This window comes from Dehalobacterium formicoaceticum, assembly GCF_002224645.1.
In the GTDB taxonomy this organism is placed as follows: Bacteria; Bacillota; Dehalobacteriia; order Dehalobacteriales; family Dehalobacteriaceae; genus Dehalobacterium; species Dehalobacterium formicoaceticum.
The window spans coordinates 516893-574223 of the sequence record NZ_CP022121.1 but is presented as its reverse complement, the minus strand read 5'-3'; the positions used below and the strand labels follow the sequence as shown (position 1 = coordinate 574223).

Annotated in this window: 61 protein-coding genes, 1 tRNA gene, 1 other RNA gene and 3 pseudogenes (2 of these 66 cut by a window edge); 26 read left to right on the top strand and 40 right to left on the bottom strand. The window is 44.1% G+C overall.

Annotation, left to right across the window (positions count from 1 at the left end; translation table 11 throughout):
• The 11 genes from istB (CEQ75_RS02860) to istB (CEQ75_RS02805) form a co-directional block, all read left to right on the top strand.
• A protein-coding gene (istB, locus tag CEQ75_RS02860) for an IS21-like element helper ATPase IstB (RefSeq protein WP_089608935.1) crosses the window boundary here: on the top strand, window positions 1-196 show its 3' portion. Its footprint begins 584 nt before the window's first position; only the last 196 of its 780 coding nucleotides appear in the window; its start codon lies beyond the left edge, outside the window; the stop codon is at window positions 194-196.
• A 168-nt stretch (window positions 197-364) separates the two neighbouring features.
• A complete protein-coding gene (locus CEQ75_RS02855) occupies window positions 365-2422 on the top strand; it encodes a restriction endonuclease (protein WP_089608996.1) in 2058 nt (685 codons plus the stop codon).
• 32 nt (window positions 2423-2454) lie between these two features.
• Window positions 2455-3303, top strand: coding sequence for a GIY-YIG nuclease family protein (locus CEQ75_RS02850; RefSeq protein ID WP_089608995.1), 849 nt, complete (start codon window positions 2455-2457; stop codon window positions 3301-3303).
• Window positions 3304-3387: 84 nt separating this feature from the next.
• Complete coding sequence (locus CEQ75_RS02845; RefSeq protein ID WP_089608994.1) at window positions 3388-4806, top strand: SIR2 family protein; 1419 nt, start codon at window positions 3388-3390, stop codon at window positions 4804-4806.
• A gap of 11 nt (window positions 4807-4817) precedes the next feature.
• Window positions 4818-5429 carry a TIR domain-containing protein gene (locus tag CEQ75_RS02840; protein WP_089608993.1) on the top strand — a complete coding sequence of 204 codons (612 nt, stop codon included), beginning with the start codon at window positions 4818-4820 and terminating at the stop codon, window positions 5427-5429.
• Between the two features lie 47 nt (window positions 5430-5476).
• Window positions 5477-5980, top strand: coding sequence for a TIR domain-containing protein (locus tag CEQ75_RS02835; RefSeq protein ID WP_089608992.1), 504 nt, complete (start codon window positions 5477-5479; stop codon window positions 5978-5980).
• A 229-nt stretch (window positions 5981-6209) separates the two neighbouring features.
• The gene (locus CEQ75_RS02830) at window positions 6210-7070 is read left to right on the top strand and encodes a hypothetical protein (RefSeq protein WP_089608991.1); all 861 of its coding nucleotides are present in this window, start codon (window positions 6210-6212) and stop codon (window positions 7068-7070) included.
• Window positions 7063-8559, top strand: a complete 1497-nt coding sequence (locus tag CEQ75_RS02825) for a hypothetical protein (RefSeq protein ID WP_089608990.1) — start codon at window positions 7063-7065, stop codon at window positions 8557-8559. Before CEQ75_RS02830 ends, CEQ75_RS02825 begins: the two co-directional genes overlap by 8 nt.
• Before the next feature lie 723 nt (window positions 8560-9282).
• A complete protein-coding gene (locus tag CEQ75_RS02815; protein WP_089608988.1) occupies window positions 9283-10071 on the top strand; it encodes a putative ABC transporter permease in 789 nt (262 codons plus the stop codon).
• Between the two features lie 130 nt (window positions 10072-10201).
• Complete coding sequence (gene istA, locus CEQ75_RS02810; protein ID WP_242965302.1) at window positions 10202-11755, top strand: IS21 family transposase; 1554 nt, start codon at window positions 10202-10204, stop codon at window positions 11753-11755.
• The gene (istB, locus tag CEQ75_RS02805; RefSeq protein WP_198306583.1) at window positions 11748-12500 is read left to right on the top strand and encodes an IS21-like element helper ATPase IstB; all 753 of its coding nucleotides are present in this window, start codon (window positions 11748-11750) and stop codon (window positions 12498-12500) included. The genes istA (CEQ75_RS02810) and istB (CEQ75_RS02805) overlap by 8 nt, the downstream gene beginning before the upstream one ends.
• Before the next feature lie 376 nt (window positions 12501-12876).
• Here istB (CEQ75_RS02805) and CEQ75_RS02800 read toward each other — a convergent pair whose 3' ends face one another.
• Both CEQ75_RS02800 and CEQ75_RS02795 read right to left on the bottom strand, forming a co-directional pair.
• Window positions 12877-13326 (bottom strand): Hsp20/alpha crystallin family protein, encoded by a 450-nt coding sequence (locus CEQ75_RS02800; protein WP_014315037.1) that lies wholly within the window; start codon window positions 13324-13326, stop codon window positions 12877-12879.
• A 330-nt stretch (window positions 13327-13656) separates the two neighbouring features.
• Window positions 13657-14220 carry a hypothetical protein gene (locus CEQ75_RS02795; protein WP_089608987.1) on the bottom strand — a complete coding sequence of 188 codons (564 nt, stop codon included), beginning with the start codon at window positions 14218-14220 and terminating at the stop codon, window positions 13657-13659.
• Window positions 14221-14409: 189 nt separating this feature from the next.
• Between CEQ75_RS02795 and istA (CEQ75_RS02790) the strand changes: the two genes are divergently transcribed.
• Together istA (CEQ75_RS02790) and istB (CEQ75_RS02785) are read left to right on the top strand one after the other, a co-directional pair.
• Window positions 14410-15999 (top strand): IS21 family transposase, encoded by a 1590-nt coding sequence (gene istA / locus CEQ75_RS02790; protein WP_089608934.1) that lies wholly within the window; start codon window positions 14410-14412, stop codon window positions 15997-15999.
• Complete coding sequence (istB, locus tag CEQ75_RS02785) at window positions 15996-16775, top strand: IS21-like element helper ATPase IstB (RefSeq protein WP_089608935.1); 780 nt, start codon at window positions 15996-15998, stop codon at window positions 16773-16775. Before istA (CEQ75_RS02790) ends, istB (CEQ75_RS02785) begins: the two co-directional genes overlap by 4 nt.
• A 150-nt stretch (window positions 16776-16925) precedes the next feature.
• On the opposite strand, the gene CEQ75_RS02780 is transcribed toward istB (CEQ75_RS02785), so the two are convergent.
• From CEQ75_RS02780 to CEQ75_RS02630, 33 genes and pseudogenes are all read right to left on the bottom strand, one after another.
• Complete coding sequence (locus CEQ75_RS02780; RefSeq protein WP_089608986.1) at window positions 16926-17738, bottom strand: relaxase/mobilization nuclease domain-containing protein; 813 nt, start codon at window positions 17736-17738, stop codon at window positions 16926-16928.
• 78 nt (window positions 17739-17816) lie between these two features.
• Window positions 17817-18101: a CD1845 family protein gene (locus CEQ75_RS02775; RefSeq protein ID WP_089608985.1), complete on the bottom strand. Its 285-nt coding sequence runs from the start codon at window positions 18099-18101 to the stop codon at window positions 17817-17819.
• Window positions 18102-18188: 87 nt separating this feature from the next.
• Window positions 18189-18527, bottom strand: coding sequence for a plasmid mobilization protein (locus tag CEQ75_RS02770; protein ID WP_338031991.1), 339 nt, complete (start codon window positions 18525-18527; stop codon window positions 18189-18191).
• Between the two features lie 50 nt (window positions 18528-18577).
• A complete protein-coding gene (locus CEQ75_RS02765; RefSeq protein ID WP_089608984.1) occupies window positions 18578-18802 on the bottom strand; it encodes a transposon-transfer assisting family protein in 225 nt (74 codons plus the stop codon).
• 2 nt (window positions 18803-18804) lie between these two features.
• Complete coding sequence (locus CEQ75_RS19465) at window positions 18805-19383, bottom strand: YodL domain-containing protein (protein WP_420838522.1); 579 nt, start codon at window positions 19381-19383, stop codon at window positions 18805-18807.
• A gap of 68 nt (window positions 19384-19451) precedes the next feature.
• Window positions 19452-20376, bottom strand: a pseudogene (locus tag CEQ75_RS19460) (ArdC-like ssDNA-binding domain-containing protein); the annotation flags it as partial.
• An 84-nt stretch (window positions 20377-20460) separates the two neighbouring features.
• A pseudogene (gene radC, locus CEQ75_RS19455) lies at window positions 20461-20859 on the bottom strand (RadC family protein); the annotation flags it as partial.
• Between the two features lie 175 nt (window positions 20860-21034).
• On the bottom strand, window positions 21035-21214 hold the full coding sequence (locus CEQ75_RS02755; RefSeq protein ID WP_089608982.1) for a hypothetical protein: 180 nt from the start codon (window positions 21212-21214) through the stop codon (window positions 21035-21037).
• A complete protein-coding gene (locus CEQ75_RS02750; protein WP_089608981.1) occupies window positions 21211-23352 on the bottom strand; it encodes a DNA topoisomerase 3 in 2142 nt (713 codons plus the stop codon). Before CEQ75_RS02750 ends, CEQ75_RS02755 begins: the two co-directional genes overlap by 4 nt.
• Window positions 23349-23543 (bottom strand): hypothetical protein, encoded by a 195-nt coding sequence (locus CEQ75_RS02745; protein ID WP_089608980.1) that lies wholly within the window; start codon window positions 23541-23543, stop codon window positions 23349-23351. The genes CEQ75_RS02750 and CEQ75_RS02745 overlap by 4 nt, the downstream gene beginning before the upstream one ends.
• Window positions 23540-24121, bottom strand: a complete 582-nt coding sequence (locus CEQ75_RS02740) for a CD1107 family mobile element protein (RefSeq protein WP_242965355.1) — start codon at window positions 24119-24121, stop codon at window positions 23540-23542. Before CEQ75_RS02740 ends, CEQ75_RS02745 begins: the two co-directional genes overlap by 4 nt.
• 136 nt (window positions 24122-24257) lie before the next feature.
• Window positions 24258-24509, bottom strand: coding sequence for a DUF4315 family protein (locus CEQ75_RS02735; RefSeq protein WP_089608978.1), 252 nt, complete (start codon window positions 24507-24509; stop codon window positions 24258-24260).
• A gap of 2 nt (window positions 24510-24511) precedes the next feature.
• A complete protein-coding gene (locus CEQ75_RS02730; protein WP_089608977.1) occupies window positions 24512-26662 on the bottom strand; it encodes a CD1108 family mobile element protein in 2151 nt (716 codons plus the stop codon).
• Between the two features lies 1 nt (window position 26663).
• Complete coding sequence (locus CEQ75_RS02725) at window positions 26664-29060, bottom strand: VirB4-like conjugal transfer ATPase, CD1110 family (RefSeq protein WP_089608976.1); 2397 nt, start codon at window positions 29058-29060, stop codon at window positions 26664-26666.
• On the bottom strand, window positions 29002-29412 hold the full coding sequence (locus CEQ75_RS02720) for a PrgI family protein (protein ID WP_089608975.1): 411 nt from the start codon (window positions 29410-29412) through the stop codon (window positions 29002-29004). Before CEQ75_RS02720 ends, CEQ75_RS02725 begins: the two co-directional genes overlap by 59 nt.
• Before the next feature lie 18 nt (window positions 29413-29430).
• A complete protein-coding gene (locus CEQ75_RS02715; protein ID WP_089608974.1) occupies window positions 29431-30300 on the bottom strand; it encodes a VirB6/TrbL-like conjugal transfer protein, CD1112 family in 870 nt (289 codons plus the stop codon).
• Between the two features lie 14 nt (window positions 30301-30314).
• Window positions 30315-30530, bottom strand: a complete 216-nt coding sequence (locus tag CEQ75_RS02710; protein ID WP_084234496.1) for a Maff2 family mobile element protein — start codon at window positions 30528-30530, stop codon at window positions 30315-30317.
• A 44-nt stretch (window positions 30531-30574) separates the two neighbouring features.
• Window positions 30575-32350 carry a VirD4-like conjugal transfer protein, CD1115 family gene (locus CEQ75_RS02705; protein ID WP_089608973.1) on the bottom strand — a complete coding sequence of 592 codons (1776 nt, stop codon included), beginning with the start codon at window positions 32348-32350 and terminating at the stop codon, window positions 30575-30577.
• Entirely contained in the window at window positions 32347-32538 is a 192-nt protein-coding gene (locus tag CEQ75_RS02700; protein ID WP_089608972.1) for a DUF3801 domain-containing protein, read from the bottom strand. The genes CEQ75_RS02705 and CEQ75_RS02700 overlap by 4 nt, the downstream gene beginning before the upstream one ends.
• 168 nt (window positions 32539-32706) lie before the next feature.
• Window positions 32707-33486 carry an IS21-like element helper ATPase IstB gene (gene istB, locus CEQ75_RS02695; protein ID WP_089608935.1) on the bottom strand — a complete coding sequence of 260 codons (780 nt, stop codon included), beginning with the start codon at window positions 33484-33486 and terminating at the stop codon, window positions 32707-32709.
• Complete coding sequence (gene istA / locus CEQ75_RS02690; protein ID WP_089608934.1) at window positions 33483-35072, bottom strand: IS21 family transposase; 1590 nt, start codon at window positions 35070-35072, stop codon at window positions 33483-33485. Before istA (CEQ75_RS02690) ends, istB (CEQ75_RS02695) begins: the two co-directional genes overlap by 4 nt.
• Before the next feature lie 102 nt (window positions 35073-35174).
• Window positions 35175-35504, bottom strand: a pseudogene (locus CEQ75_RS02685) (PcfB family protein); the annotation flags it as partial.
• Between the two features lie 132 nt (window positions 35505-35636).
• The gene (locus tag CEQ75_RS02680) at window positions 35637-36569 is read right to left on the bottom strand and encodes a toll/interleukin-1 receptor domain-containing protein (RefSeq protein WP_089608970.1); all 933 of its coding nucleotides are present in this window, start codon (window positions 36567-36569) and stop codon (window positions 35637-35639) included.
• 60 nt (window positions 36570-36629) lie between these two features.
• Window positions 36630-36860: a helix-turn-helix domain-containing protein gene (locus tag CEQ75_RS02675; protein WP_084234500.1), complete on the bottom strand. Its 231-nt coding sequence runs from the start codon at window positions 36858-36860 to the stop codon at window positions 36630-36632.
• Window positions 36861-37019: 159 nt separating this feature from the next.
• Window positions 37020-37424, bottom strand: a complete 405-nt coding sequence (locus tag CEQ75_RS02670; protein WP_089608969.1) for a DUF3846 domain-containing protein — start codon at window positions 37422-37424, stop codon at window positions 37020-37022.
• An 88-nt stretch (window positions 37425-37512) separates the two neighbouring features.
• A complete protein-coding gene (locus CEQ75_RS02665) occupies window positions 37513-37866 on the bottom strand; it encodes a DUF7768 domain-containing protein (protein ID WP_084234502.1) in 354 nt (117 codons plus the stop codon).
• Between the two features lie 122 nt (window positions 37867-37988).
• Window positions 37989-38924 carry a DUF6017 domain-containing protein gene (locus CEQ75_RS02660; protein ID WP_089608968.1) on the bottom strand — a complete coding sequence of 312 codons (936 nt, stop codon included), beginning with the start codon at window positions 38922-38924 and terminating at the stop codon, window positions 37989-37991.
• A gap of 66 nt (window positions 38925-38990) precedes the next feature.
• The gene (locus tag CEQ75_RS02655) at window positions 38991-39929 is read right to left on the bottom strand and encodes a ParB/RepB/Spo0J family partition protein (protein WP_089608967.1); all 939 of its coding nucleotides are present in this window, start codon (window positions 39927-39929) and stop codon (window positions 38991-38993) included.
• Window positions 39886-40707, bottom strand: a complete 822-nt coding sequence (locus CEQ75_RS02650) for a ParA family protein (protein ID WP_089608966.1) — start codon at window positions 40705-40707, stop codon at window positions 39886-39888. The genes CEQ75_RS02655 and CEQ75_RS02650 overlap by 44 nt, the downstream gene beginning before the upstream one ends.
• Entirely contained in the window at window positions 40692-41033 is a 342-nt protein-coding gene (locus tag CEQ75_RS02645) for a hypothetical protein (RefSeq protein WP_089608965.1), read from the bottom strand. The genes CEQ75_RS02650 and CEQ75_RS02645 overlap by 16 nt, the downstream gene beginning before the upstream one ends.
• Window positions 41034-41117: 84 nt before the next feature.
• Complete coding sequence (locus CEQ75_RS02640; protein ID WP_089608964.1) at window positions 41118-41666, bottom strand: helix-turn-helix domain-containing protein; 549 nt, start codon at window positions 41664-41666, stop codon at window positions 41118-41120.
• An 894-nt stretch (window positions 41667-42560) separates the two neighbouring features.
• Complete coding sequence (locus CEQ75_RS02635) at window positions 42561-43772, bottom strand: ATP-binding protein (protein ID WP_089608963.1); 1212 nt, start codon at window positions 43770-43772, stop codon at window positions 42561-42563.
• 180 nt (window positions 43773-43952) lie between these two features.
• A complete protein-coding gene (locus CEQ75_RS02630; protein WP_257914337.1) occupies window positions 43953-44183 on the bottom strand; it encodes a helix-turn-helix domain-containing protein in 231 nt (76 codons plus the stop codon).
• A gap of 351 nt (window positions 44184-44534) precedes the next feature.
• Here CEQ75_RS02630 and CEQ75_RS02625 point away from each other — a divergent pair, with 351 nt between their 5' ends.
• Genes CEQ75_RS02625 through CEQ75_RS02615 form a run of 3 tightly spaced genes read left to right on the top strand, consistent with a single transcriptional unit; the run spans window position 44535 to window position 46173 of the window.
• Entirely contained in the window at window positions 44535-45488 is a 954-nt protein-coding gene (locus CEQ75_RS02625; RefSeq protein ID WP_089608962.1) for an EamA family transporter, read from the top strand.
• A gap of 27 nt (window positions 45489-45515) precedes the next feature.
• Window positions 45516-45899, top strand: coding sequence for a (deoxy)nucleoside triphosphate pyrophosphohydrolase (locus CEQ75_RS02620; RefSeq protein WP_089608961.1), 384 nt, complete (start codon window positions 45516-45518; stop codon window positions 45897-45899).
• 46 nt (window positions 45900-45945) lie between these two features.
• The gene (locus CEQ75_RS02615) at window positions 45946-46173 is read left to right on the top strand and encodes a hypothetical protein (protein WP_089608960.1); all 228 of its coding nucleotides are present in this window, start codon (window positions 45946-45948) and stop codon (window positions 46171-46173) included.
• A 7-nt stretch (window positions 46174-46180) separates the two neighbouring features.
• Here the strand turns inward: CEQ75_RS02615 and CEQ75_RS02610 are convergent, their stop codons facing one another.
• The 3 genes from CEQ75_RS02610 to CEQ75_RS18570 form a co-directional block, all read right to left on the bottom strand.
• On the bottom strand, window positions 46181-46504 hold the full coding sequence (locus tag CEQ75_RS02610; protein ID WP_089608959.1) for a DMT family transporter: 324 nt from the start codon (window positions 46502-46504) through the stop codon (window positions 46181-46183).
• 101 nt (window positions 46505-46605) lie between these two features.
• Window positions 46606-47439, bottom strand: a complete 834-nt coding sequence (locus tag CEQ75_RS02605; protein WP_089608958.1) for a deoxyribonuclease IV — start codon at window positions 47437-47439, stop codon at window positions 46606-46608.
• A gap of 99 nt (window positions 47440-47538) precedes the next feature.
• Complete coding sequence (locus CEQ75_RS18570; RefSeq protein WP_198306615.1) at window positions 47539-47709, bottom strand: rubredoxin-like domain-containing protein; 171 nt, start codon at window positions 47707-47709, stop codon at window positions 47539-47541.
• Between the two features lie 154 nt (window positions 47710-47863).
• Here CEQ75_RS18570 and CEQ75_RS02600 point away from each other — a divergent pair, with 154 nt between their 5' ends.
• The gene (locus CEQ75_RS02600) at window positions 47864-48331 is read left to right on the top strand and encodes a ferritin-like domain-containing protein (protein ID WP_157677293.1); all 468 of its coding nucleotides are present in this window, start codon (window positions 47864-47866) and stop codon (window positions 48329-48331) included.
• Window positions 48332-48384: 53 nt separating this feature from the next.
• Here the strand turns inward: CEQ75_RS02600 and CEQ75_RS02595 are convergent, their stop codons facing one another.
• Window positions 48385-48975, bottom strand: a complete 591-nt coding sequence (locus CEQ75_RS02595; protein ID WP_089608956.1) for a flavodoxin family protein — start codon at window positions 48973-48975, stop codon at window positions 48385-48387.
• A gap of 713 nt (window positions 48976-49688) precedes the next feature.
• On the opposite strand from CEQ75_RS02595, the gene CEQ75_RS02590 reads away from it, so the two are divergent.
• Together CEQ75_RS02590 and CEQ75_RS02585 are read left to right on the top strand one after the other, a co-directional pair.
• A complete protein-coding gene (locus CEQ75_RS02590) occupies window positions 49689-50921 on the top strand; it encodes an IS110 family RNA-guided transposase (RefSeq protein ID WP_089608955.1) in 1233 nt (410 codons plus the stop codon).
• Window positions 50922-51688: 767 nt separating this feature from the next.
• Window positions 51689-52006 (top strand): hypothetical protein, encoded by a 318-nt coding sequence (locus CEQ75_RS02585; RefSeq protein WP_157677291.1) that lies wholly within the window; start codon window positions 51689-51691, stop codon window positions 52004-52006.
• A 528-nt stretch (window positions 52007-52534) separates the two neighbouring features.
• Here CEQ75_RS02585 and CEQ75_RS02575 read toward each other — a convergent pair.
• Window positions 52535-53068, bottom strand: a complete 534-nt coding sequence (locus CEQ75_RS02575; protein WP_089608952.1) for an HD domain-containing protein — start codon at window positions 53066-53068, stop codon at window positions 52535-52537.
• A gap of 206 nt (window positions 53069-53274) precedes the next feature.
• Between CEQ75_RS02575 and CEQ75_RS02570 the strand changes: the two genes are divergently transcribed.
• The 7 genes from CEQ75_RS02570 to dnaX all read left to right on the top strand — a co-directional run.
• On the top strand, window positions 53275-53685 hold the full coding sequence (locus CEQ75_RS02570) for a metal-dependent transcriptional regulator (protein ID WP_089608951.1): 411 nt from the start codon (window positions 53275-53277) through the stop codon (window positions 53683-53685).
• A gap of 68 nt (window positions 53686-53753) precedes the next feature.
• Window positions 53754-53936 (top strand): FeoB-associated Cys-rich membrane protein, encoded by a 183-nt coding sequence (locus CEQ75_RS02565; protein WP_089608950.1) that lies wholly within the window; start codon window positions 53754-53756, stop codon window positions 53934-53936.
• Complete coding sequence (locus CEQ75_RS02560; protein WP_089608949.1) at window positions 53933-54166, top strand: FeoA family protein; 234 nt, start codon at window positions 53933-53935, stop codon at window positions 54164-54166. The genes CEQ75_RS02565 and CEQ75_RS02560 overlap by 4 nt, the downstream gene beginning before the upstream one ends.
• Window positions 54167-54168: 2 nt before the next feature.
• Window positions 54169-56265: a ferrous iron transport protein B gene (gene feoB, locus CEQ75_RS02555; protein ID WP_089608948.1), complete on the top strand. Its 2097-nt coding sequence runs from the start codon at window positions 54169-54171 to the stop codon at window positions 56263-56265.
• A gap of 132 nt (window positions 56266-56397) precedes the next feature.
• Window positions 56398-56487 (top strand) — tRNA-Ser (locus tag CEQ75_RS02550).
• Between the two features lie 58 nt (window positions 56488-56545).
• An RNA gene (gene ffs, locus CEQ75_RS02545) (signal recognition particle sRNA large type) lies at window positions 56546-56810 on the top strand.
• Between the two features lie 157 nt (window positions 56811-56967).
• Window positions 56968-57331, top strand: the beginning of a protein-coding gene (gene dnaX / locus CEQ75_RS02540) for a DNA polymerase III subunit gamma/tau (protein WP_157677289.1). 1196 nt of this gene lie beyond the right edge of the window; the window shows 364 of its 1560 coding nt (coding positions 1-364); the start codon lies at window positions 56968-56970; the stop codon falls past the right edge of the window.

The window sequence follows — 57331 nt, the reverse complement described above, 5'->3', positions numbered from 1 at the left end:
GAGGGCTGGTCGCAAATCGACAATCATCACAACCAACTTATCCTTCGAACGATGGGGTGAAATTTTTCAGGATCCCGTGATGACGGCGGCCATGATTGACCGGTTGACGCATCAGTCATACATCGTCAACATGAATGGAAACTCGTACCGCATGAAAGAAACGAAGGAGTGGTTACAACAACAGCAACTGGCATGAAGAAAAAAACAATAACCCTGTATAAAGGTTTATCATGTTTTTGATAAACATTTATACAGGGTGTAACAAGCGATAGCGCGTTAGCATTCATCGTGAAACAATGCTCTTTGAAAACTAAATATGCTTATGAAACGACTAAATTTTTTTTTCTTAGTGGCCGAAAATTAAATGACTATATGGCCTAATTTTAAGTTGACAAATACAGGGGAACTTGCTGAGTACAAAGATGGGCATACGATTTTACGTATTGATGGACGTGATTCATCTGTGGAATTCACGAATGGTAAAAAATTGTATGCAGGTGATGTGATTGGTTCGGTCAGTGAGGAACAGTTGCGCCGAATTCAAATAAGAGAAACTATACTCTCCCATATTGAAAGAGAACGTCAATTGTTTACCAAGGGCATCAAGGTACTGTCTTTGTTCTTTATTGACGAGGTAGCAAAATATAGACAATACGATGCTCCGGGAAATGCCACGGGTGGCACCTATGCTCAGATATTTGAAGAGGAGTATAAGGCTATAGTTGGAAATATACAGCTTTCTCTTGATGATGAAGAGGGATACCTTACGTACCTTGAAAGTATATCTGAAGATCAGACACATGCTGGGTATTTCTCAATAGACAAGAAAAGCGGTCGAATAATCGACAGTAAGCTTGGCGATAAGAAAGAACGTACATCCGATGATGCTGATGCCTACGACTTGATCATGAAGGACAAAGAACGGCTTCTGGATCGTCGCGAACCAGTCCGGTTCATCTTCAGCCACTCAGCGCTGCGTGAAGGATGGGATAACCCCAATGTATTCCAGATATGTACATTGAAACAAAGTGGCAGCGATGTTCGCAAGCGACAGGAAGTTGGACGAGGTTTGCGTCTCTCTGTAAACCAAGTTGGTGAGCGAATGGATGAGAATGTCCTTTCTTACGAAGAGATTCACAATGTCAACGTTCTGACTGTTATTGCCAATGAAAGCTACGACAGTTTTGCAAAAGGATTGCAAAGCGAAATTGCAGAAGCAGTTGCCGATCGTCCGCGTAAGGTTCAAGCCAAGCTGTTTGAAGAGAAATTTGGCGAAGATACCGCACTGGTTATTTATGAGAGTCTGATAGAGAACGGCTATATTAAACGCGGTGAACTGACAGAAAAGTATTATGAAGCAAAGCAAAATGGTTCTCTTGAAGTGCCTGAGGAAATATCTGGACATATCCAGGAAGTAATCTCTGTGCTTGATTCTGTCTACGATCCTAATATTAATAAACCAGAGAACGCTCGTAAAAATACAGTCAATTTGACGCTCGATAAAGATAAATTGAATAGCCGCGCATTCCAGGAACTTTGGTCAAGAATCAACAGCCGAAGCTACTATACCGTAAGCTTTGATGAGGATGAGCTGATAAAAAGAGCCATCACTGAGCTGAATTCCAAATTGCGTGTATCGAAGATATATTTCAAGGTGGAGAAAGGCGAACAAACCCAAAAGATCGAATCCAAAGCTCAGCTGCAAGCCGGAGAGGCTTTTGTTCGAGCTGATATGGTACGAGAGGAGGCTTCCTCTTACCTGGAGATGAAGGCCAGCAGTTCGGTACGGTATGATCTGGTTGGAAAGATTGTTTCCGAAACTGGGATGACACGCAAAACGGTGGCTTCAATTTTAGTTGGTATTGAAAAATCGATATTTGACCAGTTTGGGAATAATCCTGAAGAGTTTATCCTGCGAGCAGCAAATATTATCAACGAGCAGAAAGCTACAGCGATTATTGAGCATATTACCTACGATAAGCTGACATCTAAATTTAGCACGAATATATTTACTGAGCCGGATCTCAAGAAAGGTGCTTTGGGTGTCAATGCTATAGAAGCAAAACGGCATTTGTATGACTATGTAATCTACGACTCGACCAATGAGAGAGACTTCGCTAATCAGCTAGAGACGCATTCACAAGAAGTTGAAGTCTATGTCAAACTGCCAAAAGGATTCTATATAAACACACCTGTTGGAAAATACAATCCCGACTGGGCAATTGCTTTCTATGAGGGTAAAGTCAAACATATTTATTTTGTTGCTGAAACCAAAGGTGACATGTCCTCTATGGAACTCAGAGAAATTGAAAAAGCGAAAGCTCACTGTGCCCGAGAGCATTTCCGTGCCATCAGTGGCGAAAATATAAAATATGATGTGGTGAGTAGTTACGACAAGCTATGGGAACTTGTTCAAGGATGATCCGGAAGTGAATTTAATGAGGAGATTTAATTATGCCGAGGACAATAACATATTACTATCCTGATGAAAATAATCCTTCTGCCATAAAGGTTTTTCAAGATCGAAGTAGTCAGATCAGAGGATTCTATTTCAAGCGAGATTATCTAAAAGATGTGGCAAAAGAAGACTATGCTACAAATTATGCTGTCTATTTCCTTTTTAGTGATGAAGCGGATACCAATGGCTTCAAGACAATATACATAGGTCAATCAAAACTTGGCGCAGGTAGAATTGGAAACCATGATAAAAACAAGGATTTTTGGACGTACTGCATCATGTTCGTGAGCGACAATAATATTTTTGATGCTAATGTCATTGACTACATGGAGTTCCATTTTATCAACCTATTAAAAAAATCTAGTGTATATACTCTGGATAACACCGAACCGCGGAATAAAGAGCCTAATTTAAGTTCATTCGATAAGACAACTTATCAGACATACATTCAGCAGATTGAGTTTCTTCTTAAGGCTGAAGGTATCAATTTCATTGAGCGAGAAAAGAAACCTGACGTCAAATACTACTTGCCAAAGAGTAAGAATTACAATGCAAAGGTTTATTTCCAAGATGGAAGTTTTGTAGTGGAGGCAGGAGCTGTTGTTCATAAGCCAAAAGAAGCACTGAAAAATTGGAGCGATGAAGGAAGGCTCTATCAGCGGTTGACCAATGATATCAATTCTCTGATTGATGATAAGAAACTCGAAGATCTGGGTGAAACTTGTAGAACTTTAGTTAAACTACCTTTTTCAAGCATTTCGTCAGCAGCTGCCTTTATTTCGGGTGCAGCACAAAACGGGTGGATTTTCTTCAAAGATATTCAGGAATTAAGACGCGGAGAGTAAATTGGCAAGCAATGCAAGTGTTTATACACTTGCGAATTATGTTTGGGGTCCCCATCCCCAACCCAAACAGTAAGGAGGATCAATATGGCAAGTGCTCAAGAATTTGTTAGAGAATATGCAAGAGCTGTATCCCAAGGATATGCTGCAGTTTTTGCGGGTGCTGGATTATCGCGTGGTTCTGGTTATACAAATTGGAAGGAACTTGTAAGACCCTTGGCCAATGATATTGGCTTAGATGTTGAAAAAGAAAATGATTTGGTAGCTATCACACAGTATTATCGCAATGAACGTGGCACACGATCATCAATTAATCAAAAAATACTAAATGAATTTACAAAAGACACTACTCGAAATGAAAATATAGAAATACTTACAAGACTGCCAATCCAAACATATTGGACGACAAACTATGATGAGTTGTTAGAAACAACATTAAAGGAAAATAATAGAAAGACGGATGTTAAGACAACTCAAGATTCATTAGCGAGTAATATATACGACAGAGATGCTGTTGTGTATAAAATGCACGGAGATGTAAGAAATCCTGCTCAAGCGGTCATTACAAAAGAAGATTATGAGATCTATGGAAATGAACGACCATTGTTTAGAACAGCTCTTCAAGGTGATTTAATATCAAAAACATTTCTATTCATTGGTTTCAGTTTTGAAGATCCAAATTTGGAATATATTCTTAGCCAAATACGAGTTTTATTAGGTGAATCTGAACGAGATCACTATTGCTTCTTCGAGAAAATCAAACAAAAAGAGGGAGAAAGTGAGCAAGATTTTATTTATAACGTAGCTAAACAAGATTTACGCATTAAAGATTTGAAAAGATATGGCATTCAGGCAATTCTGTTGGATAGCTATGATGAAATAACCAATATTTTAAAATCAGTCGAAAAAGGTTACTTGTTTAAAAATATATTTATTTCCGGAAGTTTGGCCGAATATGAGTCCCCATGGAACGAGGAAAGTGTTGTTCTCTTCACACATAATCTTGCCAAAGAATTAGTTAAAAATAATTATCAAATAATTTCGGGCTTTGGACTTGGTATTGGATCAACAATTATTAATGGTGCTTTAGAAGAAATTATGCAAAGCAAGTATAAACATGTTGATGAACACCTGTGCCTACGCCCCTTCCCTCAAGTTTTTTCTGGAACTATTTCACGTGACCAATTGTGGAAGAAATACCGTGAAGATATGATTTCTCAGGCCGGAATCGCCGTATTTATTTTTGGGAATAAGAAAGTAGCTGACAAAATAGTGATTGCTGACGGCATGCTTAAGGAGTTTGACATAGCAAAACAGTTAGGAAAAGTTATTATACCTGTAGGAAGTACCGGGGGGGCTGCTTCTCAAATATTTGACCAAGTTAATGAAAGTGCTTCTGATTATCCATATTTGGAGGGATACCTCAATGATTTGGCCACCGTAACTGATAAGGATAAGCTCGTTAAACTGATTAATGAGATTATAAAAAGACTTCAGATTATTTAAGGGGGGATATTATGTCACATAAAACATTCATTTCATATAAATACAGTGAGGCTAGAAATCTAAGGAATTCAATTATAGATGCTCTGGGTGATGATGCAATTTATTATCAAGGGGAAACAAGCTCATCTCCGGATCTGTCAGATACCTCAACTGAAAATATTAAAAAGAATTTAACTGATATGATGTACGACACCTCTGTCACTATAGTTATTATCTCCCCTAATATGAAAAACAGTAATTGGATTGATTGGGAAATAGAATATAGCCTTAAAAACATAACACGAAAAGGTAGAACATCTCACACAAACGGAGTGGTCGGGGTGATAATGAAATTTAACGGGGGGTATAGTTGGCTGAAAAGGACATCAACAAATGGTGATGGTTGTACTTCCTCAAGCTATGATGAATCCAAGGTCTATTCTATAATAAATAATAACAGATTTAATCAAAATCCTAAAAAATATAGCTGTGATACTTGTAAAACGGTGAATGCTTTAACGGGATCTTACATCGCTTATGTTGAGGAAGAAACTTTTTTATCAGATCCCCAGAAATACATTGATAATGCATATGACAAAAGTGAAAATGATGCGGCGGGATATGACCTAACAAAAACAAGATAAATTTAATTCATTTACCAAATATTGGTAATAAAAATTAGGAGGCAAAGATGGCTAAACGACAAGTGTTTTTCAGTTTTGAGTATAATAAAGATTCGTGGCGTGCGTCGCAAGTCAGAAATATGGGCAAGGTAGACAGCAACTCAACTTTTTCGGATAACGACTGGGAAGAAGTAAAAGAAAAAAGCGATGCAAAAATTAAGGAATGGATTAATGATCAATTGGCAAAACGTTCATGCCTTGTAGTTTTAGTTGGATCAACAACATCAAGTCGTAAATGGGTTAACTATGAGATTGAAAAAGCCTATGAGCTAAATAAGGGGATCGTCGGTATTCATGTTCATAAATTGAAGAATCAGAATGGTGATCAGGTTTCAAAAGGAAGCAACCCTTTTTATAATTTTCTAATCGGGAAAAATAAAGAACGATTATCAAAATACGTTACATGCTTTGATTCATCATATTCCTCTAGTCAGTATGTATATGATGATATCAAGAACAATATTGAGCAGTTGATAGAAGATGCTATATCAAACAAACCACCAAGAGAATAGGTAGTGGCTGGAGTAAGTGTCCAGGGTCGCACCCCAAAGAACATTTTGGTAAAATTTAGAGTTAGCATGTGGGTTGGTTTGATCCTCACTGGCGAGTTGTTGGTTTGATGTTATTTGATTTTACAGGGGTGAATAATCTTGATTGATGTAGTATTAATGAGGGTATCTGCTCATGAATCCAAGATAAAAACTCTACTTCAGAAATTACACTATTAGGGAAGGTATTAACATGTTTAATGCAAAGTTAAGAAAAAATGCAATCGACAATTATAATACTGCGGTTGAACGCTATGAAAAAGTCGCCAATATTTTAGGAGAAAACACGAATCTTCTTTATCAAGAACGTGAAAAAGCTTTAAAGCTTGTTAAATTTATTGAAGAACGAATTAATCAATTAGCAAACACTCCAAAGGAATTCAAAGTAACACTTCAAAAAATTGAAATTGAAGTAGAAAATTTCAAGATTAAACAACAAGAAATTAAAAAAGCAGAAGTTGAAGCAAAGGCAGCTGCTGGAGGTTCTGGAGCGGGTGCAACTTTAAGTGCTCTTGGAGTTGCTGTAGCGACGATGGGTCCAACAGCAGCAATGGGTATTGCAACTACTTTTGGTGTTGCATCAACAGGTACTGCTATCTCTACCTTATCAGGTGCCGCTGCGACTAATGCAGCATTGGCATGGCTTGGTGGTGGTGCATTAGCAGCTGGTGGTGGCGGAATGACTGCAGGCAGTGCATTCCTCGCGTTAGCAGGACCAGTTGGTTGGACAATTGCTGGTGTTATGTTAGCGGGTTCAGTTGGATCAGGCTTGTTTGCCAGTTATAAAAATAAAGAAACTGCGAACAAGCTAATTGGAGAGAGAGAAAATCTCGAGAAAATAATTAGAAAGTTTAACAACATGAACGCAGAAGTCAAGGCATTGATTGAAACTACCAATACTCAAATTTCTGGAATATCTAGGGCAGAGAAAGCTTTGATTGGAAGTGATTATAGTCAATTCTCCAAAGATGAAAAACTACAGGCTGGACTGCTTGTGAATTCAACTTTAACTTTGGCACAACTAATCAATAAGGAGTTAAAATTAAATGATTAGTGAACAGACCATTGATAATAATGTTGAACAAGGGATTGCTTCATATGTCGATTATTTAAACAATATCCGATTAACGGATCTTATGAATACATTAGAATCAATTCTTACAAATGAAACAGATAAATTATCAGACTTAGCTATCAAGTCAGCAAATGCATTGTCAAATCTAGATTGGGCTAAAATAGAAATCAATAATCTTATTGACAGTAATCGTGGCGGTGATACTGGCGTACATGGTTTTATTTCGGAATTTGCTGAAACCGGTATAAGAAATGCTAGAGTTGTTTATCAAGGGCTACAAAAGAGTGTAGTGCTATTAAATAATAATGGACCTGCGGATATTCTGCTTCAAGGCAAAGAAGTGCAAATGAAGTTTTATGCCAATATCTTGGAAGAGATTAAGCAAGCATCCAATTACGATAAAATGAGTATGCTTTTCCCAAGAGATCATGTGGAAGTTATAGAAAAAATTATGAGCGGAGCAAAAACTGTAGAATTCAATGGAAATGTCTTATCAGGCTCCCAAATAAATAATATTAGAAAAGCTATTGAAGATGAGAGCGCTCTGCGTGGTGTTTCTTATGATAAATGGTTGGAATCTTCAGTTCTTAAATATAAGGATGTTCAAAAAGGAGCAATTGACCAAACGTTATCAGGAGAAGTAAATGATGTAAATAGACAAACTACTCAACAAAAAACTAATATCAAAAATGAAGCAGATAGCGATAGACTAAGAGCTCAACAAGAAGCACAACCAAGTTTTGGAGAAGCATCTAAAGTTGCTGGAATTGGTGCTGCCGTTCAAGGTGGGCTTAATCTTGGGATCTTTGTCTATCAAAAACATAAAAATGGAAAAGAAATATGGGATTTTGATATTGAAGACTGGAAAGAATGTGGAGTAAATACAGCTAAAGGCGCTATTAAAGGTGGAATTTCAGGATATGCAATATATGGATTAACCAACGTTTGTCACCTTGCTGCACCAAGTGCTGGTGCAATTACTTCAGGAACTTTTGGGCTAAGCAATGCCATCGTCAAATATAGAAAAGGCGATGTTGATACAGATGGATTTATTGATTTAGTCACTTTAAACGCTATAGATGCAACAGGGGCCGCTATTGGCGCTGCAATAGGGCAAACAGTAATACCAATTCCAGTTGTTGGTGCTTTGATTGGCTCAATTGTTGCAACCACAGCACTCAGTCTTGGAAAAGGCGTTCTAAACAAACACGAAATAGGAGTTATAAACCTTTATCAAGAAAGAATTATCGCATTTGTTGATGAATTGGACAAAGAATACCAAATTAAACTAGATGAGCTTTTGAATAAATATCATAAACTTGGAGAATTGCAGCAATACGCGTTTGACTTCAATATCAATGTTCAATTAAGATTTGTTTCTTCTATTTGTTTAGCGAAGTCAGTAGGAGTTCCAGCAAAAAGCATTCTCAAAAATGAAGATGAAATTGATAAATTCTTTCTATGTTGATATTTTCCTGCAAACGAGAGCCAATATTGGATATGTTTCGATTTACGAGCGTGGATATGTTCCCAATAACATAAGGGGTTCAAAATGCAGTTTTCACAGGTATTCTGACCTCTCCAAGCATGTTGATATGAGCAAACGGGGATCTTAAAAACGTCTAATAGAAACCGGCGGCTAGTTCCTATTGATGTTATCAATTCTCATCTTTGTTTATGAGCTTGTCCTTCTGTTTTTTGAGAAAATAGATGATCAACGTTTGATTGTATCGTCAGCGATTCTTTCATCAGATTCTTTTGTTTTACATAGTCTTTTAAAATGACTTTTTTAGAATCCAGGCATGTGTTGAATTCGTCTTGGAGGTCTCTCATTGAAGGGATCTTGCTCGATGAAATCGAGTCAAAACCTTGCTTGGCTGATTGGTGAAGCAGTATGTTTTCGGTGTTCGACTCATAAAATTTTGTTGAATATCCGGATTGTGCGTAACGCGTTTTTTTAGAGCCACTTGTGCGGGTAGTGTCAAGGATTTTTCGCACATTTGAATCTCGCCTGGCAGCTGGTGATCCTTTGCTTTATTAAGTCCGAGAGCTTTTCGGATGCTTTTAAATCAGAGATTTTTTCATCTGTATGGCTAATATCGAACAGGAAAGCTTTAAAAGAGTTGTTGAGACAAAATGCGGATTAGGAAAAAGTTTCTCGAATAATATTGAATTATAGAAAGGGATCGTTATGGAGTATATAATAAAAGAATTTTTGCTTTTTTTAACATACAGCTTTATTGGCTGGGTATGTGAGGTAATATATTGTTCGTTTCCGGATAAAAAGTTTGTGAACAGAGGGTTTTTAATAGGCCCGTATTGTCCTATTTATGGCTTTGGAGCACTTGCAGTCATAAATATTTTGACACCTTTTTCAGATAATCCTATAATAGTTTATTTTCTTGCAGTGATTGTAACTAGTCTTTTGGAATATGTTACGGGATATTTATTAGAACGAATATACCATTTAAAATGGTGGGATTATTCAAATTATAAGTTGAATATTCATGGAAGAGTCGTATTACATAATTCGTTGATTTTTGGAGGATTATCATTAATCGCAATATATTTTCTAAATCCTATTTTACTTAATATGATTAACAAGTTGCCATTAAGCATGCGTTACACATCAAGTTTAATATTACTATCCATATTCTTGACTGATAATATAATATCTACTCTAAATGCTTTAAAATTGAATACCAACCTATCGAAGCTTCATATGATTGCGGATGAAATCAAAGAGACGATGTCAGAGGAATTTTTTATAAAATTAAAATCAATACAATCTGACGAAGAACTGTCTCAGATTAGGGTATTAACAAATAAAATCGATGAGCTTAACCAAAAATTTAATGATATATCAAAACAAAATAAAGAGTTTGTGAAAAGAGTATTTGCTGCTTTCCCCAATATAACGTCAAAATTACATAAAGAAACACTAATTAATTTAAAAGCAGTAAATAAATGTGAATGGTAAAATAAAGTGCAATGATTTTGGCAAACAATAGTGCAGTGATTTTGGCAAATAAAAATACAACTTTTCAATCCGTCAAGTAACATCACCTAGGAGAAGAATGGTACAATCTTCCTTGGGGGTGACAGAAAGGATGACAGATTGGAAAATGTATAGTGAAATTCAACAAAAGAAAAAAGAGGGTTTTAAAAAGACCCAGGCAGCTAGAAAACTAGGCATTAATTTCAGAACAGTAAACAAATATTGGGACATGCCACCGGATGAGTACGCGCTTACTCTAGAGGATACCCGTACAAGATGCAAAAAAGGCGATATTTATGAGGAAGAGCTTGTCAGTTGGCTAAAAGATAATCCTGATATGTCTTCAGCGCAGCTTTATGACTGGCTCAAAGAGCGGCATGGTGACGCGAAGCTTTCTGACAGAACATTAAGACTTTATGTAGCGCATTTAAGAATAGAGTACAACATTCCAAAGAGGGCAAATTTCAGACAATATGAAGCGCTAGAAGACCCGCCAATGGGCTATCAAGCGCAGGTAGATATGGGCCAGATATGGTTAAAAAAGGCTGACGGAAAACGAACACAAGTATACTGCTTTGCAATGGTGCTGTCTCACTCACGGTACAAGTTTGTATACTGGACTGACCGGCCCTTTACTACACAGATGTTTGTGAATGCTCATAACAAAGCATTTGCCTACTTTGGGGGCAAGCCAAAAGAGATTGTATATGATCAGGATAAAGTGCTGGCAGTATCTGAAAATAGTGGTGATATCATCTACACCGAAGGATTTCAGCATTATACAAGTATAATGAAATTTAAGGTTTATTTGTGTAAGGGTGCTGATCCAGAGACCAAAGGACGAGTCGAAGCCGTTGTGAAATATGCAAAATATAATTTTGCCAAGCATCGCATATTTGATAATATAGATGACTTTAACCAGCTTTGTCTTGCTTGGCTTGAAAGAACAGGCAATGCAAAGGTTCATGAAATTACAAAAAAGATACCAGCAGAAGTGTTCGCCCTTGAAAAACAACACCTGATGCCGGTACCTGCATATAAAAACATATCTTCCAGTAAAAGTTTACCTTATATCGTCAGAAAAGACAATACAGTTTTATATAAGTCCAACCGATATAGGGTTCCAAAGGGAACATATAAACCTGGTCTAAAAGTAAATTTACTAATCGACAAGGGCAGTATGGTAATTGCAGATGTGGAAACGGGTGAAATATACGCAAGACATAAGATATCTATTGACAAGGGTAAATTAATTTCAATAAACCATCAGGAGAGAGATTTAAATAATAAACAGGAACTGCTCTATCAAAAAGCTTTTAAATCTCTGCTCTATCTTGATGAGGCAAGAGTACTGCTTGATGCTATAAAGAAAGATAAACCACGGTATTTTAAAGACCAATTAGGCGTAATACTGAGGATATGTGAAGAGATACTTGATCCTTATGTCATAAGACAGGCACTACATTACTGTGTTGAGAAAAAACTTTGGTCAGCGGGTGACTTTAGGTCAAGTATGGAATATTTTAAGGAATTGCAACAGGAGCCACATAAAGCATCACCATTGAAGATATCCCAAATACCGTCAAAATATAAGGGCAACAATCCTAAGGTAAGGGATATCAATGAATACAAGAGAGCAATGAAGGGATGTGTGGCTGATGATTAACATGAAAGATATAAAAGCGGACGCGTACAGCCTAGGTTTAATCAATACGAGGGACAGCATCGATAAACTCATAAAAGTCGCAGAAGAAAAGAATCAGACTTATACCGAGCTTATTTCAGCTGTATTAACAGGAGAACTAAAATATAGAGTAAACAGAGCAAAGGAGAAACGAATCAAGGAGGCTGGTTTCCCCTACATAAAAAAACTGGAAGATTTTGACGTCAGTTTTCAGTATTCGATTACCGAGAAACAACTAAAGCAACTTGCTGAGCTTAAGTGGATTGAACAAATGTATAATCTAATATTTTTAGGCCCTCCGGGTGTTGGAAAGTCGCATCTTAGCATAGCATTGGCCTATAAGGCAGCACAGGAAGGTTATAAGGTAAGTTTCACCACTATGAGTAACCTGGTACAGATACTAAGGACCCAGGAGATATCCAGAAGAAGCAAAACTAAGATTAACAGGATATATAAGTCCAGTCTTGTTGTAATTGATGAAGTTGGGTACCTTCCGATAGAAAGAACGGATGCAAACCTTTTTTTTCAGTTAATATCAGATTTGCATGAGCAGGCATCTATAATCATAACATCAAACAAAGGTTTTGAGGAATGGACAGAGTTTTTAGGAGATGCGGCATTAGCTACCGCAATCTTGGACAGACTTACGTACCGTTGCGATATGATTTCACTAGAAGGAAAAAGTTATCGATTAGAACACAGAAGTTCATTCTTAGGCAAAAATTAAAACTAGTTATAGAACTAGCCTGGATTAGTACTTCGAGCCTATGCTGGCAGTCAAGGGCTGGCGTTAGCCAGGCGCAGCTTTACCCTTTACTGCCCCCGTATAATACCCTATTGTTAGTTGGTCTTGCAAAGCATGACCAACTGCCTACCGGCGAGGGCGGGTATGGGCAGAGCCCATAAAAAGTGAATGTATACGCAAACCTGAAGGGAAAGAATAAACGGGCGGATAAAAAAGTTGTATTTTTATTTGCCAAAAAACATGCAAAAGTACTTGCCAGTAACAATAAAATGAACACAAACAAGAAAAATAAAAAAAGCAATTGATAGTATAAAAAATAAAGCACATGGGTGAATAACCCGATGTGCTTTATTTTGCCTTATTCAACATCAATTGTAATGCTGTTGTTTGGCTTTTCTTCTTTAGGAACTACAACTTTAAGTAAACCATTTTCCAGTTTTGCTTTAATACCATCTGGCTTGGCATCTTCCAAATAAATTGAACGACTCATAGAACTATAACGTCTCTCTCTGTGGATGAAATTCTTTTTCTTTGATTCACTGTTTTCATCCCTAGTAATAGAAATCATAAGTTTTCCATCGTTAAGTTCAACATTGATGTCTTTTTTATCTATACCTGGCACTTCAGCCTCAATTAGGTATTCATTGCCATTATCTTCGACATCAACTTTGAAAGTGTCATGTGTGAGGGTTCTTCTAAAAGGCCAGTCATTGGAAAAAAAGTCATCAAGTACGTTGTAGAAGTCCTCAAAGCCAGTGTTTGTAGAGATTTCTTTGTTCTTTTTGTTAAAAGGTACTAATCCAGCCATAAATAACAACTCCTTTTCAATTTATTTTTTGTTAGCACTCTCGATTGTTGAGTGCTAATTATTATATAACACAGAATGTTCCACTTGTCAATATATTTTTGAGAATTTTTTATTTAAATTTGACTTTGATATTTTTCCATAAACGAGAGTCAATCTTGGATATGTTTCCATTTACGAGCGTGGATATGTTCCTAAGTTCGAGAGTAGGTAAAAATAGAACTAAAACGCCGTTTTGACAGCTATCAAGACCTCTCAAAACATGTTGATATGAGCAAACGGGGATCTTAAAAACGTATAATAGAAACCGGCGGCTAATTCCTATTGATGTTATCAATTCTCATCTTTGTTTATGAGCTTGTCCTTCTGTTTTTGAGAAAATAGATGATCAACGTTTGATTGTACCGTCAGCGATTCTTTCATCAGATTCTTTTGTTTTACATAGTCTTTTAAAATGAATTTTTTAGAATCCAGGCATGTGTTGAATTCATCTTGGAGGTCTCTCATTGAAGGGATCTTGCTTGATGAAATCGAGTCAAAACCTTGCTTGGCTGATTGGTGAAGCAGAATGTTTTCGGTGTTCGACTCATAATATTTTGTTGAATATCCGGATTGTCGATATGCCGCAAATACATCCTTTGTCTTCGCATAATTGATGATATGTTTCTTCAACTCAGTGATTTCGGCCATCCGCTTTTCAAGGTCCTTGATCTGCTGTGACAGCTCGTGATAACGATCCGTTACAGCTTTTGTTTTTTCAACCAGGGTTTCATAGTCAGTGATGTTATTCTCCGTCAGAAAATTGATGGTCTGAGCCATCTGCTTCAGATTGAACACTTTCGCCCAGCGCTCGTAGCCAGGACCTTTTCCGGCTTGAAGTTTGGCTTGGATGTCCACCAGAAGATTGATCTTACCTGGATTTTTTCGATTTGGAACTTTGGCTTTTGGTGTGTGGACAGTTTTTCCGAGTATCGCAGATCTTAGTGTCTATGGTAATCTAATAGTAGGCCACCGTAGTCATTGAAAAACCGGCCACAATAGATTAACCTACTTGAGAGGAAATTCAACAGGTAGGGGCTGGGAGAGATGATCACAATGAACATCAAGCAACAAATTTTAATGATGCATATTCATGAAGGGAAATCGCGCCGGGAAATTGCGAAAATAACAGGGATCAATCGGGACACCGTAGGAAAGTACATTGGACAATATGAGGAAGGGAGACAGCAATTATTGTCGAGCGGGTCGGCAGATATCCAGGCACTAGTCGACACCCTCACTTCTGCCCCCAAGTATACTGTGGGCATTCGACCCAAAAGAAAAATGACTGACGAGGTTGTGAACAGGATCCAGTTCTATCTTGACGAGAATGAAACTAAGCGAAATCAGGGGCGGCACAAGCAGCAAAAAAAAGCCATTGATATCTTTGAAGCACTGGAAGCCGAGGGTACTCAACTAAGTTACAGTACCGTTCTTCGAACCATTAGAAGCTTGGAACGGAAACCAAAGGAAGCGTTTATTAAGGCTCTGTATGAACTTGGAGACATTTGCGAATTTGATTGGGGTGAGGTTAAACTAAAAATTAATGGAAAATTTCAAGTTTTTCAGATGGCCGTATTCACAACGGCTTACGGGAACTATCGCTTTGCTTATCTGTTCACCAAACAAACAACAGAGTGTTTTCAGGAAGCACACGCCCTGTTTTTCCAGCATATCGGCCAAGTGTATCGTACCATGGTGTACGATAACATGAAAGTCGCGGTGAAAAGGTTTATTGGAACGGAGAAGGAGCCGACGCAAGGATTGCTTCAATTGTCGCTCTACTATGGTTTTCAGTATCGGTTTTGCAATATTCGCAAGGGCAACGAAAAAGGTCATGTGGAGCGAAGCGTCGAGGTCGTTCGCCGAAAAGCCTTCGCTTTTCGGGACGAATTTGAATCCCTGGAGGAGGCAAATCAATATTTGCAGGATGTGTGCACTAAGCGTAATCGTAAGTCCCATGATGAGTACAACGGCCAGACGGCGGAGGAACGATTGGAAGAAGAGCGCCCCGCATTGCTGCCCACCCTTCCACCATTTGATGCAGCTCGCGTGATTTATGGACGGGTGAACAAATATTCCACCATCATCGTTGATCAGAATCGTTACTCAGTACCGGATCATTTGGTAGGTGAATCGATCATGATTAAAGCATATGCGACCCGGGTGCGATGCTTCCATCAGGAATCCTTGGTAGCGGAGCATGTGCGATTAACCGGCAACCACGAGTGGCGGCTTGATCTGAATCATTATTTGGATACGCTAAGGAAAAAACCTGGTGCATTTGCCGGTAGTGCGGCATGGCAGCAGGCTCCTAAAAGGATAAAAGAAATATACGAAACATATTATACCAAACAAGACAAGGAATTTATACAGCTATTGCAATATATTCGAGACGATGTCCCATTTGCGGAAGTCGAGCAAGCTATTCGGGAGCTGGAGAAAATTCATCCGGCTCAAGTGACTACGGATAAAATTAAAGTGCTTTGTGCTAGGAATCGTGACGCGATGCCTGTTGTTCAACCAAATCTCTCGAAAACGGGAAAAGAGATTGTAGAGCGGTCAGCACAGCAGCTTCGCATGTACGATGACATGTTTGATACCCATACACCAAAAGCAAAGGAGGACGTTGCATGAGTAACGCGCCGCGCAAGGCGTTTAAGGAAGCGATATTGGAATATAGCAAAGAACTGAGACTCCCTATGATTCGTAAGCATTTGGATGAGCAAGTTCGGGAGTCAACGCAGCAGGATGCCAGTTATGAAGCATTTCTGGCGCAGTTACTGGAGAAGGAATGTGATGCTCGTCGGGAAGCCTCGCGGCATAATCGCATTCGTCTGGCTGAATTTACACATAAAAAGTACCTTGAAGATTTGGTCATCGCGGATTTGCCAGATGATGCCCAAAAGAAGTTAAAGCAGCTGAAAACATTAGAGTTTATTCAGGAGGGGCGCAACATTATTCTGGCGGGGAACCCGGGAACAGGCAAGACGCATGTGAGTATTGGGCTAGGCTTAAAGGCCTGCCTGGAGGGATATAAAGTATGGTTTACAACTGTTCCCCTCCTCATTAACCGGATTAAAGAATGCCGAGCAGAGCAAACTCTTCGAGCCTTCCAGAACCGCTTTGAAAAATATGATTTGGTTATTGCCGATGAAATGGGTTATATATCTTTTGATAAGGAAGGATCTGAATTATTGTTTACCCATTTGTCGCTGAGGGCTGGTCGCAAATCGACAATCATCACAACCAACTTATCCTTCGAACGATGGGGTGAAATTTTTCAGGATCCCGTGATGACGGCGGCCATGATTGACCGGTTGACGCATCAGTCATACATCGTCAACATGAATGGAAACTCGTACCGCATGAAAGAAACGAAGGAGTGGTTACAACAACAGCAACTGGCATGAAGAAAAAAACAATAACCCTGTATAAAGGTTTATCATGTTTTTGATAAACATTTATACAGGGTGTAACAAGCGATAGCGCGTTAGCATTCATCGTGAAACAATGCTCTTTGAAAACTAAATATGCTTATGAAACGACTAAATTTTTTTTTCTTAGTGGCCGAAAATTAAATGACTATATGGCCTAATTTTAAGTTGACAAATACATCTTAGCTCATCTTCAGAATATCCTTCGCCCAGGGATCGCAATCTGGTGAATTTTTGCTGACCATTTGCGTTGAAGGCTAGATGCTGCCCCTGCTTCACTTTATAACCATTCTCCGCCATTAACTTCAGGAAAGCATCAAAATCTACTGGTTTTTGTGCCATGACGGCATCGATAGTTTGACGCAACTTCTCCTGCCAGGATAGCGGTTTTTTGTCGCCCAGCCACTTGCCGTAATGAGACGGTCCCTGCTTTGGAGCTTCAATAATTGAGAGTCCGTTCTCAAGGCAAAGCTTGTCGCTGATTTTCCGGATCGCATCACTGGAGCCAAGGAAATTCCTGAATTTCTGTGTATGGTCGTTGGATGTGGAATTGAAAATGATGTGATTATGGATATGGGAATGATCGGTATGGGTGGCGACGACAAATTGATACTTACCCTTGGTGAAGCTCATGGCCAGATCAAAACCGATCTCCTGTGCTTTCTCCGGGGAGATTTCTCCTGGCTTAAAGGACTGCCGGATCTGATAGAGCACGATGTCACTTTTCTTCTCTTCACTGCGTCCTATGTAAGTCTCATATTCTTTTTTGCAAAGCAGCATCTCTCCAGCAGCGGTTTCCGGTTCACAGCCATAGGCTTTGACGAGCTGTCCGCTGTTGGTTTTTTCAGGATTGATGGCATAGGAAAGGCGTTCATGTACCGTGTGGGCCACGGTTTGACCTTTTATAACGTGCATGGGGATTAATCTCGTGGTTGCCACAGCGGACACCTCCTTCCAAAAGAAAAAGGCGCGGCAGATTGCTCCACCACGCCCGTCACAGGATTATACTTCGATTTCTCAAATTACTTTCAGCGAATCGTTGAATACGCCAAGCAGTTCAACCAGGAATGCTGCGATTAGCGGCAGTCCGAAGGGACTGATCAACCAGGCGAGGCCCATTAATCTCAGTCCTTCCGGAACATCCTGAAGCAGGACCATGGTTCCAAGCGCAATAGCAAAGCAGACAAATGCCACGATTCCCAGCACCATGGTAGACAGCTGACACAGCAAACGGCAGGCTGCAACAAGGATTGTTAAAGCCAGTGTGATTGGGAATAAAAACAGCTTGATGAGAAATCTCATGCTGCACACCTCCATTCATCCGAAAAATTTTCTTCTACCCTGATCGTAGCAAGGAATCCAAAGGTCGTCCATGTTGTCGAAAAAAATTTAGTCTATGGTGGAAAGGCGGGTCATGATCTGATCCGCCTTTTCCCATACACTCTTTAGGCTGCTCTGGATATCCTCAATATCGGCTTCATAGATGCGTCCGGTCTCGTGCGCCCGCTTGGCGTATTGATTCAGGTTGTTGCCGCTTCTTCGAAGGAGCGATACCAGTTCAGAAATGTCGGAGAGGTCCAGCCGGACCACATAGCCGTCAATAGCCATTTTTCTGATGTAGGCCCCCATGTTTTTTGTCCCCAGCTGGCGCATCTTTTCCTCGATCAGCGCCTTTTCACGCTCATTGACCATAATAATAATGGGGATCTGACGCTTCCTGTTTGCCAAATCATCACCTCCTCAAGTGCTCACCACCCTTCTGCTGTAGTTGCTCTGTTTTAGTCCTCTTCTTCCTTGTAGTCGGGAACCAGTATCAACTCTCCATATTCCTGATCACTCATGGCCGTCAGCTTCTTCAAAGCTCTTTGGATAAGCCCGGCAAGCTCTGCTTCTTCAGGAGCAAGCTCCAGGGCGATTTTTTCAAGTCCTGCCATCAGGCCGGACCGGGTGCCCGTATCATAAATACACATGAGGTTAAGCTCTTCAATACTAAAACTAACCATCTTCATCTCTCCATTTCTGCAGTTTTGTGAGGCAATGTTTTGCTGATCTCTGATTTCTCCGCAGACTTTTTCAGCTGCTGCTTTACGGATTCTTTCTGCGGTTTTTTCTCTTCATCAACTTCGCTAGCCTCTCTAGTTTTTTCAAATTCTTTGGTTTGAACGTTATTGATCAGTCCATCAAATTGATTGTCATTCTGCTCCACCGTATCCTCGATGCTCCGCAAGGGATTGATGGGTTTGATGAACTCTGCCACTTCCTTGAAGCCGATAGCATCCACATAATGAGCCGTGTAGTCACCGTGTTGCTTCAAGACGATGACATCGCTCATGGATAGGCTATGCCCGGTGAAGTCCTTGGGCCGATCCTCATTGAATTTTTCATAGATGACGTTCAGCGTCCCATTAGTGTCAGCTACTGCCTCAAAATGTCCGGTGTAGGTCAGATCATAATTCTTATAGTCCACAGTCAGACCAAGCTTTTGCAGGTGATGCAGGCTCTCGAATTGATGGTTGCGCAGATTCTCATCGTTTTTCAGTTGATAGATGGCGTAGGTGTCATCCGGGCCGGTGAGGAATTCCACCTCCTGTAGGCGAGGAGAAGGATTCTCATCAGTCTCCGTCTTTTCGTTTTGCTTTTCTATGTCTGCTGCAGAAATCCCGCGCTCCTGGGTGATTTCCTTAAAATGGCGGTCGATGTCATCAATGAGCTCTGCTGAGGTCTTGCTGATGGTCTCCAGGGAAGCCTTCAGCTCAGGAAGATCCTTGTCCTTGCTCCATGCAGCGATATAGCCAAAGCTGTTCTCGTCGGTGGCGATGCCATAATAGGCACATACTGCGAAGGAGACACTTTCTGCCTCCACTTCTTCTGTTCTTCGATCCTTGGACTTTTCCGGTGCTTTGCCAGCTTCTCCATGATCCTTTTCCTGGTCAGGCTGCAGATTATGAAGCTTGGCGTGGGCGATCTCATGGATGGCCGCAGAGACCGTCTGGATTTCGCTCATGTCATCCCGAATGGCGATCTTTTGTCTGCCATGGCTGAAATAGCCATCGGTGCTGCCAGGCATGGCTTCGAAGGAGATGGGAACCGGGGAGGATCGCTTCAGAGCCTCCATGAAAACGTCATATTGCTTGACGTCGCCGGTCAGGGTACTTGCCAGCTGGGGCAGGGGCTTCCCGTCCGTCTGGGAGACATCAAAGACTGAAACGACCCGAAACCGGGGGATATTGATTTCCACTTCCTCCTTCAAAGTCTTGCCAGTGACATCCCGCAAGGGTTTCTGCGTCACAGGATCTAGCTTTTCAACTTCCCTTTTCGTTTTGACAGGGGCTGGGGCAATGATACGGATGCCTTTTTCACCCTTCAGAACATTTCGCTGGAACTGATCCTGCCAGCGATTGTATCCGGCCACTAGTGTGGCATCCGGTTTTTGCATGGCGATCAGGATCGTATTGTTCAGGGAATAATGATGGAACCTCGACATGGTGCGCAGGTAGTCCTGGTATTTGTCGCCGCTGAAAAAATCACGGATGCCTTGTTCCAGCTTGTCCGTGATCTCCTTAAGTCCATCCTTGATGCTTTTTCCGGGGGCCGTCTGAGCTGAGGATTCCCTGACCGCTTCCTTTTGGCCGTAAGCTGCGGGCGATTCAAGCACGCCGTGGGCCTGGAAGGAATAGTGATCCTGCTGATTGATCCCATTGATGATCAGGTGATCCAGCACCTGGATGCCCAGAAGATTGCCCGTTTCCTTCAGCCTTTTCGTCACGGTGAGATCTTCGGGGCTTGGCGTCAGATCGCCGGATGGGTGGTTGTGACAAAGGATCACCGCATTGGCCTTATTGACGATAGCGTTACGGAAGACCTCCCTGGGATGGACGATGGAGCTATTGATGGTCCCAAGGGATACGACCTCGTGATCGATGACACGGTTCTTGGTATTGAGGAATGCCACGACAAAGGCCTCCTTGTCATGGACCTGATCCATCACCGAGCGAAAGAACCCCGCTGCCGCATCCGGTGAATTGATGACCGGGTTTTTCGTGTTGATGCCGCTGCTCATTCGATAAAGATCCAGAAAGGCCTGGTGCTTTTCCCGCTGTGCAGGTGTACTCAAAAGCTGTGTGGCGTTCTCCACCAAAGCGCCGATGCCCTTTCTCTGAGCGTATTCCAGCGCGTCATTCTCCTTGACGCCGATGATCCTGGCAAAGGCCTGGACATAACGAAGTTCATCAGTGTTATTCATCGCTATCCACCTCCAGCTCGTCCATCATCTCAACTAAGAGAAACAGATCTCCCAGTTTGTCGGCATCTTCCGGTGATAAAACATATTTCTCCGGATTCTCCCAGAGCTCCAGCAGATTATCCGTGCTCACCTCAATGCCGAGGAGAGCCTTGATCCGTTCCTTGACATTCATGATTTTTCCATCCTTTCCTTGGATTTTGTTGATGTTTTGTCCTTATCCTTGGTTTCATCAGGCATAAATTCCAGCCTGAAATTGACGTACTTGCCGCCGGTATCCTCCATGATGATTCGAGCATCGTAGGTCTTTTGCGTCTTGGGCGAATACAGGCTTTTCATCTGAATACAGCCATCCTGCAGAAGAGCAGCAGCTGCCTCGCGAGTCAGTGTTTTTTTCTTGTCCTTGAAGAAACGGTTGTCCTTCCATAAGGCGAAAGTACAGGCTTTGTTCTGGCAGAAAAAACGACGTTCCCCTTCCAGCACCTGATCCTGGCAGCGCGGGCAAGAACCGATGCTTTCCGGATTCAAGGCCAGCTCGCCGGGGGCTTCAGAGATCGCCCGATAGGTTCTAACCAGATCCTTCAGGTGCTGAGAGATCTCCGCCATGAAGATCTCAGGTGAGAGCTGACCCTTTTCAATGCGCTTCAGCTTTTCCTCCCATTCCGCCGTCATCTGAGGGGATTTGATCTGCTCCGGTAAGATCGTGGCCAAAGAAACTCCCTTATGGGTGGGCTGCAGGGTCTTGAGCTTTTTATCACCTCGGCGCTCTACCATCTCAGTCTTGATCAGCTTTTCCAGGATGCCTGCCCGTGTGGCCGGAGTCCCCAGACCTTTGCGCTCAGCATCCTCGGGCACGTCCTCCAGGCCAGCATTCTCCATGGCGGAGAGCAGCGTATCCTCGGTAAAAAGCTTAGGAGGAGTGGTTTTTCCCTCCTCCAGCCGGACAGAGACCGCATCAAAGCGCTGGTCTTTTTCCAGTCTGGGCAGCGGGGCTTCCGTCTTTTTTTCCGATTTTCGAGTGGTAAGCGTGCTGCGATAATGCTCATCCACAGACTTCCAGCCGGACTGCAGAATCGTCTTTCCCTTGGTAGTGAAGCGTTGATCACAGCAGTCCAAAACGACCGTCGTTTCTGAATACCGATGGGCTTCTCCTGCGGCGGTGATGAGGCGAATGGCCAGAAGCTTTAAGAGCTCCTGCTCGCCCTTGGGCAGACTATCCAGGATATTTTCCTTCAGAGCATGGGTCGGGATGATAGCGTGATGGTCGCTGACCTTGGAATCATCCAGCAATTGCTTTAGATCCGTCGAATATCCCTTCGTCAATTTCTCTGGCAAAAGGGAAAGCGCTGACTGAAGGACGCCTGCAGTGGACTGCGCCATATCAGCCGTCAGGTAGCGGCTGTCGGTTCGGGGATAGGTGATGAGTTTTTTCTCATAAAGGCTTTGGGCATAATCCAGTGTTTGCTGGGCGGTATACCCAAGAAACCGGTTGGATTCCCGCTGCAGAGTGGTCAGGTCATAAAGCTTAGGCGGCTTCTCTGTCTTCTCCTGGGTCCTTACTTCAGTGACTGTGGCCGACTTTCCCTGGCACTCTATCAGGAGTTTTTCAGCCTCGGCCTTGATCTTCAGCTTTTCACTGGCTGCTTCAAAACCGGGGAGCTTCAGCACAACGGTGTAGAATGGCTCGGACCTGAAATCTTGAATGACAGACCAGCGGTCCACGATCATGGACAGCGTAGGAGACATGACGCGGCCGACATTGAGGGTCTGACGATACAAAACGGAAAAGAGCCTCGTTGCGTTGATTCCGACCAGCCAATCCGCCTGCGCCCGGCAGAGGGCAGATTGATAGAGCGGATCATATTCCTGGCTGGGCCTTAGTTTCCTGAAGCCTTCGCTGATGGCCTGATCCTCCATGGAACTGATCCATAAGCGCTTCACCGGTTTCTGACAACCCGCCTGGCGATAGACCAGACGGAAGATCAGTTCCCCTTCACGTCCGGCATCCGTAGCGCAGATGATCTCCGTCACTCGGGCTTCACCCATCAGGCTTTTCAGGATTTTGAATTGCTTTTGCTTGTCCTTGGGCACCTGGTATTTCCATGGCTCCGGAAGGATCGGCAGATCCTCAAAGCGCCATTTGTCATAGCGCTCGTCATAGACATCCGCCGGAGAGAGCTCCACCAGATGTCCAACACACCAGGAAACCAGGACATCCGTTCCTTCCAAATAACCGTCCTTTCGCCTGTTTGCTCCCAGTACTGCGGCAATGGACTGCGCCACACTTGGTTTTTCTGCAATCACCAGTTTCATTTGTCCACCTTCCTTTTCTTGTGGGGTAGGATCAGCTCCCGGTAGCAGACACCAGTGCAGCAGTTGCCCTGAAGATAGCTGCAGCCATGGCAGGGATGGGTCTTGGGTAGGACAGGAGAGAGCTTCTCCTGCCGCTGCCTGGGCTTTTGCTTCATCAGCCGTTCAAAGGGACTGTCCGTAAAATGCGTCATTCGTCATCACGCTCCGATTCTGAATTTTCCTGATCCTCTTCAACCAGCAGTTTTTCATCATAGTCGTCGTCATCATCAAAGCTGTACTCATCCAGATGGGTACTTCCCTTGACGCTGGGCTTGGGCTTTCTCAGCTTGAAGTACCAAAGTCCTCCACCGCCCAGAATGACCAGGAGGACCATGAGGATCGGTACAGGATTCATGCTTTTTACAGGTGCGGGTTCCTCCACTTCCGTTTCTGGCTCCGGAGTAGGCTCGGGTTCCGGCTCAGGTACGGTTGGAACCGCACCTTCTCCCAGCTGTGGCTCCAGCGTACCGTCCTCCTCCATCAGGGCTCTGAGGTCAGCTTCATCCACCAGGTTCAGGAAGTATACGTTATTTTCCTTGCCTGCCCGGTCGATGATCAGATAGAAGGTGTTGCCCGCTTTGGTTTTGACCGTAATGAACTGCTTGTCTTCGGCCTGTTCTCCTTCCAGGTCATCCACAATGGTCAGATTTCCTTCAGGAGTCAGGGGCACAGCAGCTTCCGGTTCAGTTTCTTTGACGGGATCAGAGGGTGCAGGCTCGGTCGTCGGCACCACCACAGCTTCCTCTATCGGATCGGAGCTAGCCGTATTCACCTTGGATTCGTCGGTCTGTGCATAGGCTGGGACGGAAAGGATAGAAAGGCAAAGCAGCATAGCAAACAGCATGGCCGAAGCACGAGGCCATTTCTTATTCATTTTCATTGGCGTTATCCTCCTGTGTTTTGAAATAATCGGGCGCTCCGCCTGTTTCGCGAAACGCCCTGATGAATGCGGCCAGCTCTTCCGGAGTGGCCGAGACGCTGCGGACCATTTCCACGATCTCGGTCTTCTCCAGCTCGTCCTTCTGTGCCTTTAGCTCGATGAGTCTGGCCTCAAGGCTTTTGATTCGGTGGGTGATCTTATCGATCTCCTCCGTCAATTTTTGTATTTTGGGATTCATGGTTACCTCCTTGGCAAACGCCCGAAGGCGTAAAAATGGGATTGGAAATACGAGGTGTTCATGGAGGCATATTGGATGGGATTTCCGGCGTGGATCATCATGCCGTCGCCCACATAGATGGCCACATGGGACACCGGACCGATGCTGTCGTAAGTGCCGGTAAAGAACACAATGTCGCCGGGCCTGGCCTCCGAGGGTGGGATGATGGCACACTGGTCAAAGATGCCCTGGGCAGTAGTTCGGGAGAGCGGATAGACGCCCGAATTCTTGAACACCCAGCAGACAAAGCCGGAGCAGTCAAAGGACGTCGATGGCGTGGAGCCTCCCCACACATAGGGATAGCCAAGATACTTCTCCGCTTCCTTGATCAGGGCCGCGAAGGTTGGATCAGACAGTGCTTCCGGCGGGATGTCGTAGTCGGTATAAGCGCCGTTGGTGGCGCCGACGGCTCGCGGAGTGTAGGGATCAGTCCCCTCGATGAAGAAATAGGGATTGAGGTACTGGCCGTTCAATGTCAGTTCCAGATGCAGATGGCTGCCGGTACTGGCACCGGTGCTTCCTGCCTTGGCAATGGCCTGGCCCCGCAGGACGTTCTGGCCTTCTGTTACCAGAATGCTGGAGCAATGGGCATAGGTGCTGCGGTAGCCGTTCTTTTCTTCAATGACCACATAGTTTCCATAGCCGCTGGCATCGTAGCCGACCCGGACCACTTCGCCGTCATGGATGGACTGGATCGGTGTGCCCAAAGCTACGCCCAGATCGAGACCCCGGTGGATCTGCAGCCGATCCGTGATGGGATGGACCCGCCAGCCATAAAGGCTGGTGACGTGGCTCGGCCAATTGAAAGAAAAGGGATTGCCGAAATACTGCTTGTTGCCCTTGGTATCCATATACACGAGATACATTTCCCGCTGGTCGGCGTTCATGCGCGGATAGACGACGGAGTACAAGGACTGGCTGCTCAGGTTGATGTTCAGGATGTAGAAATTATAGGGGACCTCCACTTCATAGCTTTCGCGGATGGTCTGGACCTCACCGGTTTCGGGATCGGTCACGGTATAGGTCCGGTACCTGGTTTCGGTACGGTATCGCACTTCGACGGTCTCCGTGATGCGCAAGCTGTACATGGAGGAAAAGAGAGATCTCAGCTCAGCTTCGACTTCGGCGTAGGTAAAATCTTCGAACCTTGCCGTCAGGTAGGCGATCAGCTCATGAGGATCATGGCCAATGGGATCTACCGTGTAGCGGTATTCATCAAAGCCGGGATAATCCGGTTCGATGTTGAGCAGGTCATACTCAAGGTCTGCCTCCAGACGGGTGTACTCAAGATCAGCGGCGGTGATGTCCTCATCGGATGCGGTGTAGGAAGTGGTGAGAAAGGCATTGAGCCCGCCCACGGCCATCTGAGAGCAGCTGGCAAAGGTGTTTAAAATCAGCATGACAACAAAGAAGATGCCGATGATGCCCAGAAAAACCTTGCTGTGCCGGGCAATGAAAGCGGTAGCCTTCTCCAGCGCCTCCTTCGCTGTTTTCGCGGTTTTCACGGTGGTTTGGGCCGCCTTCTGAACGTTTTCCGCACCTTTTCCGGCTTTAGCTGCAGCATATTCCTTCTTGATGGCCTGCTTTTGCTGCCAGCGGGATAAGGGATTGGTCGAAAAGAGCGGCCGTTCACTGGCTGCCCGTTTTTGAAGCAGGCTGACGTTGGCCTGGTCCAGCGTCTTCTCCGCCTTCAGAGATTTTCGCTCTGCTTTCAGCGCATGGGACCGGTGCGCATTCTGTGCGGTCCGGACGGTGCCTTCCGCGGTTCCTTCCAGGCGGTGGGCAGCCTCCACGCCAACATTGTCATCTTCGGATCTCGCAATCTGCAGGTGGACCTCTGCAGCAGGCAGGGTCGCCGCTGCGGACTTTAAAGCCGAGGGTGTTTTCTTCACCTGAAGCTCTTCAAACTGCAGTTTCACTGGCTTTTTAATGGGACCAAAGGAAATATTCGTCTCGTGGGTTCCCAGCGATTCTACCTTAGCCCTTTTTACTGCTTTCTCCAGCTTATTCGCTGCCTTGTCCACCTTCTGAGTGGCTTTTTGATACTCCGGGGTGCTGCGTTCCTCTGTGAACCGAAGCCGGGTGACGGTGCGTTTGGCTTTCTTGGCGCTCATCTCATACCCCCTTGACCTCAGCTGGCTTCGTCGTCATGATGCGGTAGAGCTCGGTATCCTTCGGAAAACGGTCTGCAAAGGGCAGGATCACATTTCCATAGAACAACAGGCCTTCACCTTCACCGGAATGGGTGACATAGGACAGCTGATGAGGCGAGATGTTGAGCTGTTTGGCCAGGATCTGGCGGTCCCCGCCTGCCTGATTCAGCATGTAGACGAAGTCGCTGTTTTCAAAGATATTCTCGATTTCCCGGGAGGACAGCAGGTCCTTGACGTTCTGGGTGATGCCCGTCGGAATGCCGCCCCACTTTCTGAATCGCTTCCAAATCTCCACCGAGTAGGCGGCGGTTTGTTCCTCCTTGAGCAGCAAATGGAATTCATCGATGTAGTAGCGGGTGCTTCTGCCCTCGGCACGGTTGGCGGTTACGCGGCCCCAGACCTGATCCTGCACGATGAGCATGCCCAGCTTCTTCAGCTGCTTGCCCAGTTCCTTGATGTCAAAGCAAACCAGGCGGTTCTGGATATTCACGTTGGTCCGGTGGTTAAAGACATTGAGGGAGCCGCTGACGTAGATTTCCAGTGCCGTTGCAATGAGCCGGGCTTCCTTTTCCGGCTGCTCCAGAAGGATTCGGTGCAGGTCTCCCAAAATAGGGACATTCTCCGGCCTGGGCTCATTGAGGTAGGCCTGATACACCATGCGCACACAGCGGTCGATGACAGTTTTTTCAATGGGCTGGAGGCCATCTCTGCCGCCGACGATGAGCTCGCACAGGGAAAGGATAAAGTCGGATTTCAGGGACAGCGGGCTTTCGTCCTCAGAGTAGTTGAGGTTGATGTCCATGGGGTTGATGTAATGTCCGCTGGTGGGTGAGATCTTGATGACCTGCCCCTGAAGGCGCTCCACCAGGGGGTAATACTCGCCCTCAGGATCGCAGATGGTGATGTCGTCCTGGGTGATGAGAAAGGCATTGGCGATCTCGCGCTTGGCGGAGAAGGATTTTCCGCTGCCCGGAGTGCCCAGGATCAGGCCATTGGGATTCTTCAGGGCTTTTCGGTCCACCATGATCAGGTTGTTGGACAGCGCATTGAGCCCGTAATACAGGGGTTCGCCTTCTCGCTGGAACAGCTCCTGGGTGGTAAAGGGCACGAAGATGGCGGTGCTGGAGGTGGTCAGACCTCGCTGGATCTCGATCTGATTGTGACCAAGGGGCAGGGATGAGTTGAGGGCGGATTCCTGCTGGAAGTCCAGCCGGACCAGCTGACAGTTGTATTTCTGGGCGATGCCCTGAGCCTGAAAGATATTGTTGTCCAGCTGCTGTTTGCCGTCGGCGGTATTCATGATCAGAAAGGTCACAAGGAACATGCGCTCATTGTGGCTCTGCAGATCCTGTAGCAGCTTCTTGGCTTCGCCGCCGTAGGTAGCTAGATCCGACGGGATAATGTCCATGTCGTAGCCGGAACGGACGGCCTTCTTCTGCTCTTCGATCTTCATCCGGTCCAGATCGGTGATCTTGCGCTTGATGGTTTTGATGGCCGAGGTCTGGTCGATGGACTGGATGTGGAGCGTCACCACCAGGCTGTTGTCCATGGACAGAAAATCCGCCAGCATGCGATCGTTGAGCTCGGGGGCGAGGATCTGCAGGAAGGAAACAGAGCAATTCTTTTTGCCCATCCGAAAGTTCCTGCTCTCGGAAAAATCAAAGGATGCGGGTGCGATGTAGTCTTTGGTGGAAAGGCCCGATAGGGGCAGCCAGTCCCAGTCAAAGAGAAAGCGCTCCTGCCCGTCCAGGTGGTAAATACTGTGCAGGAGCTTCAGGCGGTCTTTGCCGCTCAAAGGATCTGCTGCGACGCCAAGGCGCTTGAAGCTGTTCAGGAGATCATTCTCGATGCGCTCCAGTCTGGGTTTGGCTGTGCGAAGATTCTCCGCCTCGATGCCAAAGGTGATGAACTTGGTCTTGGACAGGCCGTTGTTGCCCTTGGCCAGCTGGCCTCGGAGCATGTTGGCATACTCTTCGCGGATGTCATCGAAGTCGTCGTTCTGGTCCGGGATCAGGATGGACTGCTCGAATTCCTCGATGCTGGCGCTCAGATTCAGGAAGGAAAACTGAAAGCGGATGGAACTGTCAAAGTAGTTGAGAAAGTCGCACCAGCAGTCAAAGATGGCCGTCTTGTCATCGTTCTGAGCCAGCTGGTAGTTGATGTCCTGAAACTGAATGGTCTTGGTATATAAGGCATCCGTTGCCTGGCAGATGCCGTCGGGATGCATGCGTAGGTAAGGGATCGTCTGCTGGGCCGTTGCCGGAACTTTGCTGTCACGCTTGGCTCTGGCGATGGCGCTTTCAATGCGATTTCTTTCCTCGCGGCTGAGTTTTCGTTGGATGGTTTTCTTGGTGGACAATCGCTTTTACCTCCTTGTCCAGATTGGTTTGCCGCTCTACGGCGGCATAGAAGTTATCGGTCCGGTAGGGCCGCTTCTTCGGTCGGATGAATCGGCTCTGAATGAGCTGATAGAGGATCTTTTCCAGGGGCTGACCGTTTCGTTCATACATGGCCAGCAGGAAAAAAGGCAGCATGGACAGCACCATCAAAAGAGCTGCCGTGCTGACACTCATGTGGGGTTTAGCAAGAAAAAACAGCGGGACGCCCAGTATGGCACCGCTGCCAAATGAAATCAGTTGACGCTTGGTGAGATTGAGCATCACCTTGGTTTTGATCTTGGTCAGATCCTTCGGTACAGGGACATAGGCCACAGGCTTTCCTCCTTTCGCTTAATGGGCATTGAAGATGGATTTGGCAAGACTTCCGGTCTTGAACAGGGTGAAGCAGAGCAGAACCGTATAGCCCAGGGTGGTCCAGACGGCTTTGATGATGTCGGGTTCCGTGGCAATGTTCTGCACCAGGACGGCATAGATGCCGACACAGACCATGATGAGAAAGGCCTGAAAGGCCAGGGCCAAAAGGGAGCGAAGATAATTCTGTCCCATACCGCCCCATTCCCGGTTGACCATGGTGGCCATGGGGATGGGTCCCACCGACGTGACCAGATAGATCTCGATCATGCGGCCATAAATGACCAGGAAGATGCAGATACTCAGGGCCTGCATAGTAAAGCCAATGAAGAGGCTCTGAAACCAAAGTCCGAAAAGCGGCCCCAGTTCCATGGCGGTCAGCCGCGTCTGAAGGTCTGCCACTGTGGTGGCCAGATCCACCGAGGCGTCTGCTGATATGACGCCGGAAGCGCTGTTGACCACCGACTGTGCCATATCGAAGATGCCCATGACGATATCAAAGGTATGGGTGACCAGAAGAACGGCCACAAAGGTTTTGAAGATCCATTTGAAAAAGATCCAGGTATCGATATCGTGAAGATTATTCCGGTCGATGACCATCTGGATGAGCTCGTAGGTCATCACAAAGGCAAGGATCACACCCGCGATGGGGATGATGACACTTTCGGAGAGGCTGCGGATCATGGAAAAGACGCCGGCATTCCATGCCGCCGGCGTCAATCCCACTTGACCTGCGATTTCGCCAACCTGCTGGTTGACGTTATCAAACATCCCCGACAAATTTGTGATGATGCCTTCGACAAGCATCGTCTTCAGCCATTCGGTGATTTTGTCGAGTATGCTTTCCATCGCTTTCTACCCGATTAACCGAACAGACCGGAAAGCAGCGGCACCAGTACGATGCCGATGAGGGCGACACCGCCGCCCGCCATGAGCTGCTTCATGCCCTGGGATTTGGCACCGGGGTTGTCGTTGCCGTAGCCTTCGAGAAGGTTGATGACGCCCCAGATGGCAAGACCTGCACCGAGAGCGACGACGAGGGTTTGAAGTACATCTACTGCACTGTTAAAGAATTCCATTGATTGACCTCCATTATTTTAAATTTTGAGATGAAAAAAGCCGCTCATTCAGCGGCTTCGGGTTGGTTGGACAAATCCAAGTGGTAGACCTCATAGATTTCATCCGGCTTGGGCTTGAGACGGGTGGACAGGTACTTCTCGATGTTGAAGGCATTGCGCGGGTCCGCATCGGAGAGGTACTTGTAGTTGGGGTGTTTGGTGATGTCGTACTTGCTCGAGAGAAAAGGCCGCACCCCGCGCAGCTGCAGAATACACTTGCCGCCGTCCAGTACGGCCAGTTCGTCGATGCTCATCAGCTCCTTTCCGAGTTTCTGGTAGTTCAGACTGTGGGAAACCTCACGGCCTCGGCTTTCCCCGGTGTTGAAGGTGTCGATGGTCTCCTTCCCAAGGGTTTCTGAAAGCTCCTTTAGTGTGGTGCGCTCCTTGCCGCCCAGAAAGATCGTGCTGTCCATATTGCCGATGATGGTGTCGCAGTGATCTTTATAAAGAGCCTTCAGCTGGGACTGAGCCTGCAGCACCAGACAGGCCGAGATCTCCCGGCTTCGGATGGTGGCTACCAGCTTTTCCAGCTTGGGAATTTGACCGATATTCGCCGCCTCATCAATGAGGCAGCGCACATGCACAGGCAGACGTCCGCCATAGACGTCATCTGCCTTGTCGCACAGCAGATTGAAGAGCTGCGTATAGGCCATGGAAACCAGGAAGTTGAAGGTGTCATCGGTGTCGCTGATGATGATGAACAGCGCCGTTTTCCGGTCACCCAGGGCATCCAGTTCCATTTCGTCGTAGGCCGTCAGGTCTCTGAGCTCCTTGATGTCAAAGGGTGCCAGACGGGCTCCGCAGCTGATCAGGATGGATTTGGCGGTCTTACCGGCAGCCAGTTTGTATTTCTTGTACTGCCGGACTGCAAAATGCTCCGAGTCACGTTCCTCCAGTGCGGCGAACATGAGATCCACCGGGTTCTGGAAGTCCTCGTCGTCCTCCCGGACCTCTGAGGCATTGATAAGCTCAATGAGGGTTGTAAAGTTCTGCTCGCTTTCCGGAGCTTCATAGTGGATGTAGCCCATGAGGGCGGTATAGAGCAGGGTCTCCGCCTTCACCCAGAAATCATCTCCGGCCTTGCCTTCACCTTTGGTGTTGGCAATAAGTGCCGTCACCAGCTTGAGGATGTCTTTTTCACTCTTGATGTAGGCAAAGGGATTGTAGTGCATGGATTTACTGAAGTTGATGGTATTGAGGATCTTGATCTTGTAGCCTTCCCGCAGGAGAAGCTGTCCGCATTCCACCACGACGCTGCCCTTGGGATCGGTGACCACATAGCTGGAATGGCACTGCATGAGATTTGGCTTGAGCCAAAACCGCGTCTTACCAGATCCGGAACCACCTACCACCATGACGTTTTTGTTTCGAGCAAGCCTGGGGTCCTTAGGGCGGTTGTTCATGGTCAGGCGCTCTGTCTCCGTGAGGATGACGTTGTTGCGAAAGGTTGGATCGATAAAGGGTTTGATATCCTCAGGTCTGCCCCAGCGCGCTGAGCCGTATTCGATGTTTTTACGGTACTTTTTGGCGTTTCTGCCTTTCACATAGACAGCCAGCTTGATGCAGGCGGCGATTCCAATGCCCAGGATCAGATCCTGTAGGAGCAGACTTGGCCAAGGCGACTGAAAAGCAAAAGCAAAGCCGTCCATGAGATGCAGGACTTTTTGCGAGATATCCAGTCCAGGAGAAAATCGCCAGGCCTCTCCGAGGTTCGTGGCAAAGAGAGCGATCAGGACATAGGGGAGGTTTAAAAGGAGCATCCGCTTGATTTTTACGTTCATCGCGTCAGCTCCTTATCTTTGTTTTTCACCCGGTCCATGATTTTGGTCTGAACCAGAGCCTTAAATTTGGCAAGCTGTTCCAGGATGGAAGGCTGCTTGTCCTTTTTGAGGACCTTCGCCGTGTATTCTGTGAAGGCAGCGGTGAGGGCATCTGTATTTGTCAACTTAAAATTAGGCCATATAGTCATTTAATTTTCGGCCACTAAGAAAAAAAAATTTAGTCGTTTCATAAGCATATTTAGTTTTCAAAGAGCATTGTTTCACGATGAATGCTAACGCGCTATCGCTTGTTACACCCTGTATAAATGTTTATCAAAAACATGATAAACCTTTATACAGGGTTATTGTTTTTTTCTTCATGCCAGTTGCTGTTGTTGTAACCACTCCTTCGTTTCTTTCATGCGGTACGAGTTTCCATTCATGTTGACGATGTATGACTGATGCGTCAACCGGTCAATCATGGCCGCCGTCATCACGGGATCCTGAAAAATTTCACCCCATCGTTCGAAGGATAAGTTGGTTGTGATGATTGTCGATTTGCGACCAGCCCTCAGCGACAAATGGGTAAACAATAATTCAGATCCTTCCTTATCAAAAGATATATAACCCATTTCATCGGCAATAACCAAATCATATTTTTCAAAGCGGTTCTGGAAGGCTCGAAGAGTTTGCTCTGCTCGGCATTCTTTAATCCGGTTAATGAGGAGGGGAACAGTTGTAAACCATACTTTATATCCCTCCAGGCAGGCCTTTAAGCCTAGCCCAATACTCACATGCGTCTTGCCTGTTCCCGGGTTCCCCGCCAGAATAATGTTGCGCCCCTCCTGAATAAACTCTAATGTTTTCAGCTGCTTTAACTTCTTTTGGGCATCATCTGGCAAATCCGCGATGACCAAATCTTCAAGGTACTTTTTATGTGTAAATTCAGCCAGACGAATGCGATTATGCCGCGAGGCTTCCCGACGAGCATCACATTCCTTCTCCAGTAACTGCGCCAGAAATGCTTCATAACTGGCATCCTGCTGCGTTGACTCCCGAACTTGCTCATCCAAATGCTTACGAATCATAGGGAGTCTCAGTTCTTTGCTATATTCCAATATCGCTTCCTTAAACGCCTTGCGCGGCGCGTTACTCATGCAACGTCCTCCTTTGCTTTTGGTGTATGGGTATCAAACATGTCATCGTACATGCGAAGCTGCTGTGCTGACCGCTCTACAATCTCTTTTCCCGTTTTCGAGAGATTTGGTTGAACAACAGGCATCGCGTCACGATTCCTAGCACAAAGCACTTTAATTTTATCCGTAGTCACTTGAGCCGGATGAATTTTCTCCAGCTCCCGAATAGCTTGCTCGACTTCCGCAAATGGGACATCGTCTCGAATATATTGCAATAGCTGTATAAATTCCTTGTCTTGTTTGGTATAATATGTTTCGTATATTTCTTTTATCCTTTTAGGAGCCTGCTGCCATGCCGCACTACCGGCAAATGCACCAGGTTTTTTCCTTAGCGTATCCAAATAATGATTCAGATCAAGCCGCCACTCGTGGTTGCCGGTTAATCGCACATGCTCCGCTACCAAGGATTCCTGATGGAAGCATCGCACCCGGGTCGCATATGCTTTAATCATGATCGATTCACCTACCAAATGATCCGGTACTGAGTAACGATTCTGATCAACGATGATGGTGGAATATTTGTTCACCCGTCCATAAATCACGCGAGCTGCATCAAATGGTGGAAGGGTGGGCAGCAATGCGGGGCGCTCTTCTTCCAATCGTTCCTCCGCCGTCTGGCCGTTGTACTCATCATGGGACTTACGATTACGCTTAGTGCACACATCCTGCAAATATTGATTTGCCTCCTCCAGGGATTCAAATTCGTCCCGAAAAGCGAAGGCTTTTCGGCGAACGACCTCGACGCTTCGCTCCACATGACCTTTTTCGTTGCCCTTGCGAATATTGCAAAACCGATACTGAAAACCATAGTAGAGCGACAATTGAAGCAATCCTTGCGTCGGCTCCTTCTCCGTTCCAATAAACCTTTTCACCGCGACTTTCATGTTATCGTACACCATGGTACGATACACTTGGCCGATATGCTGGAAAAACAGGGCGTGTGCTTCCTGAAAACACTCTGTTGTTTGTTTGGTGAACAGATAAGCAAAGCGATAGTTCCCGTAAGCCGTTGTGAATACGGCCATCTGAAAAACTTGAAATTTTCCATTAATTTTTAGTTTAACCTCACCCCAATCAAATTCGCAAATGTCTCCAAGTTCATACAGAGCCTTAATAAACGCTTCCTTTGGTTTCCGTTCCAAGCTTCTAATGGTTCGAAGAACGGTACTGTAACTTAGTTGAGTACCCTCGGCTTCCAGTGCTTCAAAGATATCAATGGCTTTTTTTTGCTGCTTGTGCCGCCCCTGATTTCGCTTAGTTTCATTCTCGTCAAGATAGAACTGGATCCTGTTCACAACCTCGTCAGTCATTTTTCTTTTGGGTCGAATGCCCACAGTATACTTGGGGGCAGAAGTGAGGGTGTCGACTAGTGCCTGGATATCTGCCGACCCGCTCGACAATAATTGCTGTCTCCCTTCCTCATATTGTCCAATGTACTTTCCTACGGTGTCCCGATTGATCCCTGTTATTTTCGCAATTTCCCGGCGCGATTTCCCTTCATGAATATGCATCATTAAAATTTGTTGCTTGATGTTCATTGTGATCATCTCTCCCAGCCCCTACCTGTTGAATTTCCTCTCAAGTAGGTTAATCTATTGTGGCCGGTTTTTCAATGACTACGGTGGCCTACTATTAGATTACCATAGACAGGCATCAGCGTCCCGGGCCTTGAAGAAGACCAGATATTTGGGTTTCTCTCCGGTGGTGTCCTTCTTGAGGGCATAGTCCACGCCGTATTTTCTAGCGACCTGCTCAAAGGACTTGATGTTTTTATCCGTGATCTCAATGTTGGAGACTCCGGCATTCTGACCGATGAGCTCCTTAACGGTCTGCTTGCCATGGGGAATCTGCGGCGGACTGTCCCGACTCTTCTTCATCTCAGCCAATAGCTTGATGAGTGCAGTCTTCAGAACACGTCCGGTCATTCGGGTGGTACTGACGGCCAGGGCGACGGTCCTGTTTTCCACTTCTTCCTGCATGAAAAATTCCTCCTTCAAAAAATTTTGTTGCGATGATTAAAAAGAAAAAAGACCGATTTTTCAATCGGTCCAAGAATCAATACTTTTCAAAACTGCATTTGGAAATTTAGTATTTAAAGCAACTGCATGTTATCAAAATTCGATGTCTTTAATTACATCATTTATTTTTTGGCTTTGAGTTTTTTCAAATTCTTCTTGTCTCTTACGGCGGCGCTCTTCCTCAGCTAAAATTAGTTTTTCCTTTTTATTTGCTTCTTCGACACAAAGCAATAGAGTTTTTCGATGATAATCTCTTACCTCTTCAATTGTGGTGCCATCTAAATAAACAGTATCTCCAAACACAGATGCGATTTTGGGTCTATGCATCGAAGTGAAGCTGGGAGGCATGTTCCAAGTAGCAACGAAAATTTTCTTCCATATGTCGCTTGGTTTCTTTGATAACTTAAATGGAATTTTATAGAGTGCAGAACCTCTGGTTCCATCATTTTTTGGAACTGTAACCTCATCTGTAATGATTCCGAGGATTTTTATATCCTCAGAACTGTCAAACCCTTGGGAAACGGGTTTGCTACTATTAGGAATATATGCTGGTTTAGTTCCCATTGGAGGCTTTGAGCGATTTCCATAAAGTGTCGTAATCAAGTCCTTATAATTATGATCATCGTTGAAATTTCGATCTCCAGTTAAATCAATTGCCAACTTTCCTTCGAGGCATTTTGGCATAGATGTAAAAGGAGTACCTTCACGTATTACTGGAATAAATTTTCTCTCATTTCTAGATGAGAGTAATTCGCCTGAGATAATATGACCTTCATAGCCTACGCCACCAGCTCGTTGATCTGATTTTATTTTATATTTTGGCGTACAGATAATTAATACATGGTTGGATTCCGCAATACGCTGCTCCATAAAGTGAGGAAGGCGGTCACCTAAAGTCAAGTCATACTGATCTAGTGAAGCATCAACTCCATCCTGAATGAGTTTATCAGTTAATGATTTTACCCATTGCTTATGCTCTTCACTATCCCAAGAATATGAAATAAAAACCTTAATGTTTTCCGCCATGTTGACCGCCACCTCATTTATATTAATTTATGATTCGACATCCAAACAAACGAATATCATCTAAAGACGTTCATTTGGACCGCCTGATTCAACTGAGACAAAATCAAGAATTTCGTCAACACCAACTTGGAGTGCATTGCATATTTTTTCGATACTCTCCATAGAAACATACTCGTTCTTCTTAAGTCTGGTGATGATATTTGCGCTGAATCCAGCTTTGTTCATTAGCTCAGAACTAGACATTCTCCGATCGATAAGCAGTTTGAACAATTTGTTGTAAATTACAGGCATTTCATTCCTCCAACTAACTTTACTGGTAAAATTGTATCACGATATCGTGACTATTTCTACATAAACGTTCAACACTTGATAGTCCAAATAGAACTTATACCTCCTTACAACCAGTCCTTGAAGCTTCACAATCTGGAATAAACCAATGGAATAATGAGCTTAAAGCTCAGGCTCGATAGATTTCTGTTTCGGTTTGGCCATATGCAGCTCGTCCTTGGGTTTGATGGGGATAGCGACGATGCGGCTGCCCATCTTCATGAAGATCTCAGGATCTGCAAATTTCTCCCGATACTTTTCTGCCAGCTCTGGTGTGAGGGAATCGAAATCCTCTTCGCCCAGACCGCAGACGATAAAGGTTCCTGCGATGATGTCGTAGTCCTCAAGCTTTCGGTTAAGGGGGAGGCCGATGAGCTTGCCTTCTTCATGACAGACAATGGCAACCGGGTCATCATAGGGATAGACGGCTTCGATGTAACCGCCGACAACCTGCTGCAGAGAGTTCAAGTCACCGGTGATATTGGCCATTCGCGGCGCCTTTTCAGGTTCAACAATCAATACGTCCATAGATTTCTTCTCCTTTTCTGTTTTTGAAATTGCACGAAACATTCCTTTTTCCCAATGTTACGCGCAAAATCAGGAATGTATTTTTCTGTTATCTGGCAGGGTTTTTCTGACCATGGCTCTTAACGGTCAGGATGCCGCTTAAGGTTGTTGCCGGGATGCGATAACGTTCAGCAATGGCAATGTCATTCTTAACAGCTTCGTCGATCCGAGAGCCGCAAACTACGAGGACGTTGGAGCGTCTGAGGTAATCAAGCTCGATATCCTGTCTGTCCTTATGCTCCTGGGGGATGCCGTCATCAATGAAGGTTGAAAGCATTAGAATCGGACAGATGGGATTGTAACCAGCGTCGTATACTTTCCGGCTGTATTTGGCGGCGATCTCCATATTTTCAGTTGGATCAACGCCCCAGGAAGCCGTGATATAGGCGAGAGGTCTTTTCATTTTGAGTAACTCCTTTCAGAAAAGATGAACATTTGATTCAGGTTCTTATGGCCGGATGAAACTTTGGGATTTGATTATCGTGCTAATTTGATTTACAAAACTTGCATGGGAATCAAACCTTCTTACTTGCTGGGCTTAATAAGGCTCCCAAGATCCTCATAAAAGCGGGAACCTGCCCCGTAAAGATCATGTTTCACCAGTGCGGTGTAATAGCTGTCGATGGTAGATGGGGCATTGAAAAGTGTTGTGAGCAGATATTTCTTGATGTTCCGGATGAAGGTGGTGTTTTTATCGAGGCACTCAAAGACATATTCGATGTGGGTGCTGTCGATGCGCTGCAGCCGTTCTTGGACCAGTGATGCCGGATAATCATCCCCGGCAACGGTGATGTATTCTCGCTTGGAACAGAGGGTCTCCACCATCAGGTCCACGATTTCATCCAGACGATCCTTGTCATAACGCTGAACAATAAACTTGTATTCGATTTTCTCCTGGATGGCCTCCTTGATGGAATGAGCATCCAATCTCATCTCATCTTTCTCGATCTTGGCTTCTCTTGATGGATCAGGGATTGATGGATGTTTACTTAATCCCTTAGTCATTAATGAATCTGTATTTGTTTTCTTAGTATTTAATTGCGTTGGATTTCCCAACGTAGGTTTCTCCAACACTGGATTATCCAAGATTGGATTTTCCAACATAGGTTTATCCAATACAGGATTACCCGACAGTGGTTCTTTGATTTCTGAAGGATCTACTACCAGATGAGGCTTTTCATAAATCGTGTAGTCCGTACCCTTAAGGTGACCAAACTCATTTCTTTCCCTTGTCCTAACGATGTATCCTGCTCGTTCCAGTTCACGGACCGCTTCCCGAATGGCATCGATGCTCTCCCGGTTGATCATGGAAAGCCCCTTGAGGGTGTAATCCCAGTCTTCCGGGAGTGACAGCATCTGAGATAGAAGACCTTTGGACTTAAGCGACAGATCCTTGTTTTTCAGATGATGATTCGCCATAACGGTGTAATCCCTTGTTTTCTCAACTCGAAATACAGCCATCTGCATCCCTCCCTTCGACCGGTTGAATAAAAAAAGCGCTTCGTATTGAAGCACTTCGGAGGGGAATTACCGTTCCTGTGATTGCTGACGCTTCCGCGACCAGCCTTCCAGCAGTTTGATGATGGTTTCCTCCATCTGCTGGGGTGTATAGGATTTTGGAAAATACTTTTTGAGCTTCTCACCGGTGAGCGTCACCTTGTCCAGTTCACCTTTTTTGTCCTCCGACATGATTGCGGTCATAACATCAAAGGTCAGCTTGCCGTCTTGGCTGTACTTTTTCAAACGCTGAGCCTGTGACAGGGAAGGTGTAGCCTGCTCCATGTCCATGGCTTCCATCAGCTGGACCTGTTCATGGGGCATGAGATAGGAAAGTTCAACCGCTGGATTGAAGGCGATTTTTTTAGCATCGACCATATCGAGCAGCTCAGGGACTAGTTCTGTCAGGCGGATAAAGCGTTGGACTTGCTTATAGCTTTCGCCGGTTTGATCACCAATAATTTCAGTGGAACGCTTGCCTGAATAAGTAGGGACAACTTGTCCCACATTTTCTTTTGGCGGTCGACCAAGCTGCCTATCAAGAGCTTCCAGCTTCAATTTATAAGCGAAGGCGCGTTCACTAGGCAGGATATTCTCACGTTGAATATTGCTGTCAACCATGATGATGGTGGCAGCATCATCGTCGAGATTGCGGACGATGCAAGGAAGAGTTTCCTTACCGGCCAACTCACTGGCACGCTTGCGACGGTGGCCGGAGATCAACTCATATCCACCTTCTTCACGGGGACGGGCGATGACCGGTACCAGGACGCCGTGCTTGGTGATGCTCTCAGCGGTCTCCAGCATTGATTCGTCATCTGTCACCTTGAAGGGGTGATTCTTGAATGGATGCAGCTGTGTAAGAGGAATGTCGATGACCTTTTCCTGTGTGGCTTCGATCCTTGCTTCTTCAGTCTGAAAGATCTCATCGTATGAGGTCAGATTTAGATTTCTGCCGCTGGGTTTCAAGCTTCATCACCTCCTTCGTCAGATTTCTGTAGGCTTCTGCTACTTTACCCTTGGGATCATGGGCAAAGATGCTTTTCCCATAGGAAGCAGTTTCTGCCGCCCTCACGGAGTGGGGGATGGACGAGTCGAACACCTTCAGCTTGGTTCCATAGGTCTCCCGCAAAAGGCTACTTATTTCCCTGGCGTCATTGGTCCGGTTATCAACCATAGTCAGCAGAATGCCATCGATCTTCAGTTTGGGATTGATTTGCTTGCGGACTTTATTGACGGTTTGAAGCAGCAGCTCCAGCCCTTTTGCGGACAAATACTGGGCCTGGACAGGAATGAGGACACTGTCTGCAGCAGCCAGAGTATTGACCGTCAGCATGCCAAGAGAAGGCATACAGTCAAGCAGGATGTAGTCGTAGCCAGATTTGATTCCGTCAAGATACTCTTTCAGGATCTTTTCCCGACTCATCACATTGACCAACGAGACCTCAAGTCCAGACAATTCAATGTTGGCGGGCATCAGATCCACACCTTCAGGATGATGCAGGATGCCTTCCTGGGGAGAAAGCGCGGTTTCATTCATGGTCTTACCTAGAACAGAGGACAGTGACACTGGTAGTTGATCCGGCTGAGAGTTACCCAAGCTGATCGTCAGGCTGCCCTGGGGATCGCAATCCACAAGCAAAACCTTCTTGCCTTCGGAGGCCAATCCAATGCCCAGATTGGTGCAGGTGGTGGTCTTGCCGACTCCGCCCTTCTGATTGGCGATGGCAATCACATTGCAGGGCAAGAGAAATCACCTCCGACCCGATCAAAAACTCCTGTCAGGAATGAAGTCAGGAAGCAACTGTAGAAAATGCTTAGCCTCTGCTCCATGACAATGTGGCAGTCGATTTCTTCAGGCATCTGCATGCCCATGATCTCGTACATTATTCCGAGAAAAACAGCGAATTGCTCATCATCCGTGATGGAATGCATGTAGAACAGGGTATCGACGAATTCGCCCAGGCTATCCAGATCATCGAAGGATTCAGATACAACTTCGGCAAAGGCTTCGCCTTGCTGCTCCGCCAATTGGCAGACTTGCTTGTAACGTTGATTAAAGGTTTCTTTCATGGCGACCTCCTTAAATTTTGGCAAAATAAAACCGCCACGTTTTGTGACGGTCCTATCTTAGTTGATGATTCAATTCCATATTTCCTAGTCGATCTTCGATTTCAAACCCTGAAAGAATGGGCTTAACATGAATTCGAGTAGGCATGGTTTTGGTATCAGATATTTGTTTCCCATATTGAAGCATTGAACTTGCTTCTTGGTGCACCACTTGGCAACTGAGTTTCTATGGTAACCAGTGATCTCGGATGCTTCGATGACGTTTAGAACATCCGGGTAATAGGCCATCCGATGAGAATAGAACTTTGTAAGCTGATTCCTCTCTTCCTCCGTCAACACTCTTGGTTCACGTTTATGACCCTTGTAGGTAGAACCTCGTTTATACCATCCGAGTGGTGCCGTATAGTTTTCAGGAGAAACATCTCGAGCCTCGAGATATACAATGACATCAGTTAGCTTGAGTTTGTATTTTCTGGTTTTTTTACCGCTGTTGACGCAGGGGACCAGTCCGTTGTCTAATAAGTGCTTCGCGGTCTTTTTACTGATATTGCAGATCCGATAGAATTGGTCTTTGGTAATAACCGCTGGATACTCATTGATCAAGTAATCGTATTTACTGCTATTTTTCTTCTTCATAGAATCACCTTTTCCTTAATTGGATTGTCAACGGCAGGTGATCCTGAAGCTCTATATAAAACAGTTAGAAAAGCCTTTTGTTCTCTCCTAAATCTCTCTTGTTCTCTCCAATTTCTCTCCTTTTTCCAAAAAAACAGCCAAAATCGGAGTTGATTCGAACTATTGATTTTTCAAGGCCTTTCAGTATTCGGGTCCAGAAAACGCTGAAATTAGTGGGTTTGTAGATACTTCCATGTGCTTTTATCTTCTTCTAATTTCCACCATAGTGTGCATAAGACAAACGACTCGAAATCAGGTTGTCGGGCAACCGGCACGTGAGTTCGAATCTCACCGCCTCCGCCATGAGCCTGTTTGCGGTCAATGTCCGCAGCAGGCTCTTCCTTTTTCCCGGCTTTCTACGCCCTCTTTTGAGGGCTTTTTTGATGCTTTTGTAGAAATCCTTCGTGCCCTAGTTGCCACAGCTTTTGAAAGGACCGCGAGGGCGCTCGTCCGGCAGGATTTTACCGACTGACACAGAATCTGAGTCATAGTAGGCTGGTTTCCTGTTTTTCTTGTAGTGCACTAACATGGACTTCTCCTTTCTGAGGAAATAAAAAAAGCCGGAGAATTGAAGTGCATTTTCGCATTACGATTCTTCGGCTTTCTATTTGGTTTTAAGATTAGTTTATAAAATGAAATATAAAGCATTTACCGTCTGACGCTTACCGTATTGTTACTCCCACCCTTAAATTCTTGATTATTTTTTTCCAGCTCAGCAAATGTGACAGGCCGGAAATGGTTAATACCAACCCCGGCATCAAGGCGTTTGGCGTTGATTTAAATTATCAGTCACCCTCTCAGTCACCCTGTTATAATAAGCATGTATGATTCCATCTTCTGGCACTGTGAATTTGATTAATATTCTTCGCTCAATAGGAAATCCGCAATGTGCATAGTTTTAATGCCCTGATAATTCCCCCCAGCGAATTCGTCTGCCAGCAGGACATATTTGGGGTAATTGTCTGCGATGCCCAGAAGCCTGCCGTATTCCCGCTGCTGGGTTTCTTCACGCTCGATCCGCTCGGCAATCTGGATATACAGCTTGTTTTCTTGCTTTGTAGCGACAAAATCAATCACGGTGTTGTCGAGCTTGCCGATGTTGACATCATAGCCGCGCCGTAAAAGATCAAGGTATATAAGGTTCTCCAGCATGGCCGCCACGCTGTCAGGTGTATAGCCGAGGACACTGAAACGGAATGCGGGATCGGCTAAAAAGAATTTTTCCTGGGTTTTCAGTATTTCCTTGCCCTGAATATCAAAGCGGGAACAGCGGTGCAGAATAAAAGCGCTCTCCAGCTTGCTTAAATAATTGTAGACTGTTTCATTGTCGATTGAGCGATGCTCATTTTTCAGATACTTGGCGATGGATGCGGCTGAAAATGTCCGACCCACATTGTCAAAAGCAAACCTGACAATGCGCTCTAACTGGTCTACCTTGCGTATTTGATTACGTTTTACAATATCTGTGAATATGGTTGAGTTGTAAATATCCTTCACAATCGTATAAGCTTCATCCAGCGTGTATTCCTGTAAATGGACAGCAGGAAAGCCGCCCAGCCGGAGATACCGTGCAAGCTCCAATCGAATGTCGCCCACAGAAGTATATTTCTTACGGAAGGACAAGTATTCCGCAAAGGAAAGTGGGAAAACACGGATAGAAATATAGCGGCCTGTCAGGTAAGTGGATATTTCAGAGGACATCATGCGTGAGTTAGAGCCGGTCACATAAATGTCCACATCGAAATCCGTCATAAAGGAATTGACGGCTTTCTCCCATGACTTTACTTCTTGGATTTCATCTAAAAAAAGATAAGTTTTTCCGTCCTTTGAAAGTTGTCCCTTCACCGTATCGTACAAGAGCTTTGCTGTTTTGATGTCCTCATGCTGTAAGGAATCGAAGTTATATGCCAATATCCTTTCCTCTGGGACACCGCGCCCTCGCAGTTCATCCGCAATCATTTTCAATATTGTAGATTTGCCGCAGCGACGGACGCCGGAAAGTATTTTGACAAAGGGCGTATCCACATAGGGCATAATCTTTTCAATATACATCGGTCTTAGAATCATGTTTATCACCTCTCTTACTGATAGTATATCGCAAAACTGATATAAAATACACATATTTTGAGGTTATAAACATAAAAGTATTTAATAAAGTATACTTTTGCGGAAACATATTCGCCTGCCAAAAGTCGAACAGCTATGTAAGAGCACAGATATCTTAGTTCTTTCTTACTAAGATACGGTTTAGGCTTGTTTCTCTTGAAATTTTCGTATCAGACTCATGTGTTTATTTGATTTCTGAGTTATGCGGTAAGCTTTGGTTGCCATGTATTCGATCAGGCAGTCCTTTGGTATCAAGTATTTGTTGTAGTACCACACTCCAAAAAATTTTTCTTTGGAGATCCATTCTGATATTGTGGTTTGGCAATAGCCCGTCAATTCCACAGCATCACTTACAGATAGTGCATCCGGGATAAACGTTTGAGCTGGAATAATTTATAAAGCACGCCATCCCATAGGTCAAAGCGCATGCGTGTGCATTTCTGTAATCTCAGTATCTCAATCATCATGCATTTATAGAGGTGTTCACCTGACAAACGGAAACAAGGCTGCCGGGGGCATTTTGTATCAAACCCATGTTCCCCGCCATGAGCCTGTTTGCGGTCAATATCTGCAGCAGGCTTTTCCTTTTCCTCGAGAAGTAATTATATATCCTTTAATATTATTCCGATTATTGGTATACTGTAGTGGAAAGAATGGTATCGTATGCTGTTCTTTCGTCTGAATAGCTGAATAATATCAAATGAAGGGATATGAGTTCATCCTGTGAAAGCTCGCGATATAGCACTTGCCGCCGTCGTTATAGTATTATGGGGCATTAATTTTACCGTGATCAAATTGGGAGTTAACGAAATACCGCCAATGTTATTGGTGGCGTTACGCTTCATCTTTGCGGCCTTTCCTGCAATTATTTTTGTAAAGCGTCCGGCCGTCGGTTGGAAATATATTATCGCTTATGGACTGGCTGTGGGAGTAGGACAATTCTCCTTTTTATTCTATGCAATTCATATAGGAATGCCGGCTGGTGTTGCATCTGTGGTATTGCAATCTCAAGCCTTTTTTACAATTTTGTTTGCTGGGATATGGTTTAAGGAGCGAATCAGAATAGGTCAAATTGTCGGTCTTATTTTGGCCGGGATGGGGCTTCTTTTCATCAGTGGGAATATTGGCAACCAACAGGCTTCAACTATACCGGTGGGACCATTTCTATTAACTTTAGTAGCGGCGTTTTTTTGGGGGCTTTCCAATATTGTCGTAAGACAGGCGTCTAATGAAGCAGCTGCACAGGGAACTAAGCTGAATATGTTTAGTATGGTTGTGTGGTCAAGCCTTTTTCCGCCGCTTCCAATGCTGATTGCTTCTTTAATCTTGGAAAAACCGGATCTGATTTGGCATGCTCTTAGAGAAATTAATGCCTTTTCAATCTTTTCTATATTGTATCTTGCAATTTTTTCTACACTGATAGGCTATGGCATCTGGAGTACACTGCTCTCGAAGTATCCGGCTCAGAAGATTGCTCCATTGTCACTTCTCGTCCCAGTTGTAGGTCTTATTACGGCGCAAGTGTTTCTTGGGGAAGAGCTTACTGTAGTGCAGTGGGCGGGTGGAGTGATAATTATCGCGGGGTTGTTGATATCTAACTTCTCATCCTTGCTAGGAAAAAGTGTTTCAGATGACAGAGGCAAGATTTCTCCGGGACTGGAAAAGGATGCAAATTAATAAAACAAATAGATTGGTGGTAGGAAGTTGACGGAAGTGGTTGCCGCCCTGATATGGGACAATGATAAATTCTTGATCTGCCAGCGGCCGGCACACAAGGATCGCCCCCTGCTGTGGGAATTTGTCGGCGGTAAGGTAGAACCTAACGAAACAAAAGAACAGGCTCTTATGCGTGAATGTCAGGAGGAGCTGGCCGTTACCTTGTCTGTTGGCGATGTATTTATGGATGTGGTGCATGAATACCCTGATATTACAGTGCATCTGACTCTTTTTAACGCAAGGATTGCAGAGGGAATAATACAAAAGTTGGAGCACCGGGATATTCGATGGATTTCTGTAAAAGAAGTATCCGAGTACGATTTCTGCCCGGCGGATGTGGAGATCTTAAGGAAATTGACGGAAAATAAGTAGTAACACATTGACCAACCCCCTAGGTAATTCCATCACCGGGGGATCGGTGTATTACGGTGATGATATCCCCGCACTGAAAGGAGCTTACATTTACGGCGATTTTGGCACCGGTATGATTTGGGCCCTGTGGCTTGATGATAATTTGAGCACAGAAAACAAGCTGCTTTTAGATAGCGATCTGCGGATTTCCTCCTTTGGCATTGATCAGAATAACGAATTATATGCGGTCGATTATCAAGGTAAAATTTATAAATTGACCCAGAAGACTGAGTAAATGGACTTTAATGGGATGTTCCATAGACATTTAATAATATGACTCCGGCTATCACCAGAACGACACCAATTATCCCCAGAAAATTAATCGTTTCCTTAAAAATACCGATGGAAATAAAGACAGAGGCGATAATCCCAATCGCGGACCATGTTGCATAAGCAACACTTAAATTGATTGAGAGCAGCGCTTTGGAAAAAAGAAAAAAGCAAAGACCATAGGCGATGAGACAGCCCAGGGATGGAAGAAGTTTGGTAAAACCTGCGGCATATTTCAGCAGGAATGTACCCAATAATTCTAAAGAAATGGCAAGGAATAAATAAACATAACCCATTCGATTACTCCTCCTGTATTTGTCCAGCATGAAAAACAAGTAAATAAATCATGTAGAATGGATTCAGTAAAAAGAAATTATTTGGAGGTTTTTCACGTACTTTATTTCAAATAGGCTTTACGCAATAAGCCGATTTCTTCTGTATACCCGGAAAGTTCATTAGGTGTTTCCAGAAAAAAAGGCAGATGATGCAGCTTTGGGTGATTGATCACAGCGGTGATTGTTTTTAAACCCAGGGTTCCTTGTCCAATTTTTTGATGCCGGTCTTTGCGGCTGGCCGGATCATTCATGCTGTCATTTAAATGGATGGCATAGAGCTTGTCCAAACCGATGATTTGATGGAATTCTTCAATAACACCATCCAGATTGTTGATAATATCATATCCGGCATCGCTGATATGGCAGGTATCCAGGCAAACTCCCATTTTATCCTTTAAGATTACGCCATCTAAAATCTCCTTTAATTCTTCAAAAGAACGACCGATCTCCGTGCCCTTCCCGGCCATGGTTTCCAGCAGGACAATGGTTGTTTGCGACCGCTTGAGAATTTTATTTAGCATTTCAATAATTAGCCGGATCCCGGCTTCGGTTCCTTGTCCCACATGATTACCGGGATGAAAGTTATAAAGATTGCCGGGCAGATATTCCATCCGCGCCAGATCATCCGCCATGGTTTCCCAGGCGAATTCACGAGTTCTCTCTACTGCTGCGGCCGGGTTCATCGTATAAGGTGCATGGGCTAAGATAGGGCCAAATTGATGTTCTTTCATCAGCGCTAAAAGTGCCTTTGCATCCATGGGATCAACTTTCTTACCTTTACTTCCTCTAGGATTGCGGGTAAAAAATTGAAAGGTGTTGGCGCCAATTTTTAAGGCATCCTTCCCCATGGCCTCAAAACCTTTGGCAGAGGATAAATGACAACCGATCAAGAACATAATGGAACCTACCTCCTTGTAAAATAAAAATAGCTTTTAAGAAAAACCGGATCCAGAGATCCGGTTTTTGAGATCAAATAAGGGCCTTTTTTATTATAATTAGTCACGATTCTTATAGATATCTGTGTTAATATTATCATCAAATCCACACTCCGGAGTGTAGCAGGTAGCATCGACGAAGGTACAGGCATTGCCGCAAGAGGGGCATCTCTCTGGGGGTGTTTCCGTTTCAATGGTGTATTTACACATGGTACACATCATTTTAGTCATGACCGATCCTCCTTAAATTTTTTCATCTTTCCTGATAATCTTACTATATATCATATCCAAGAAAATAGTCAATGTAGGAGTGGATAAAAACTGAAAAATATATTAATATTAGAAGAAATACTTGGTATTTATCAAGATGAAGGGGGAGATGGTGTTGTTACCTGCATTTAATGGTATGGATGTAATTACATTTGCTGTGGAAATTGAGAAAAACGGACGGGAGTTTTACGGTGCTGTGGCCGGGAAAACCCAGGATCCGGAGGTCAAGGATATTTTTCTAAAGCTCAAAGGTCAAGAGGAACAGCATATTAAGGATTTTGAACAATTATTGGAGAAAACCACCGATCATCAGGCTCAAGAAACTTATGATGGGGAATATCTGGAATATGTGAAGGCCTTGGTAGATAATCATGTTTTTAATCCCGGTGCAGATATTAATGAACTGGCGGAAAGGGTGAAGACCAAAGAGGAAGCGATTGATTTGGCCCTCCGCTTTGAAAAGGATTCCATTATATTTTTTGCGGAGTTAAAAAATGTTATCGCTCTTCAAAGCAAAGAAATTATCGAGGAATTAATTAATCAAGAACGGGGCCATATCCGGCTCCTTTCCCAGCTAAAATAACAAAGTTAAGAAACAAAACCCTCCTCTATGGAGGGTTTTTGTTTCTTTTTTAATTATACCTGTTTCTGAAAAAATTGATTTAAAGCCAAGGTCAATTGTTCTTTGACATCAGGTTTTTCTGCAATGGATCCTTTTTCATCAATTTCCGGGAAAAACAGTCCTCCCTCATATTTGGTTTCAATGGTGGAGGCGAATACTTTTAAGGATTTTTCAGCGCAAATAAAGGTATCTGATAGATTGGTTGCTCCACAGAGCAGGGCAAATAAACCTCTCTTTCTCCTGAAAGCTTCATCCGGGATAACTTTTTCATTAAGGACATAATGGGCTGCCCAATAGCATTGGGTGCGGTCAATCAAAGCCTTGGGAAGAGCGCCTAAGGCTTGGAAGAATATCGGGGCCGCAAAAATAATCTTTTCACTGCCGGTGATTTTCGGATACATTGGGATCATTTCATCCTTGACATGACATCGGCCGTCTTGATTACATGCTCCACAGGCAATACAGGAAGAAAACCGATAGTCCCTTAGATAAATGATCTCGGTTTCATAATTGTTTTGTTGGGCGATGTCTGCTGACCATTGACCCAAGAAGTCGGTATTGCCATTTTTCCGGGGACTGGAGGCGATAATCAGAACTTTTTTCATGATGCAACTCCTCGTATAATAGTATTAGATCCACCGGATAGCATAATTTCCAGTTGAAGAATAGCGATCCGGGGAACCGGTTCCCAGTTTTGAAGAATCTCTTCATTCGCAAACTTGTAGTCCATGTTTAATCTGTAAGGCGCGCGATTATAGATTGTGGTCAAATCATTTTGTTGTTTGATTTGTTTCTTCAAAACTAGATGGTAAAACTTTTTAATTGAATATAGAGCACTTTTGGAAATCAGTAATCCTGGTTACTATGGCGTTTAAATATAATACGCTCAGGGTATATGACCCATAACAGGATGCTTGAATTCCTTAGTGATTGGAAACCAGCCAGCCAGAGTAGAAATACTAGCTGTTGCTTGGCTGGTTTTTTGTTGCCTTTTTGTTCTCTTTTTGCTGTCTTTTTTATTGCTTTATTCTGTCTTGTTTCTTGGACCTGCTCATGGGACAATGGGATCGACAGGTACTTTTCGGGAGATTTCTGTCACTCCTTGCGGATCCTGCTGGATACTGCTTTATAAAGCCTGCCACCCGTGGTCCATCATCGAGTATCTAACCGCTAGTTGCACCGGGTCAGGAATTCGGGGGTAGCACCCAAGCTGTCGTTTTCCTGTTCATGAGTTCTGATGACGAGGCTGCTTTAGATGGTTCCCATGGGCACCCAGGTCTGAGAAGTATTTGATTATTTATCGAAGGGAGGTGTGGATATGGCAAATCTTATGGTAGGAATTGACGTGAGCCTCCGCTCTCATTCTGTGCAGTTCATGAATGATTCCGGTGATGCTCTTGCTTCCTTTTCTATTCCCAACGATTTAAACGGGGCTGAAACTTTATTGCAACGTATCCTTCAATCTGCTGTCAAATATCAGACTAGTCTTGTTCGTGTTGGTATGGAGGCTACTTCTAATTTGGGCTGGCATTTAGCCCATTTTCTCAATGCCGGGCTCCACGAAGTTACTGATTTTCAGTCTCAGGTTTTTGTACTTAATGCAAGAAAGGTAGCTCGTTTCAAGAAAGGATATGATTGTCTTCCTAAAAATGACCGTATTGATGCCTGGGTGATTGCGGACCAACTTAGATTTGGCCGTCTTCCTCATGAATTGACTTCGTGCATTCAATATGAAGCTCTTCAGCGACTTACACGAACCCGCTTTCATCTGATGCAAAGTATCGCCCGAGACAAAACCTACTTTCTCAATCAGGTCTTCCTTAAATTCAGTGGTCTGCGCCAGGACAACCCTTTTTCCAATATGTTTGGGGCTACCTGCCTGGCAGTTTTGCAAGAACTTGAGCCTGAACAGATTGTTTCCATGTCCATTACTGAATTGGTGGATTTTCTAAAGGAAAAAGGGAAAAACCGTTTTGATAACCCTGAAGAGTTAGCTTTATTCTTACAAAAACTGGCTCGCTCTTCATATCGCCTTGATAAGGCCATGGCTGATCCTGTTAATCTTTCTTTATCGGTCATGCTTACTGTAATTCAGACCATGGAAAAAGAAGTCACTAAGATCGATAAAGAAATTGGAAAGATCATGAAATCTGTCCCTGAAACTTTGTCTTCAGTCAAAGGCATTGGTCCTGTATTTGCTGCCGGTATTATTGCTGAAATTGGTGATATTAATCGCTTTGACAATCATAATGCCCTGGCTAAGTATACAGGCCTTGTTTGGTCCCAATATCAATCCGGAGAATTTGAAAGCGATGAAACTAAGCGATTACGTACCGGCAACAAGTATCTGCGTTACTATTTGGTACAAGCTGCCAACCTTGTTCGTCGCTATGATAGTGATTACGCCGCCTTTTATGCTAAAAAGTATTCTGAAGCTTTGAAACATCAGCACAAACGTGCTCTCGTCTTAACTGCCCGAAAATTGGTACGGTTGGTCTTTATGCTACTAAAGACCAACAAACTGTACACACCACCAGAAAGGAGAGATTAACTCTTTTTCCTAACTGGGTCTTCTTATATCCTTTCACCGTCTTACATTTATTGGTATTTGGTGCGAGGTTTATTTGGGTTACCCTTTTTTAGCAGAACTTTTCATGTTCCCTTATTTTTTTTCCAATTTCTCATTTTTTTAATGTTGACATTTTACCGCTAGGCTTTTACAGTGCTTGATATCAAAAACATAACAGATTTGTCGGCCATTGACAACCAAAAATCTATCATCAGGCTAATTTCTTTTTGACAAAATGGAGATAAATGTCGAAATAGCCGGGCAATATAAGAAAAAGGAAAGGTCTGCTCTGACTTTTTGCCATGATGATTAAATTCATGGCTCTAGTTTTATTAAACAAATCAAAAAAATGAATCATGAAGCGAAAATTCAATCATTACTTGACGGTAAGCAATTGTTTTAATTGATGCTCAATGGGAGAACCTGTTTATGAAGCAATACTATTCATACTGATGAAACCTTGCAGCAACGGTTCATATTAGGAAAGGCAAAAACCCTTGATTTTATTGGGATTGGGCCATAACTTCTATAAAAAACACATCTAAAAGGGGTGTGTTTTTATTCGTATTTGGTGAATGACCACGAAAGGTTCTTTTTCCGGACGACAATCTTTACTGGGATTCCCTCCTTGATTTTGGTAAATTATGAGCAAGGAAAAGGCCTGGGGAAAAATCAAGAACCGCAAACAGGATCTCGTAGCAGGGTTTAATGATGAAAGAGGGAAAGGGAAAATTGAGGGGGGAAATAAAATGGAACATCAGATGAATAATAAAATCAAACAGATGAAAGAGTTCTTTTTCCAATGGGTAACAGTCATTTTTGTGAGAGCCTTCTTCTTAGGGAGAAAAACGGCATTGGTAATCTTCGGTAAGTTTTTTGGGTTACCCATACCATTAACATTAATAGAATTAAAGGATAGCATGGCGAAAATTTCTGCCTTCAAAGAAGAAAAGCTCCATCAAGCACAGGCAGTTTTTGAAGTTACCGTGGGGGGATCAATTCGGATCTTATACATAGGGAGGGGGCCCCCGTCCGGGTTATGGTCGATACGTTTCACCGTGTGGTAAGTAATGGCAAAGTAAATTGAAGAATTTTTGACATGGAGCATTCAAGGCTGACATTCTAAGTAATGCAGGGGTTTAATGTTTTCCATCATCACAATAACAGATTCATGTCCTGACGGAAAGAAAAAAGGGTGCATTTCGGGCAGGGCTGCTGGATCTGCTAAAAACCCAGGCCTGGTTGAGATAAAAGAGTTAAGTCTATGTTTTGGGAGGGGTAGGATGGGTAAGCGTATTGATCAAAAAGAAGGGTTAGAATAAAAATTTGCCGGCATGTTTAACATTAAATGCTTTTAAGAAGCACTTTGCCCGGTCTGATGATAAAAAGGGGAAGGTTTTCCTGCAAAATATAACAAAAACATAGACAGGCAAAGCATGCGGCGGTGGCAGCAGGAGTTCCGTTGTTCAGGTTAAAAGGTGATTCAATTCACGATAAACGGTGCTTAACCGGCAAAAGAATAACGGATCATCATAAATTTCCGAAACAATTAAATAAAGTAAAAAGAGGTTTGGGTACGGTCACCAAACCTCTTTTTAATGATTTTGCAACATCGCAAAGGAGGATATTTTTTTAAGGGTACTGCCCAATTTTGTCTTTCTGTAACTAAAAGCAAAGGAAGTAAATTTAATCCAAAATTCATTACAGGCACAATATTTATCGACAAAGGAAACAATAGCGGATTCCCAATATCTGGGGAAGCCAATGGCTTTGGGCCACATATGCTTTAGAATAATATCACATTCAACTTTATTAAGCTCAAAACATTGATGGGAGTTTGCCAAAGCAACCTTCGGATGATTCAAACCGTGATTTTTTTTGTGGGGTTGTTTTTTGTACTCACGCCAATCATATAAGAAAAAATCGTGTAATAGGCCGCCTCTGGCTCCGGAGACATAATCTAAATTCAATTTTTTACAAATCAAATAAGATAGATAAGAAACAGTGAGGGCATGTTCCATGATAGAAGTATGATGATGATTATAATTAATTAGCTGAGAAAAGGTTTCATTAGTTAAAATATCTTCTACTAATAACCAATAATCCTGATCATGTGGTTTTAATTCCATAGGACACTCCTTTACATCAAAACAATCACATTAACAAAAGTACCATAAAACAGCTTGTCAGGTCAAGACCTAAAGAGAAAAATTGGATTGAAAAATATTCCATCAGATTTCCTGCCTTTGATTATGGATGATCTAAGAAAACTATCTCTTGACAGTTTATCATAATGAGGGTAAGATAAAAGAAAAAGTTAGGACTGTCTAACAAAATGAAAGTTAATAAGATTGAAATTAGGATTTCCAATTCCCTGGAGGATTATTTAGAAGCCATTCTGATTATTTCTGAAGAGAATAATCTTGTCCGGATTACAGATTTAGCCAGGTTTATGAAAATCTCTAAGCCCAGTGCCAGTGAAGCAGTAAAATCTTTAGTAGATATAGGGTTTTTACGGCATGAAAAATATGGTCCGGTAGAATTGACTGAAGAGGGTAGGATGCGGGCTGCGGAAGTACGTAAACGCCATCGTTTGCTGAAAAAATTTCTAACAGAGGTTTTGGAAGTGCCCCCAGCTATCGCTGATCAGGATGCCTGCCTCATGGAACATGCGATCAGCGCGGATACAATCTCTCAATTGCTGAAGTTTTTGGAGTCCCAGGTTGCCTTAAATGAAAGTGAATAATAATGCTAATTTTTTTAAAATAAAAAAATTAGGCACACCTAACAAAATTAAGGAGGTGGGCAGGTCAAATGGAGTTATTATTGATTCTGTTAATTTGTGCTGTAGCACTCTTCTATATGATACGTCATCTGATCCAGCATTTTGAAAAACGCTCTTCTTGTTGTCAAGGATGCCACAATTGCCCGTCAAAAAAAGAGACTTGCGAACAAATTGAGAAAATAGACATCGATGAAGGGAATGGAGAAAAATGAGTAAAATAACTTTAAAGGATTTGGCACCGGGGAAAAAAGGCAAGGTATCCCGGGTTAAGGGAAGCGGTGCAATCAGACGAAGATTGGTAGAAATGGGTGTATCCCCAGGATGTGAGGTGACTGTGGAAAGATATGCGCCTCTGGGGGATCCGGTGGAAATAAAGCTGAGAGGTGCGCATATTTCATTAAGAAAAACCGAGGCTGAAATGGTAGAGCTTGAGGAGGAATAGACATGGAGAAAATGACCATCGCCTTGGCGGGTAACCCCAATAGCGGAAAAACCACCATTTTTAATTATCTTACCGGAGCCCGTCAGCATGTGGGCAATTACCCCGGAGTTACGGTAGAAAAAAGAGAAGGTCATCGCAGCTACCAGAACTACGACTTTAAAATTATTGATTTGCCGGGGATTTACAGTCTGACCTCCAATTCTCCGGATGAAGTAGTTACCCGACAGGTATTGCTGGAAGAGAAGATCGATGTGATTATTGATATTGCCGATGCCACCAATTTGGAAAGACATCTGGGTCTGACCGTACAATTAAAGGAATTGGGAATACCCATTGTACTCGGCTTGAATATGATGGATTTAGCAGAGGAGGCCAATTTCAAAATTGATGTGGATTTACTGGCCACTCTTTTAGGTCATCCCGTGCTGCCGGTGATAGGCACAAAAAGCAAGGGGGTGGAGGAGCTATTACAGGCTGCTATTCATCTCTTTGAAGGGCGTGACCGATATCAGGAAAGACCTATTCGCTATCAAAAAGAAGTGGAAGCAGAAATTGAGATATTAAGGAACTTAATGCCCGAAAAGATTAAAGGCGATGAGAACTCTGTCAGGTATCGACCGGCTATTGGCCGTTGGTTAGCCGTAAAGCTCTTGGAAAATGATCCGGATGTACTAGCCCGCATGAAAAAGAAATATCATGCCGATGATTTGTTAATCCAGGTAGAAAAAAGCCGCCGGTCTTTGGAGGAGCATTTTGGGGAAGATCCGGAACTGTTTTTGGTTGACAGCCGGTACGCTTTTGCCCGGGGAGCGGTCCGGGAAAGCGTGCTTTTTCCCGGAGATGATCGGGAATCCATGACGGAAAAAATTGATCAGGTGCTCTTAAATCGATTTTTGGGGTTACCGATCTTTCTGATGATTATGTGGCTGCTTTTTCAAATCACCTTTACCCTGGGTGAATTGCCCATGGGGTGGCTGGATATGGGGATCTCAAAATTTGCTGAGCTTGTTCATGGGATACTGCCGGATGGTTTATTCCGTTCTTTAATTGTGGATGGGATTATTGGTGGGGTTGGCGGGGTTATTATTTTTCTTCCTAACATCTTGCTCCTCTTTTTGGGAATTACCTTTTTAGAAGGTACCGGATATATGTCCAGAGCGGCCTTTATTATGGATAAATTAATGCATCGTATGGGTTTGCACGGCAAATCATTCATTCCCATGATCCTGGGTTTTGGTTGCTCTATTCCCGCTATTATGGCGACTCGTACCCTAGAAAATCCTCGGGACCGGTTGGTGACCATTTTGGTGATCCCCTTAATGAGCTGTGGGGCACGCTTACCCGTTTATACCTTGTTAGCAGCAGCATTTTTCAGCCCTAATATGGCGGGGAATGTGATCTTTTCTATTTACTTAATCGGCATATTATTAGCTGTATTGATGGCAAAATTATTTCGCACCTGGCTGTTTCCCGGTCCGGCTGAGCCCTTTGTGATGGAACTTCCTGTTTATCGAATGCCGGTCTGGCGCAGCGTTTTAACTCAGGTATGGGAACGAGCCGTGCTCTATCTCAAAAAAGCTGGAACCGTTATTTTAGCAGCGTCAATTTTAATGTGGGCCTTATTTACCTTTCCCCAGACGAATGGAGCATCAAATTTTGATGCGGCTCAAGCAATGGAGCAAAGCTTTGCCGGACGCATTGGCCACCTGGTGGAACCGGTGCTTGAACCTTTAGGATTTGATTGGAAGATTGGCGTGGCTCTCATTTCAGGTGTTGCTGCCAAAGAAATTGTTGTCAGCACCATGAGCACCTTATATAGCATGGAAATAGATGAAGAGGCAGGTTTATCGTCAGGAGAAGTATCTTTGGGTTTTGCTGATCGGGTAAGAACCCAGTCGGGATTTACTCCTTTGATCGCTTATGTGTTAATGCTTTTTATCCTGATTTATATTCCTTGTTTGTCCACGGTAGCGGTCATCTATCGGGAGACAAATTCATGGAAATGGCCTTTGTTCGTCATAGGATATACCCTGGCCTTAGCATGGTTTGTTTCTTTCCTGGTTTATCGGGGAGGATTGTTATTGGGCATTGGTGTCTGAGGGATATTATTACCACTCTTGGGAAAAATTCAGGCAATTTTAACAAAAGTTATCGGAGAAATGACTTGCAACATTGGTCAAATGCATGTATAATTAGCTAGTCAGTCTAATGAGATAGGTTGATTAACATTAGGAGAGATGGCCGAGTCCGGCTTAAGGCGCACGCCTGGAAAGCGTGTTGGTGTAACAGCCTCGCAGGTTCGAATCCTGTTCTCTCCGCCAGTAAATTCTGATCGGTATGGAATCAAGACATACCGATCTTTTTTAAAAAATTCTTTTGCCGTGCTAGATGGGGAGGTAGCGGTGCCTTGTAACCCACAATCCGCTATAGTGGGGTTGAATTCCTGTGGCAGGGTTTATTCTGTGGGGTCTGCCTAAAATAAGTGGCGATGATAATTGGGTCTTACGCAATAAGAAGCTATAAACCCCGTCAGGTCCGGAAGGAAGCAGCGGTAAGTAGCCAATCTTGTGTGCCGTAAGGGTGCCTGGTTTGAGTTAACTGTTTGAGTAACGCTCGGAGGATATGCTCAAAAACAGGTGCACGGCTAAATTTTTCAAGGCGTCCGTTGGGGCGTCTTTTATTTTTAGGCTTTCCCTAGGCCTTCGGCTTGGCGCAAGCCAAGTTCTCTAATAAAGGGAAAATAGGATGTTGGGCGAATAAGTAGGTTAATAATAGATCGATTAAATGGGGAGGCAAGAAAATTGGCATATGTTGCATTGTACCGTCAGTGGCGACCCCAAAAATTTGAGGATGTTGCTGGACAGGATCATATCAGCAAAACCTTAAAAAATGCGATCAAAGCAAATAGGATAGTGCATGCTTATCTTTTTACCGGCCCCCGGGGGACAGGTAAAACCAGTTCTGCCAAGATATTGGCCAAAGCAGTTAATTGTCTTGCTCCTGTTGAGGGTGAAGCTTGTGATCAATGTGAAATGTGCAAGCGGTTCAAGTCAGGTCAGGCCATGGATATGATCGAAATTGATGCAGCATCCAATCGCGGGATTGATGAAATTCGGGATCTCAGGGAAAAGGTGAAATATGCCCCGGTAGAAGGAAAATATAAAA

Excerpts from the sequence above, each read along its gene's own strand:
- CEQ75_RS02855 (WP_089608996.1), top strand. The coding sequence starts at position 365 with ATGACTATATGGCCTAATTTTAAGTTGACAAATACAGGGGAACTTGCT.
- CEQ75_RS02850 (WP_089608995.1), top strand. The coding sequence starts at position 2,455 with ATGCCGAGGACAATAACATATTACTATCCTGATGAAAATAATCCTTCT.
- CEQ75_RS02845 (WP_089608994.1), top strand. The coding sequence starts at position 3,388 with ATGGCAAGTGCTCAAGAATTTGTTAGAGAATATGCAAGAGCTGTATCC.
- CEQ75_RS02840 (WP_089608993.1), top strand. The coding sequence starts at position 4,818 with ATGTCACATAAAACATTCATTTCATATAAATACAGTGAGGCTAGAAAT.
- CEQ75_RS02835 (WP_089608992.1), top strand. The coding sequence starts at position 5,477 with ATGGCTAAACGACAAGTGTTTTTCAGTTTTGAGTATAATAAAGATTCG.
- CEQ75_RS02830 (WP_089608991.1), top strand. The coding sequence starts at position 6,210 with ATGTTTAATGCAAAGTTAAGAAAAAATGCAATCGACAATTATAATACT.
- CEQ75_RS02825 (WP_089608990.1), top strand. The coding sequence starts at position 7,063 with ATGATTAGTGAACAGACCATTGATAATAATGTTGAACAAGGGATTGCT.
- CEQ75_RS02815 (WP_089608988.1), top strand. The coding sequence starts at position 9,283 with ATGGAGTATATAATAAAAGAATTTTTGCTTTTTTTAACATACAGCTTT.
- istA (WP_242965302.1), top strand. The coding sequence starts at position 10,202 with ATGACAGATTGGAAAATGTATAGTGAAATTCAACAAAAGAAAAAAGAG.
- istB (WP_198306583.1), top strand. The coding sequence starts at position 11,748 with ATGATTAACATGAAAGATATAAAAGCGGACGCGTACAGCCTAGGTTTA.
- CEQ75_RS02800 (WP_014315037.1), bottom strand. The coding sequence starts at position 13,326 with ATGGCTGGATTAGTACCTTTTAACAAAAAGAACAAAGAAATCTCTACA.
- istA (WP_089608934.1), top strand. The coding sequence starts at position 14,410 with ATGATCACAATGAACATCAAGCAACAAATTTTAATGATGCATATTCAT.
- istB (WP_089608935.1), top strand. The coding sequence starts at position 15,996 with ATGAGTAACGCGCCGCGCAAGGCGTTTAAGGAAGCGATATTGGAATAT.
- CEQ75_RS02775 (WP_089608985.1), bottom strand. The coding sequence starts at position 18,101 with ATGAGATTTCTCATCAAGCTGTTTTTATTCCCAATCACACTGGCTTTA.
- CEQ75_RS02765 (WP_089608984.1), bottom strand. The coding sequence starts at position 18,802 with ATGGTTAGTTTTAGTATTGAAGAGCTTAACCTCATGTGTATTTATGAT.
- CEQ75_RS02755 (WP_089608982.1), bottom strand. The coding sequence starts at position 21,214 with ATGAATGTCAAGGAACGGATCAAGGCTCTCCTCGGCATTGAGGTGAGC.
- CEQ75_RS02750 (WP_089608981.1), bottom strand. The coding sequence starts at position 23,352 with ATGAAACTGGTGATTGCAGAAAAACCAAGTGTGGCGCAGTCCATTGCC.
- CEQ75_RS02745 (WP_089608980.1), bottom strand. The coding sequence starts at position 23,543 with ATGACGCATTTTACGGACAGTCCCTTTGAACGGCTGATGAAGCAAAAG.
- CEQ75_RS02735 (WP_089608978.1), bottom strand. The coding sequence starts at position 24,509 with ATGAATCCCAAAATACAAAAATTGACGGAGGAGATCGATAAGATCACC.
- CEQ75_RS02730 (WP_089608977.1), bottom strand. The coding sequence starts at position 26,662 with ATGAGCGCCAAGAAAGCCAAACGCACCGTCACCCGGCTTCGGTTCACA.
- CEQ75_RS02715 (WP_089608974.1), bottom strand. The coding sequence starts at position 30,300 with ATGGAAAGCATACTCGACAAAATCACCGAATGGCTGAAGACGATGCTT.
- CEQ75_RS02710 (WP_084234496.1), bottom strand. The coding sequence starts at position 30,530 with ATGGAATTCTTTAACAGTGCAGTAGATGTACTTCAAACCCTCGTCGTC.
- CEQ75_RS02705 (WP_089608973.1), bottom strand. The coding sequence starts at position 32,350 with ATGAACGTAAAAATCAAGCGGATGCTCCTTTTAAACCTCCCCTATGTC.
- CEQ75_RS02700 (WP_089608972.1), bottom strand. The coding sequence starts at position 32,538 with ATGACTATATGGCCTAATTTTAAGTTGACAAATACAGATGCCCTCACC.
- istB (WP_089608935.1), bottom strand. The coding sequence starts at position 33,486 with ATGAGTAACGCGCCGCGCAAGGCGTTTAAGGAAGCGATATTGGAATAT.
- istA (WP_089608934.1), bottom strand. The coding sequence starts at position 35,072 with ATGATCACAATGAACATCAAGCAACAAATTTTAATGATGCATATTCAT.
- CEQ75_RS02680 (WP_089608970.1), bottom strand. The coding sequence starts at position 36,569 with ATGGCGGAAAACATTAAGGTTTTTATTTCATATTCTTGGGATAGTGAA.
- CEQ75_RS02675 (WP_084234500.1), bottom strand. The coding sequence starts at position 36,860 with ATGCCTGTAATTTACAACAAATTGTTCAAACTGCTTATCGATCGGAGA.
- CEQ75_RS02670 (WP_089608969.1), bottom strand. The coding sequence starts at position 37,424 with ATGGACGTATTGATTGTTGAACCTGAAAAGGCGCCGCGAATGGCCAAT.
- CEQ75_RS02665 (WP_084234502.1), bottom strand. The coding sequence starts at position 37,866 with ATGAAAAGACCTCTCGCCTATATCACGGCTTCCTGGGGCGTTGATCCA.
- CEQ75_RS02660 (WP_089608968.1), bottom strand. The coding sequence starts at position 38,924 with ATGGCTGTATTTCGAGTTGAGAAAACAAGGGATTACACCGTTATGGCG.
- CEQ75_RS02645 (WP_089608965.1), bottom strand. The coding sequence starts at position 41,033 with ATGAAAGAAACCTTTAATCAACGTTACAAGCAAGTCTGCCAATTGGCG.
- CEQ75_RS02640 (WP_089608964.1), bottom strand. The coding sequence starts at position 41,666 with ATGAAGAAGAAAAATAGCAGTAAATACGATTACTTGATCAATGAGTAT.
- CEQ75_RS02635 (WP_089608963.1), bottom strand. The coding sequence starts at position 43,772 with ATGATTCTAAGACCGATGTATATTGAAAAGATTATGCCCTATGTGGAT.
- CEQ75_RS02610 (WP_089608959.1), bottom strand. The coding sequence starts at position 46,504 with ATGGGTTATGTTTATTTATTCCTTGCCATTTCTTTAGAATTATTGGGT.
- CEQ75_RS02605 (WP_089608958.1), bottom strand. The coding sequence starts at position 47,439 with ATGTTCTTGATCGGTTGTCATTTATCCTCTGCCAAAGGTTTTGAGGCC.
- CEQ75_RS18570 (WP_198306615.1), bottom strand. The coding sequence starts at position 47,709 with ATGACTAAAATGATGTGTACCATGTGTAAATACACCATTGAAACGGAA.
- CEQ75_RS02595 (WP_089608956.1), bottom strand. The coding sequence starts at position 48,975 with ATGAAAAAAGTTCTGATTATCGCCTCCAGTCCCCGGAAAAATGGCAAT.
- CEQ75_RS02590 (WP_089608955.1), top strand. The coding sequence starts at position 49,689 with ATGGCAAATCTTATGGTAGGAATTGACGTGAGCCTCCGCTCTCATTCT.
- CEQ75_RS02585 (WP_157677291.1), top strand. The coding sequence starts at position 51,689 with ATGGAACATCAGATGAATAATAAAATCAAACAGATGAAAGAGTTCTTT.
- CEQ75_RS02575 (WP_089608952.1), bottom strand. The coding sequence starts at position 53,068 with ATGGAATTAAAACCACATGATCAGGATTATTGGTTATTAGTAGAAGAT.
- CEQ75_RS02570 (WP_089608951.1), top strand. The coding sequence starts at position 53,275 with ATGAAAGTTAATAAGATTGAAATTAGGATTTCCAATTCCCTGGAGGAT.
- CEQ75_RS02565 (WP_089608950.1), top strand. The coding sequence starts at position 53,754 with ATGGAGTTATTATTGATTCTGTTAATTTGTGCTGTAGCACTCTTCTAT.
- CEQ75_RS02560 (WP_089608949.1), top strand. The coding sequence starts at position 53,933 with ATGAGTAAAATAACTTTAAAGGATTTGGCACCGGGGAAAAAAGGCAAG.
- feoB (WP_089608948.1), top strand. The coding sequence starts at position 54,169 with ATGGAGAAAATGACCATCGCCTTGGCGGGTAACCCCAATAGCGGAAAA.